The organism is Microbacterium phyllosphaerae (assembly GCF_050628115.1).
Lineage (GTDB): Bacteria > Actinomycetota > Actinomycetes > Actinomycetales > Microbacteriaceae > Microbacterium > Microbacterium phyllosphaerae_A.
In genome coordinates, this window is record NZ_CP192502.1 from 2257955 (window position 1) to 2312463 (window position 54509).

General features: G+C 68.3%; 60 protein-coding genes and 3 tRNA genes (2 of these 63 running past the window's edge). 36 read left to right on the forward strand and 27 right to left on the reverse strand.

Annotated elements, in window-relative coordinates:
* From ACQ4LY_RS10580 to ACQ4LY_RS10630, 11 genes are all read left to right on the forward strand, one after another.
* Positions 1-583: the 3' portion of a type II secretion system F family protein gene (locus tag ACQ4LY_RS10580; protein WP_431071262.1), read on the forward strand. It extends 314 nt beyond the left edge of the window; only the last 583 of its 897 coding nucleotides appear in the window; the start codon falls outside the window, past its left edge; its stop codon occupies positions 581-583.
* Positions 584-636: 53 nt separating this feature from the next.
* Positions 637-834, forward strand: coding sequence for a DUF4244 domain-containing protein (locus ACQ4LY_RS10585; protein ID WP_431071264.1), 198 nt, complete (start codon positions 637-639; stop codon positions 832-834).
* A complete protein-coding gene (locus ACQ4LY_RS10590) occupies positions 834-1178 on the forward strand; it encodes a TadE family type IV pilus minor pilin (RefSeq protein ID WP_431071266.1) in 345 nt (114 codons plus the stop codon). Before ACQ4LY_RS10585 ends, ACQ4LY_RS10590 begins: the two co-directional genes overlap by 1 nt.
* Positions 1179-1206: 28 nt before the next feature.
* A complete protein-coding gene (locus tag ACQ4LY_RS10595) occupies positions 1207-1536 on the forward strand; it encodes a helicase (RefSeq protein WP_431071268.1) in 330 nt (109 codons plus the stop codon).
* A 98-nt stretch (positions 1537-1634) separates the two neighbouring features.
* Entirely contained in the window at positions 1635-4475 is a 2841-nt protein-coding gene (gene topA / locus ACQ4LY_RS10600) for a type I DNA topoisomerase (protein WP_431071270.1), read from the forward strand.
* Positions 4472-5101 (forward strand): dTMP kinase, encoded by a 630-nt coding sequence (gene tmk / locus ACQ4LY_RS10605; RefSeq protein ID WP_431071272.1) that lies wholly within the window; start codon positions 4472-4474, stop codon positions 5099-5101. The genes topA and tmk overlap by 4 nt, the downstream gene beginning before the upstream one ends.
* 67 nt (positions 5102-5168) lie before the next feature.
* Positions 5169-6326, forward strand: a complete 1158-nt coding sequence (locus ACQ4LY_RS10610) for a DNA polymerase III subunit delta' (RefSeq protein WP_431071274.1) — start codon at positions 5169-5171, stop codon at positions 6324-6326.
* Positions 6323-7879, forward strand: a complete 1557-nt coding sequence (locus ACQ4LY_RS10615; RefSeq protein WP_431071276.1) for an alpha/beta hydrolase — start codon at positions 6323-6325, stop codon at positions 7877-7879. The genes ACQ4LY_RS10610 and ACQ4LY_RS10615 overlap by 4 nt, the downstream gene beginning before the upstream one ends.
* 51 nt (positions 7880-7930) lie before the next feature.
* Positions 7931-8006 (forward strand) — tRNA-Thr (locus tag ACQ4LY_RS10620).
* 133 nt (positions 8007-8139) lie between these two features.
* Complete coding sequence (locus ACQ4LY_RS10625; RefSeq protein WP_431071278.1) at positions 8140-8721, forward strand: isochorismatase family protein; 582 nt, start codon at positions 8140-8142, stop codon at positions 8719-8721.
* Positions 8718-9245: a DUF1697 domain-containing protein gene (locus ACQ4LY_RS10630; protein ID WP_431071280.1), complete on the forward strand. Its 528-nt coding sequence runs from the start codon at positions 8718-8720 to the stop codon at positions 9243-9245. The genes ACQ4LY_RS10625 and ACQ4LY_RS10630 overlap by 4 nt, the downstream gene beginning before the upstream one ends.
* Positions 9246-9253: 8 nt before the next feature.
* On the opposite strand, the gene ACQ4LY_RS10635 is transcribed toward ACQ4LY_RS10630, so the two are convergent.
* Positions 9254-9454 (reverse strand): hypothetical protein, encoded by a 201-nt coding sequence (locus ACQ4LY_RS10635; protein ID WP_431071282.1) that lies wholly within the window; start codon positions 9452-9454, stop codon positions 9254-9256.
* 25 nt (positions 9455-9479) lie between these two features.
* Between ACQ4LY_RS10635 and ACQ4LY_RS10640 the strand changes: the two genes are divergently transcribed.
* Positions 9480-10001 carry a CGNR zinc finger domain-containing protein gene (locus ACQ4LY_RS10640; RefSeq protein ID WP_431071283.1) on the forward strand — a complete coding sequence of 174 codons (522 nt, stop codon included), beginning with the start codon at positions 9480-9482 and terminating at the stop codon, positions 9999-10001.
* Between the two features lie 28 nt (positions 10002-10029).
* Here ACQ4LY_RS10640 and ACQ4LY_RS10645 read toward each other — a convergent pair whose 3' ends face one another.
* The 3 genes from ACQ4LY_RS10645 to ACQ4LY_RS10655 all read right to left on the reverse strand — a co-directional run bounded on the left by ACQ4LY_RS10645 (position 10030) and on the right by ACQ4LY_RS10655 (position 11549).
* Positions 10030-10578: a type 1 glutamine amidotransferase domain-containing protein gene (locus ACQ4LY_RS10645; RefSeq protein WP_056312639.1), complete on the reverse strand. Its 549-nt coding sequence runs from the start codon at positions 10576-10578 to the stop codon at positions 10030-10032.
* A gap of 111 nt (positions 10579-10689) precedes the next feature.
* Positions 10690-10762 (reverse strand) — tRNA-Lys (locus ACQ4LY_RS10650).
* Between the two features lie 130 nt (positions 10763-10892).
* Entirely contained in the window at positions 10893-11549 is a 657-nt protein-coding gene (locus ACQ4LY_RS10655) for a fasciclin domain-containing protein (RefSeq protein WP_431071286.1), read from the reverse strand.
* A 223-nt stretch (positions 11550-11772) separates the two neighbouring features.
* Here ACQ4LY_RS10655 and sigK point away from each other — a divergent pair, with 223 nt between their 5' ends.
* The 4 genes from sigK (at position 11773) to ACQ4LY_RS10675 (ending at position 14948) form a co-directional block, all read left to right on the forward strand.
* The gene (gene sigK / locus ACQ4LY_RS10660) at positions 11773-12372 is read left to right on the forward strand and encodes an ECF RNA polymerase sigma factor SigK (protein ID WP_200934819.1); all 600 of its coding nucleotides are present in this window, start codon (positions 11773-11775) and stop codon (positions 12370-12372) included.
* A complete protein-coding gene (locus tag ACQ4LY_RS10665) occupies positions 12369-13172 on the forward strand; it encodes an anti-sigma factor domain-containing protein (protein ID WP_431071288.1) in 804 nt (267 codons plus the stop codon). Before sigK ends, ACQ4LY_RS10665 begins: the two co-directional genes overlap by 4 nt.
* A gap of 70 nt (positions 13173-13242) precedes the next feature.
* Positions 13243-13872, forward strand: coding sequence for a DNA-directed RNA polymerase subunit beta (locus ACQ4LY_RS10670; RefSeq protein ID WP_431071290.1), 630 nt, complete (start codon positions 13243-13245; stop codon positions 13870-13872).
* A gap of 191 nt (positions 13873-14063) precedes the next feature.
* Entirely contained in the window at positions 14064-14948 is an 885-nt protein-coding gene (locus ACQ4LY_RS10675) for an aminodeoxychorismate lyase (protein WP_431071292.1), read from the forward strand.
* Positions 14949-15053: 105 nt separating this feature from the next.
* On the opposite strand, the gene ACQ4LY_RS10680 is transcribed toward ACQ4LY_RS10675, so the two are convergent.
* The 8 genes from ACQ4LY_RS10680 to ACQ4LY_RS10715 all read right to left on the reverse strand — a co-directional run bounded on the left by ACQ4LY_RS10680 (position 15054) and on the right by ACQ4LY_RS10715 (position 24299).
* Positions 15054-15815 (reverse strand): DUF559 domain-containing protein, encoded by a 762-nt coding sequence (locus ACQ4LY_RS10680; RefSeq protein WP_431071294.1) that lies wholly within the window; start codon positions 15813-15815, stop codon positions 15054-15056.
* Between the two features lie 307 nt (positions 15816-16122).
* Complete coding sequence (gene pstB, locus ACQ4LY_RS10685; RefSeq protein ID WP_056312627.1) at positions 16123-16902, reverse strand: phosphate ABC transporter ATP-binding protein PstB; 780 nt, start codon at positions 16900-16902, stop codon at positions 16123-16125.
* Positions 16903-16937: 35 nt separating this feature from the next.
* Positions 16938-18053 carry a phosphate ABC transporter permease PstA gene (pstA, locus tag ACQ4LY_RS10690; RefSeq protein WP_431071297.1) on the reverse strand — a complete coding sequence of 372 codons (1116 nt, stop codon included), beginning with the start codon at positions 18051-18053 and terminating at the stop codon, positions 16938-16940.
* Between the two features lies 1 nt (position 18054).
* Positions 18055-19023: a phosphate ABC transporter permease subunit PstC gene (pstC, locus tag ACQ4LY_RS10695; RefSeq protein WP_056312624.1), complete on the reverse strand. Its 969-nt coding sequence runs from the start codon at positions 19021-19023 to the stop codon at positions 18055-18057.
* A gap of 126 nt (positions 19024-19149) precedes the next feature.
* Positions 19150-20250 (reverse strand): phosphate ABC transporter substrate-binding protein PstS, encoded by a 1101-nt coding sequence (gene pstS, locus ACQ4LY_RS10700; RefSeq protein ID WP_120494086.1) that lies wholly within the window; start codon positions 20248-20250, stop codon positions 19150-19152.
* 171 nt (positions 20251-20421) lie between these two features.
* Positions 20422-21399: an NUDIX hydrolase gene (locus ACQ4LY_RS10705; RefSeq protein WP_431071300.1), complete on the reverse strand. Its 978-nt coding sequence runs from the start codon at positions 21397-21399 to the stop codon at positions 20422-20424.
* Complete coding sequence (locus ACQ4LY_RS10710) at positions 21396-23561, reverse strand: RNA degradosome polyphosphate kinase (RefSeq protein ID WP_431071302.1); 2166 nt, start codon at positions 23559-23561, stop codon at positions 21396-21398. Before ACQ4LY_RS10710 ends, ACQ4LY_RS10705 begins: the two co-directional genes overlap by 4 nt.
* Before the next feature lie 54 nt (positions 23562-23615).
* The gene (locus tag ACQ4LY_RS10715; protein ID WP_056513834.1) at positions 23616-24299 is read right to left on the reverse strand and encodes a winged helix-turn-helix transcriptional regulator; all 684 of its coding nucleotides are present in this window, start codon (positions 24297-24299) and stop codon (positions 23616-23618) included.
* 92 nt (positions 24300-24391) lie between these two features.
* Between ACQ4LY_RS10715 and ACQ4LY_RS10720 the strand changes: the two genes are divergently transcribed.
* The 3 genes from ACQ4LY_RS10720 to ACQ4LY_RS10730 all read left to right on the forward strand — a co-directional run bounded on the left by ACQ4LY_RS10720 (position 24392) and on the right by ACQ4LY_RS10730 (position 26571).
* Positions 24392-24679: a hypothetical protein gene (locus ACQ4LY_RS10720; RefSeq protein WP_056312614.1), complete on the forward strand. Its 288-nt coding sequence runs from the start codon at positions 24392-24394 to the stop codon at positions 24677-24679.
* A 166-nt stretch (positions 24680-24845) separates the two neighbouring features.
* Positions 24846-25448 (forward strand): FABP family protein, encoded by a 603-nt coding sequence (locus ACQ4LY_RS10725; protein ID WP_431071305.1) that lies wholly within the window; start codon positions 24846-24848, stop codon positions 25446-25448.
* 1 nt (position 25449) lies between these two features.
* On the forward strand, positions 25450-26571 hold the full coding sequence (locus ACQ4LY_RS10730) for a YgfZ/GcvT domain-containing protein (RefSeq protein WP_431071307.1): 1122 nt from the start codon (positions 25450-25452) through the stop codon (positions 26569-26571).
* Between the two features lie 42 nt (positions 26572-26613).
* Here ACQ4LY_RS10730 and ACQ4LY_RS10735 read toward each other — a convergent pair whose 3' ends face one another.
* Positions 26614-27438 carry a class I SAM-dependent methyltransferase gene (locus ACQ4LY_RS10735; RefSeq protein WP_431071309.1) on the reverse strand — a complete coding sequence of 275 codons (825 nt, stop codon included), beginning with the start codon at positions 27436-27438 and terminating at the stop codon, positions 26614-26616.
* 60 nt (positions 27439-27498) lie between these two features.
* On the opposite strand from ACQ4LY_RS10735, the gene ACQ4LY_RS10740 reads away from it, so the two are divergent.
* Entirely contained in the window at positions 27499-28248 is a 750-nt protein-coding gene (locus tag ACQ4LY_RS10740; protein ID WP_431071311.1) for a phosphoglyceromutase, read from the forward strand.
* Between the two features lie 61 nt (positions 28249-28309).
* Here ACQ4LY_RS10740 and phoU read toward each other — a convergent pair whose 3' ends face one another.
* Complete coding sequence (phoU, locus tag ACQ4LY_RS10745) at positions 28310-29008, reverse strand: phosphate signaling complex protein PhoU (protein ID WP_056513816.1); 699 nt, start codon at positions 29006-29008, stop codon at positions 28310-28312.
* A 221-nt stretch (positions 29009-29229) separates the two neighbouring features.
* Here phoU and ACQ4LY_RS10750 point away from each other — a divergent pair, with 221 nt between their 5' ends.
* The gene (locus tag ACQ4LY_RS10750; RefSeq protein ID WP_431071314.1) at positions 29230-30447 is read left to right on the forward strand and encodes a sensor histidine kinase; all 1218 of its coding nucleotides are present in this window, start codon (positions 29230-29232) and stop codon (positions 30445-30447) included.
* Positions 30444-31127, forward strand: coding sequence for a response regulator transcription factor (locus ACQ4LY_RS10755; protein WP_056312600.1), 684 nt, complete (start codon positions 30444-30446; stop codon positions 31125-31127). Before ACQ4LY_RS10750 ends, ACQ4LY_RS10755 begins: the two co-directional genes overlap by 4 nt.
* A gap of 79 nt (positions 31128-31206) precedes the next feature.
* Here the strand turns inward: ACQ4LY_RS10755 and ACQ4LY_RS10760 are convergent, their stop codons facing one another.
* Positions 31207-31734: a DNA modification methylase gene (locus tag ACQ4LY_RS10760; protein WP_431071316.1), complete on the reverse strand. Its 528-nt coding sequence runs from the start codon at positions 31732-31734 to the stop codon at positions 31207-31209.
* Positions 31735-31870: 136 nt separating this feature from the next.
* On the opposite strand from ACQ4LY_RS10760, the gene ACQ4LY_RS10765 reads away from it, so the two are divergent.
* The 6 genes from ACQ4LY_RS10765 to ACQ4LY_RS10790 all read left to right on the forward strand — a co-directional run bounded on the left by ACQ4LY_RS10765 (position 31871) and on the right by ACQ4LY_RS10790 (position 37468).
* Positions 31871-32353 (forward strand): CarD family transcriptional regulator, encoded by a 483-nt coding sequence (locus ACQ4LY_RS10765; protein ID WP_056312597.1) that lies wholly within the window; start codon positions 31871-31873, stop codon positions 32351-32353.
* Positions 32354-32426: 73 nt separating this feature from the next.
* Positions 32427-33650, forward strand: a complete 1224-nt coding sequence (ispD, locus tag ACQ4LY_RS10770) for a 2-C-methyl-D-erythritol 4-phosphate cytidylyltransferase (protein WP_431075669.1) — start codon at positions 32427-32429, stop codon at positions 33648-33650.
* Positions 33651-33741: 91 nt separating this feature from the next.
* Complete coding sequence (locus ACQ4LY_RS10775) at positions 33742-34332, forward strand: short chain dehydrogenase (protein WP_431071319.1); 591 nt, start codon at positions 33742-33744, stop codon at positions 34330-34332.
* A gap of 73 nt (positions 34333-34405) precedes the next feature.
* On the forward strand, positions 34406-35815 hold the full coding sequence (gene cysS / locus ACQ4LY_RS10780) for a cysteine--tRNA ligase (RefSeq protein WP_431071321.1): 1410 nt from the start codon (positions 34406-34408) through the stop codon (positions 35813-35815).
* Positions 35808-36815 carry a 23S rRNA (guanosine(2251)-2'-O)-methyltransferase RlmB gene (gene rlmB / locus ACQ4LY_RS10785; RefSeq protein ID WP_431071323.1) on the forward strand — a complete coding sequence of 336 codons (1008 nt, stop codon included), beginning with the start codon at positions 35808-35810 and terminating at the stop codon, positions 36813-36815. The genes cysS and rlmB overlap by 8 nt, the downstream gene beginning before the upstream one ends.
* Positions 36816-36826: 11 nt before the next feature.
* Positions 36827-37468, forward strand: coding sequence for an NAD(P)-dependent oxidoreductase (locus ACQ4LY_RS10790; protein ID WP_431071326.1), 642 nt, complete (start codon positions 36827-36829; stop codon positions 37466-37468).
* Between the two features lie 14 nt (positions 37469-37482).
* Here ACQ4LY_RS10790 and ACQ4LY_RS10795 read toward each other — a convergent pair whose 3' ends face one another.
* Together ACQ4LY_RS10795 and ACQ4LY_RS10800 are read right to left on the reverse strand one after the other, a co-directional pair.
* Positions 37483-38787, reverse strand: coding sequence for a DUF4032 domain-containing protein (locus ACQ4LY_RS10795; protein ID WP_431071328.1), 1305 nt, complete (start codon positions 38785-38787; stop codon positions 37483-37485).
* Between the two features lie 79 nt (positions 38788-38866).
* Positions 38867-39970, reverse strand: a complete 1104-nt coding sequence (locus tag ACQ4LY_RS10800; RefSeq protein ID WP_056312585.1) for an ABC transporter ATP-binding protein — start codon at positions 39968-39970, stop codon at positions 38867-38869.
* A 229-nt stretch (positions 39971-40199) separates the two neighbouring features.
* Here ACQ4LY_RS10800 and ACQ4LY_RS10805 point away from each other — a divergent pair, with 229 nt between their 5' ends.
* The 3 genes from ACQ4LY_RS10805 (at position 40200) to ACQ4LY_RS10815 (ending at position 42356) form a co-directional block, all read left to right on the forward strand.
* Positions 40200-41150, forward strand: a complete 951-nt coding sequence (locus ACQ4LY_RS10805; protein WP_431071330.1) for a DsbA family protein — start codon at positions 40200-40202, stop codon at positions 41148-41150.
* A gap of 41 nt (positions 41151-41191) precedes the next feature.
* Positions 41192-41264 (forward strand) — tRNA-Thr (locus ACQ4LY_RS10810).
* 138 nt (positions 41265-41402) lie between these two features.
* Positions 41403-42356, forward strand: a complete 954-nt coding sequence (locus ACQ4LY_RS10815; protein WP_431071332.1) for an aldo/keto reductase — start codon at positions 41403-41405, stop codon at positions 42354-42356.
* A gap of 24 nt (positions 42357-42380) precedes the next feature.
* On the opposite strand, the gene ACQ4LY_RS10820 is transcribed toward ACQ4LY_RS10815, so the two are convergent.
* The 6 genes from ACQ4LY_RS10820 to ACQ4LY_RS10845 form a co-directional block, all read right to left on the reverse strand.
* Positions 42381-43076 (reverse strand): response regulator, encoded by a 696-nt coding sequence (locus tag ACQ4LY_RS10820; protein WP_431071334.1) that lies wholly within the window; start codon positions 43074-43076, stop codon positions 42381-42383.
* Positions 43073-44344: a sensor histidine kinase gene (locus ACQ4LY_RS10825; protein WP_431071336.1), complete on the reverse strand. Its 1272-nt coding sequence runs from the start codon at positions 44342-44344 to the stop codon at positions 43073-43075. Before ACQ4LY_RS10825 ends, ACQ4LY_RS10820 begins: the two co-directional genes overlap by 4 nt.
* A 38-nt stretch (positions 44345-44382) precedes the next feature.
* Complete coding sequence (locus tag ACQ4LY_RS10830) at positions 44383-45192, reverse strand: ABC transporter permease (RefSeq protein ID WP_431071338.1); 810 nt, start codon at positions 45190-45192, stop codon at positions 44383-44385.
* Positions 45189-46100: an ABC transporter ATP-binding protein gene (locus ACQ4LY_RS10835; RefSeq protein ID WP_311244495.1), complete on the reverse strand. Its 912-nt coding sequence runs from the start codon at positions 46098-46100 to the stop codon at positions 45189-45191. The genes ACQ4LY_RS10830 and ACQ4LY_RS10835 overlap by 4 nt, the downstream gene beginning before the upstream one ends.
* Positions 46101-46230: 130 nt before the next feature.
* On the reverse strand, positions 46231-46614 hold the full coding sequence (locus ACQ4LY_RS10840) for an MmcQ/YjbR family DNA-binding protein (protein WP_431071341.1): 384 nt from the start codon (positions 46612-46614) through the stop codon (positions 46231-46233).
* A 4-nt stretch (positions 46615-46618) separates the two neighbouring features.
* A complete protein-coding gene (locus tag ACQ4LY_RS10845; protein WP_431071343.1) occupies positions 46619-47284 on the reverse strand; it encodes an SOS response-associated peptidase family protein in 666 nt (221 codons plus the stop codon).
* A gap of 117 nt (positions 47285-47401) precedes the next feature.
* Here ACQ4LY_RS10845 and ACQ4LY_RS10850 point away from each other — a divergent pair, with 117 nt between their 5' ends.
* Complete coding sequence (locus tag ACQ4LY_RS10850; protein ID WP_431075670.1) at positions 47402-48280, forward strand: DMT family transporter; 879 nt, start codon at positions 47402-47404, stop codon at positions 48278-48280.
* Here the strand turns inward: ACQ4LY_RS10850 and ACQ4LY_RS10855 are convergent, their stop codons facing one another.
* Positions 48281-48829, reverse strand: a complete 549-nt coding sequence (locus ACQ4LY_RS10855; RefSeq protein WP_431071345.1) for a nitroreductase family protein — start codon at positions 48827-48829, stop codon at positions 48281-48283.
* The gene (gene msrB / locus ACQ4LY_RS10860; RefSeq protein WP_056312565.1) at positions 48826-49230 is read right to left on the reverse strand and encodes a peptide-methionine (R)-S-oxide reductase MsrB; all 405 of its coding nucleotides are present in this window, start codon (positions 49228-49230) and stop codon (positions 48826-48828) included. Before msrB ends, ACQ4LY_RS10855 begins: the two co-directional genes overlap by 4 nt.
* 69 nt (positions 49231-49299) lie before the next feature.
* Here msrB and ACQ4LY_RS10865 point away from each other — a divergent pair, with 69 nt between their 5' ends.
* The 4 genes from ACQ4LY_RS10865 (at position 49300) to groL (ending at position 52949) form a co-directional block, all read left to right on the forward strand.
* Positions 49300-50292 carry a DUF2332 family protein gene (locus ACQ4LY_RS10865; RefSeq protein WP_431071348.1) on the forward strand — a complete coding sequence of 331 codons (993 nt, stop codon included), beginning with the start codon at positions 49300-49302 and terminating at the stop codon, positions 50290-50292.
* 9 nt (positions 50293-50301) lie between these two features.
* Positions 50302-50559, forward strand: coding sequence for a DUF3263 domain-containing protein (locus ACQ4LY_RS10870; protein WP_431071350.1), 258 nt, complete (start codon positions 50302-50304; stop codon positions 50557-50559).
* Between the two features lie 69 nt (positions 50560-50628).
* Positions 50629-51207 (forward strand): LytR C-terminal domain-containing protein, encoded by a 579-nt coding sequence (locus ACQ4LY_RS10875; protein ID WP_431071352.1) that lies wholly within the window; start codon positions 50629-50631, stop codon positions 51205-51207.
* 122 nt (positions 51208-51329) lie between these two features.
* Entirely contained in the window at positions 51330-52949 is a 1620-nt protein-coding gene (gene groL, locus ACQ4LY_RS10880; protein WP_042539806.1) for a chaperonin GroEL, read from the forward strand.
* Between the two features lie 74 nt (positions 52950-53023).
* Here the strand turns inward: groL and ACQ4LY_RS10885 are convergent, their stop codons facing one another.
* Positions 53024-53311, reverse strand: coding sequence for a WXG100 family type VII secretion target (locus ACQ4LY_RS10885; protein WP_056312559.1), 288 nt, complete (start codon positions 53309-53311; stop codon positions 53024-53026).
* A 128-nt stretch (positions 53312-53439) separates the two neighbouring features.
* Positions 53440-54509: the 3' portion of a sensor histidine kinase gene (locus ACQ4LY_RS10890; RefSeq protein WP_431071355.1), read on the reverse strand. It continues 625 nt past the right edge of the window; 1070 of the gene's 1695 nt are visible here — the last part of the coding sequence; its start codon lies beyond the right edge, outside the window; it ends in the stop codon at positions 53440-53442.

Sequence of the window (54509 nt, forward strand, 5' to 3'; positions counted from 1 at the left end):
CGCCGCCGATGATGTGCGCATCGCTCTGGCCGAGCCGGCCGGCACCGCTCGGCTGCTGCTCTGGATGCCGTTCGCGGGGCTCCTCCTGGGCTTCGCACTCGGATTCGACACCGTCGGAGTGATCGTCGGCACTCCGGCCGGCGCGGGCTGCGTCGTCGCCGGTCTGCTGCTCGTCCTCGCGGCGCGGATGTGGACGGCGCGGCTGCTCAGGCGCGCCCGTCCCGAACCGGGCACTCCCGGAATGCGGGCCGAGCTCATGGCGGTCGCCCTGTCGGGCGGTGCCTCCATACCGCGCGCTCTGCGCCTGGTCGAAGAGAGCCCCGCATCGCGCATCGGGGATGACGCCCGCATCCGTTCGGTGCTCGATCTGTCGCACTCCGCCGGAGTGCCCGCCGGCGAGCTCCTGCGTGCATCCGCCGGTCAGGAACGCCACGCGTCCCGCGTCGACGGTCGCATGCGCGCGGCGAAGCTCTCGACGAAGCTCCTCATCCCGCTCGGGGTCTGCACACTGCCGGCCTTCCTCCTGCTCGGAGTCGCCCCGCTGCTGCTGAGTGTCCTGAGATCGACACCGCTACCGCTGTGATCACCGCACGCCACCGGATGCAGCGAGCATCCGCCCAGAGAAAGAAGGAATCCATGAACACCATCCCGCCACTCACCCGCAGCCGCGCAGCGACGCTCTTCGGCGACGACACCGGCGCAGCCACGGCGGAGTATGCGATCACGACCATGGCCGCAGTGGCCTTCGCCGGTCTCCTCGTCGTCATCATGAGGTCGGACGAGGTGCGCGGCATCCTCACCGACCTCGTCCGTCGGGCGCTCACGGTGTCGTGATGGGGGCCGTCCGCTGCGGGGAACGCGGCTCCGTCGCGGCCGAACTCGCGCTCGCGCTGCCCGCTGTCGTGCTCGTGCTGCTCCTCGGTGCGGGCGCGCTCGGCGCGGCCTCCCGTCAGGTCGCCCTCCAGGATGCGACGGCGGATGCCGCACGACTTCTCGGCCGGGGTGAAGACGAGGTGGCCGCGGCCCGGGCGGTGACCACGGCTGTCCCGGGAGCGGGGATGTCGACGAGTTCATCCGGAGACCTCGTGTGCGTGTCCGCGCGGACGGACTTCGAGGTCGGCGGGCTCATCCGGGTCGGACTGCAGGCATCCAGCTGCGCGCTCGCCGGGGGCCTGTGATGCGCGGGCCCTCGGAAGGGGATGACTGATGGCGGGCTCAGCCCTCGCGGCCGGTCTCCTGTCGGTCGCCGCGGCGCTCTCGTTGGGGCTCGCCGCAGTCGGGGGAGCGGCGGTCACGGCGCAGCGTGCAGCCGGAGCGGCCGATGCCGCGGCGCTCGCCGCGGCGGACGCCGCCAGCGGCGCGATAGCGACCGGCGAGGAGCCGTGCGCTCTCGCTGCCCGTGTCGCTGCCGCCTCCGGCGCGACGCTGACCGGCTGCGCCGTCGACGGCTTCGTGGCGACCGTGCAGGTGAACGCGGCGTACGCTGGACTCGCTGCCGTCTCCCGAGCCCGTGCTGGGCCACCCGAGGGATCCTGACGGCGGCACGAAGCACTTTCCGGCGAAAATGCGGGCGACCACTGTGACCAACCCATCACGGCGGTGTGTATGGTGTGCTTCGAAGAAAGGACGCTCCCTTGGCTGAAGGCAAGAAGCTCGTCATCGTCGAGTCTCCGACGAAGATGCGGTCGATTCAGGGGTATCTCGGCGATGGCTACGAGGTGCTCAGCTCTGTCGGCCACATCCGCGACCTCGCAGACAAGAAGGACATCCCCGCCGCCGACAAGCAGGCCTACGGGAAGTACTCGATCGACGTCGACAACGACTTCGACCCCTATTACGTGGTCTCCGATCGCAAGACGAAGACCGTCGCCGAGCTCAAGCGTGCGCTCAAGACAGCCGACGAGCTCCTGCTCGCAACAGATGAGGACCGCGAGGGCGAGGCCATCGCCTGGCACCTGCTCGAGACTCTCAAGCCCAAGGTGCCTGTCAAGCGCATGGTCTTCCACGAGATCACCAAGGACGCGATCCAGGCCGCCATCGGCAACACCCGCGAACTCGACATCGATCTCGTCGACGCGCAGGAGACCCGCCGCATCCTCGACCGGCTCTACGGCTGGGACGTCTCACCCGTGCTCTGGTACAAGGTCAAGACCGGGCTGTCGGCCGGACGTGTGCAGTCCGCAGCCACCCGCATGATCGTCGAGCGTGAACGAGAGCGCATGGCGTTCGTCTCCGCCGAGTACTGGGACGTCGAGGCGCTCGCCTCCTCGTCGTCCGGATTCAAGGTGCGTCTCGTTCGCGTCGACGGCGGCCAGCTCGCCCGCGGCACGGACTTCGACGATGAGGGAAAGCTCAAGAAGGCTGTCGTCATCCTCGACGAGGAGAAGGCCGCAGCACTGGCGCACGCCGTCGATGCGGCAGGCACCGGCGCGGTGACCAAGGTCGAGGCGAAGCCGGGAACCCGCAGCCCCTACGCGCCGTTCACGACCTCCACGATGCAGCAGGAGGCGGGGCGCAAGCTCTCGATGAGCGCCAAGCAGGCGATGAGCGTCGCCCAGCGGCTGTACGAAAAGGGTTACATCACCTATATGCGTACCGACTCCGTGGCGCTGAGCACGCAGGCCGTGCAGGCGGCGCGCAGCCAGGCTGTCGCGCTCTACGGCGACACGGCGGTGCCCCTCAAGCCGCGCGTCTACAAGTCGAAGAGCAAGAACGCGCAGGAGGCGCACGAGGCGATCCGTCCCTCGGGCGAGACCTTCCGCACGCCGAAGTCCGTGTCCTCCGAACTCGATCGCGAGGAGTTCCGCCTCTACGACCTCATCTGGAAGCGCACTGTCGCCAGCCAGATGGCCGATGCGAAGTACGAGACCACGACGGTCACGATCGCCGTCGACGCCGCAGGGCAGAAGGCCGAATTCACGGCCTCCGGAACCGTGTACACCTTCAAGGGCTTCCTCGACGCGTACGAAGAGGGTCGTGACGAGAAGCGCAACGACAAGGATGCCGACGAGAACCAGTCGCTTCCGATCGTCGCCGTCGGCGACGAACTGCGCATGTCGGAGTCCGAGGCCAAGGGCCACCGGACGACGCCGAAGCCGCGTTACACCGAGGCCTCGCTCGTGAAGGCCCTCGAAGAGCACGGCATCGGGCGTCCGTCGACGTTCGCCAGCATCATCGGCACCGTGATCGATCGCGGCTATGCCACCAAGCGCGGCCAGGCCCTCGTGCCGACCTGGCTCGCATTCAGCGTCGTCCGTCTGCTCGAGGAGCACTTCGCCGACCTGATCGACTACGACTTCACCGCCGCGCTCGAAGACGACCTCGACGCGATCGCCCGTGGTGAGCAGAAGCGCGTCGAGTGGCTGCGCTCCTTCTACTACGGGTCCGACTCGCATGTCGGCCTCCGTCAGACCGTCGACAACCTCGGCGAGATCGACGCCCGTGCGCTGAATTCGACACCGATCACCGATACGGCGACGCTGCGGTTCGGCAAATACGGTCCCTACCTCGAGGTCGCGAACCCCGACGCCCCGGACGAGAAGCCCCGCATCGTCAACGTGCCCGAGGATCTCGCGCCCGACGAGCTGACCGCAGCCAAGGCGCAGGAGCTCATCGATGCGCCCGTCGCGGGCGACCGTGTGCTGGGCACAAACCCCGACAACGGCAAGATCGTTGTCGTCAAGGACGGCCGATTCGGGCCCTATGTGCAGGAGAACGACCCGGTGTCCGAAGACGCCGCCGTCGACGAGGCGACCGGAGAGGTCGTCGAGGCGCCCAAGCCGAAGCGCGGAGCCAAGAAGGCCGCGGCACCCAAGCAGCGCACCGCCTCGCTGTTCCGTTCGATGTCGGTCGACACGATCGAGCTCGATACCGCACTGCAGCTGCTCAGCCTGCCGCGCGTCGTCGGAGCCGACCCCGAGACGGGCGACGAGATCACGGCGCAGAACGGCCGCTTCGGTCCGTACCTCAAGAAGGGAACAGACTCCCGGTCGCTCGAGAGCGAATCGGAGATCTTCGATGTGACCCTCGAGAAGGCGCTCGAGATCTACGCGCAGCCGAAGTACGGAGCAGGTTCCCGTCGTGCGTCGAGCGCGCTCGCCGAGTTCGAGGCCGACCCGGTCAGCGGCAAGCCGATCCGCATCCGCGACGGCCGCTTCGGCGCGTACGTCACCGACGGCGAGACCAACGTGACGATCCCGAGAGGCCAGAAGGTCGAGGACATCACCTTCGAGACAGCCGTGCAGATGCTGGCGGACAAGCGGGCGAAGGGTCCGGCTCCCAAGCGAGGCGCGGCGAAGAAGGCTCCCGCCAAGAAACCTGCGGCGAAGAAGCCGGCCGCCAAGAAGCCGGCCGCGAAGAAACCTGCGGCGAAGAAGCCCGCGACGGATGCCGAGAAGGCCGCCGCGCGCTCAGCCGCAGCCAAGAAGGCGGCGGCGACCCGAGCCGCGAACGCCGCGAAGAAGGCCGGTTCGTGACGTCGAATCCCGGCGTCTGGATCACACTCGAAGGCGGCGACGGCTCAGGCAAGACCACGCAGGCCGAGCTCCTCGCCGAATGGCTGAGGGACGCCGGTCGAGCCGTGGTGCGCACGCGTGAGCCCGGAGGGTCGGAGGTCGGCCAGCTGATCCGCGACATCGTGCTGCACCACCGAGGCGACATCGCTCCCCGTGCGGAGGCTCTGCTCTACGCCGCCGACCGTGCGCATCACGTGGCGACGGTCGTCCGCCCGGCGCTGGCACGTGGCGAGGTCGTCCTGCAGGACCGCTACCTCGACTCGTCGGTGGCCTACCAGGGCGCGGGCCGCGTGCTCGACGGCGATGAGGTCCGCAACCTCTCGCTGTGGGCGGCCGAGGGCGCTCTGCCCGACCTCACCGTGCTGCTCGACCTCGATCCCGAGTCCGCTCGCGTGCGTCTCGACTCGGCGGACAAGCCGTTCGACAGGCTCGAGGCCGAGAAGACCGAGTTCCACGCGCGTGTCCGCGAGTCCTTCCTCGCCCTGGCGGCAGCCGAGCCCGTGCGATTCCTGGTGGTCGACGCCTCCGCCACCCCCGAGGCGGTCGCCGCGCAGATCCGCGAGCGCGTCGCGACCCTCGTCGCCTGAACCACTCAGTCGTCTCGCATCCTCCGCGGGTGCCGCGCACGTCGGTGCTCCCGATTAGGCTGAGTCCATGCCCCAGACTGTCGCCGCCGCCTTCCCGTGGGCCGATGTGTGGGGGCAGGACGCCGCCGTCGAGACGCTGCGCAACGCGGCATCCGATCCGACTGCTCTGTCGCATGCGTGGCTGATCACCGGGCCTCCGGGCTCGGGGCGCTCCACCCTCGCCCACGCGTTCGCCGCCGCTCTGGTCGCCGACCATCCCGACGACGAGGCGGCGATGCGTCAGGTGCTCGCGGGAACGCACCCCGACGTGACGGCCCTGCGAACCGACAAGGTCATCATCACGATCGCCGAGGCCCGCGCTCTCGTCGAGCGTTCGTATTTCGCGCCGTCTGCCGGCCGCTACCGAGTGATCGTGGTCGAAGATGCCGATCGCATGGTCGAGCGCACCTCCAACGTCCTGTTGAAAGCACTCGAGGAACCGCCCGAGCAGACCGTCTGGATCCTCTGCGCGCCCAGCGAGGCCGATCTGCTGCCCACGATCCGCTCCCGCGTGCGCTCGCTTCGACTGCGCGAGCCCGACGTCGCCGACGTGGCGCGGCTGATCACGCTCCGCACCGGTGTGGGCGAGACCGTGGCCGAACAGGCAGCCCGCCACGCGCAACGTCACATCGGCATGGCTCAGCGCCTGGCGACCGACGACGCGGCCCGCAGGCGTCGTGACGAGACCCTGCGATCGGTGTTGGGAGTCCGCGGCGTCAGCGACGCGGTCGAGGTCGCCGGGCGCATCATCCAGGCGGCCAACGACGATGCCAAGGCGCTCACTGCCGAACGCGATGCGGCCGAGCGTGCGAGCCTGTTGCGCACGGTCGGCATCGCCGAGGGCCAGGCCGTGCCGCCTGCTCTGCGTTCCCAGATCTCCGCGCTCGAAGACGACCAGAAGAAGCGCGCGACCCGCAGCCTGCGGGACGGGATCGACAGGGTGCTGACCGACCTGCAGTCGCTCTTCCGCGACGTGGTCATGCTTCAGTTCGGCCGCGACGGCGAGCTCATCAACCGTGAGCTCCGCGAAGAACTGGCGGCCCTTGCTGCCGCCTGGCCCGAGACCCGTACGCTTGTCGTACTCGACCACCTTGCCGACACCCGCCAGTCGCTGGAGCGCAACGTCGCACCGCTGCTCGCGCTCGAGAGCTTGCTCGTGACTGTCACGAGCGGGAGGACCCCGTGAACACTCGACCGACTTCCCGCATCCGACGCGCTGTGGCGGTGATCGCCGGCCTCGCCGCCGCATCCGTGGCACTTTCCGGCTGCCTGTACGCGATGATCCCCGAGGGGGCCGAACCGAAGCCGTCGGTGACCAACGCGCCGGACACCGAAGGCGTGGCCGAGGATCTGCTGCCCTTCTACGGGCAGACGCTCAGCTGGACCGAGTGCGGCACGGGCTTCGACTGCACCGACGTGACCGCGCCGCTCGACTGGGAGAACCCGGGCGAGGGCGAGATCACGCTGTCGGTCGTGCGCCACCAGGCCGAGGGAACCGCTCAGGGGTCGCTGCTGACGAACCCGGGAGGCCCCGGTGCCAGCGGTGTCGAGCTGGTCCGCGACAGCCTGGACTTCGCGGTCGGAGCCGACCTCATCGCGAACTACGACGTGATCGGGTTCGACCCGCGCGGTGTCGGACAGTCGAGCGCCGTCACCTGCTTCGATGCGGCGGGGATGGACGACTACCTGTACACGATCCCCTCGGCCCCCCGGGGGAGCGCCGAGTGGGAGACCGAGCTGCTTCAGGCGCACAAGGAGTTCGCCGACGCGTGCGAAGCGAACAGCGGCGGCATCCTGCCGTACATCACCACCATCAATGCGGCACGAGACATGGACCTGATCCGTGCGGTGCTTGGCGACAAGCAGTTGAACTACCTCGGCTACTCGTACGGCACCTTCCTCGGAGCGACGTACGCCGACCTCTACCCCGAGAAGGCCGGGCGTCTCGTGCTCGACGGTGCGATCGACCCGGCGGTCTCGGGTCTCGACGTCGGAGCAACTCAGGCGATCGGCTTCGAGTCCGCGCTCCGCGCGTACATGCAGGACTGCCTCGATTCGGGTGAGTGCCCGTTCAACGGCTCGGTCGACGAGGCGATGGCCGACCTCGGCGCACTGCTCGCGAGCGTCGACGCGTCGCCGCTCGAGAACGGCGACGGACGCATGCTGGGCGCCGATGCACTGATGACCGGCATCATCGCGGCGCTGTACTCGGCCGACAGCTGGCCCTACCTGACGCAGGCCTTCGATGAAGCGCTCCAGGGCGACCCGACGACGGCGTTCTTCCTCGCGGACTTCTACAACGGCCGCGAGAACGGCAGCTACCTCGACAACTCGAGCGAAGCGTTCCGCGCCTACAACTGCATGGACTATCCGGTCGAGGACGACCCGGCGGCCGAAGCAGACAGCACGGCGAAGATCGCCGCAGGCGCGCCGACCGTCGCGCCCTACTGGAACGGTCCCGACTCGTGCTCGGTGTGGCCCTACCCGCCCACCGGCACACGCGGCGAGATCGCCGCAGAAGGTGCGGGCCCCATCCTGGTCGTCGGCACGACCAATGACCCGGCCACGCCGTACGAGTGGTCCGAGTCGCTGGCCGACCAGCTCGAAGAGGGCGTGTTGATCACTCGCGTGGGTGAAGGACACACCGGCTACAACAAGGGGAACACGTGCGTCGACAGTGCTGTGGAGGCCTTCCTCCTCGACGACGTCGTGCCCGAGGACGGCCTTCGCTGCGAGTGAGTCGGGCTCGATTCGCGGTGCGGCCCCGGAACGGGTAATATCGATGATCGCGCCGCTTTAGCTCAGTCGGCAGAGCATTTCACTCGTAATGAAAAGGTCGTCAGTTCGATTCTGACAAGCGGCTCCAGCAGGCCCTGTGATGTGAACAACATCACAGGGCCTTTTGGTTTCCCGCGCGATGCGCGTGCACACCTCGTCGTCGCCGCCCCATGCGACCGGCTCGAAGCCACAGCGCGTCCTTCTCGGCGTACGCTCGAGACATGAGCAGAGCGCTTCTGATCGTCGATGTGCAGAACGACTTCACCGAAGGTGGTGCGTTGGCTGTAGCCGGCGGCGATGCCGTCGCATCCGCTGTGTCGGAGTTCCTCGCGGAGCATGCCGGTGACTACGACGTGATCGTCGCGTCGAGGGACTGGCACGACGCCTCGGGTGACAACGGGGGCCACTTCGCCGAAAGCCCCGACTTCGTCGACACGTGGCCGGTGCACTGCGTCGCAGGCACGCCGGGGGCGGAGTACGACCCGCTGCTGGTGACGGATGCCGTCACACACCACGTGCAGAAGGGGCAGGGTGTGCCTGCCTATTCGATGTTCGAGGGAGCGACCGAGACGGGCGACACCGTCGGAGCGATCCTGACGGGCGCGGGCGTACTCACTGCGGATGTCGCAGGGATAGCCACCGACCACTGCGTCCGAGCGTCTGCGCTCGACGCGATCGCGCACGGCGTGCAGGTGCGCATCCTCACCGACCTGATCGCGGGCGTCGCTCCCGCACCGAGTGAGGCTGCACTCGCCGAGCTCGCCCATGCGGGTGCCGTGCTGGTCGAGAGCGGTTCTGCGTGACCCGCAGCGTGCTCCTACTGCGCGCGGTCAACGTCTCCGGGCGCAATCGTGTGCCGATGGCAGAGCTGCGTGCGGCGCTGGCCCCCGTGCTGGGCGAGGTATCGACCTATATCGCGAGCGGGAACATCCTGTGCGAGCATCCGGACGATCCGGCATCCGCATGTGCGGAGGTCCGTGCGCTCATCGCTCACGAGTTCGGCGTCGACACTCCGGTGATCCTGCGGACGCACGACGCCCTCGTGCAGGCTCTGCAGGCGCACCCCTTCAGCGGATCGACGGAGAAGCTGCTGCACGCGATGTTCCTCGAGGCTCCGGCAGCCCCCGGGGCTGTCGAGGTGCTGCAGCAGCGTCTCGTACCGGGGGAGCGGATCGCGCTCGTCGGCGACGACCTGTGGATCGACTACGCCGAGACCGGCGTGCACAGCACGAAGCTCACCAAGGCCGTCCTCGACCGTGCCCTCGGTGTCGCCGGCACCGCGCGCAACCTCCGCACGGTCAGAAAGCTCGCCGAGCTGACGGCATGAGCGTCGGCTCAGCCCGAGGTCTCGCGACTGAGCGCAGCCGGCGGCATCTGAGGGTGAGCCTGCAGATCGACTCTGTGCATCCCGCATCCGCCGCACCGCACGTAGAGGACGACGCCCTCACTGGTCGGATGTCGCGAGTCGACGAGCCAGGAGTGCTCGTGCGCGGGGGCGCTCTGGCGGGGGATCGGAAGAGTGTGCAGTGAGGTCATGCATCCAGCGTGATGTAATGGCCTTATGCATCTCAACCCTTACGGAGAGTATGCGGTGCTGCTGGCCGCATCGCTCGCCGACGACTTTCCTGCCGATCGCGCCGGAATCGAGCAGAGAACGCTCGAGATGGGCATGACGATGACGTTCCCGCCTGCGCCCGACGACCATGAACGCGTCCGTGGAGTCGTCGACGACTGGTTGCGGATCGTCGACGAGCGGGATCCCGCGGCCAGAGCCGAAGTGCTCAATGCGCAGATGGCGAAGGCCGCGGCCTATCCACGCCTCACGAATCACGACGGTGAGGGATGGCACCTGCACTACCGAGACGACGTGCAGTCACTGCCGTACGTGCTCCGGGCGATCTTCGCAGTCGGCACGTCGCTGCACCTCGTCACGCGAGGCATGGATCGCCTCGGACGCTGCGAGGCCTCGCCCTGCACGAACGTCGTCGTGGACGTGACGCGAAACGGCAGACAGCGCTTCTGCTCGGTGCGCTGTGCGAACAGAGCGGCGGTCCGGCGTCACAGGGCGCGCGCAGGCGCCTGACACCGGACCGCCGGATGCGCGGATCAGATCACGCGGTCTGCTCGGCGTGCCGCCCTTCGGCGACCTCTTCGATCAGCTTGGCGTTGAACGCGGGCAGATCGTCGGGGGTGCGGCTCGAGACCAGACCCTCGTCGACCACGACCTCTTCATCGACCCACGTCGCTCCGGCGTTGCGCAGGTCGGTCGCGAGACTCGGGTAGCTCGTGAGGGTGCGTCCGTCGACGACGCCGGCCTCGATCAGGATCCAGGCGCCGTGGCAGATGACGGCCACGGGCTTGTGCTGCTCGAAGAACGAGCGGGCGAGTTCGATCGATGGCTTGTCGAGCCGCAGGTGATCGGCGTTCACCACGCCCCCCGGAAGCACGAGCGCGTCGAACTCGTCGGCCGTCGCGGCATCCGACGTGAGATCTACATGCTGGACGTGACCGTTCTTGCCGGTGATCTGCAGTCCCTCTGGTGCGATGAGCGTGGCGCTCGCGCCCTCGCCCTGCACCGCTTCCCACGGACTGGTCAGCTCGCTGTCCTCGAATCCGTCCGTGGCCAGGAATGCCACTCGGTTGTCGGTGAGAGTCGCCATGATGCGTCCTTTCGTGGAGGTGGAGGTGGTCCCGGTGGGGATGACTCGACACTCTCGCACGCGGCGACCGCCGTGAAGGGGGTGGCCGGATGGACGCTGCGGTGATAACGGTGGGCCCCGTGGGGCTCGAACCCACGACCCGCGGATTAAAAGTCCGATGCTCTGCCAACTGAGCTAGAGGCCCGCCCCTCCAGTCTAGGGCGCAAAGAAGGAGCCGCTGACGACGTATCGCCAGCGGCTCCTTCTCCATCTCACCGTCCTCCCCCTGAGTGGCGAGATGGTGTGTGCCGAGTCCTGCCTCGGCATCCCATGGCTTACTCAGCCGGGGGCATCAGCACCGAGTCGATCAGGTACACGGTGGCGTTGGCGGTCTTGACGCCACCGCAGATGACGTTCGCGTCGTTGACCATCAGCGAGTCGCCGCTGCCGGTGACCTCGAGGTCAGCACCCTGAACGGTGGCGTGCATGCCATCGATGTCCGAGGGAGCGATCTGGCCGGGGACCACGTGGTACGTCAGGATCGAGCTCAGCGTGGCGCTGTCGGTCTTGAGAGCCTCGATGGTGGCGGGGTCGATCTTCGCGAAGGCATCGTCGACAGGTGCGAAGACGGTGAACTCGTCGCCGTTCAGCGTGTCGACGAGGTCGACGTCCGGGTTGAGCTGACCGCTGACTGCGGCGACCAGGGTGGTGAGCAGCGGGTTGTTCGATGCTGCGGTGGCGACCGGGTCAAGAGACATGCCCTCGACCGATCCTGCGCCGTCCGGCACTGCCTCTGCGTATGCGGCGCATCCCGGGCCGACCAGATCCGCGGCCGGGTCCATCGTCTCGGGGGCCGTGGTCTCGGAGGACTCCGGTGCCGTCGACTCTGCCGGCTCGTCCGTGGTTCCGCCCATGGAACATGCGGAGAGCAGGAATGCGCTCGCAAGGCCGAGGGTGATCGCTGCGGTGACCTTCTTCTTGGTGCTGAACATCTCGAGCTCCTTCAGAACTTCGCCACGGCCTCTCCGCGGCGTTGACAGCTGTTCGGAGCCCCTCGGAGATCGGATGGGAGAAAGTGCGAAAGTTTTTCCGGAGTGGTCCGATCCAATCCGTTTCGAGGGCCGCCGCGAACAGCTTTCGACGAACAGCACATAAGAGGACTCGATTCCGTCACTTTCGGGGGGCGGCTGCACGGGAAAGCAATGTGGATGCGGCATGCTGGTAGAGATGGTCATCGATGGGATGGACGTACCCGAAGACGGTACGGCAAAGGATGCTGTCGCTGACCTGCTCGTTCGCATCGGCGACGGTGACCAGCGCGCGTTCGCCGAGCTCTACGACTCGCTCTCCTCCAGGGTCTTCGGCCTCATCCTCCGTGTGCTCGTGAACCGCTCTCAGAGTGAAGAGGTGCTCCAGGAAGTATTTCTGGAGATCTGGCAATCCGCTTCCAAGTTCGCTCCGAACAAGGGACAGGGAAGAACCTGGGTGATGACGATCGCGCACCGTCGTGCGGTCGACCGGGTACGGGCATCCCAGTCCAGCGCGGACAGGGATGTACGGGCCGGGTTCAGGGATATCGGGGTCGCGCACGACAGTGTCGCGGAAACGGTGGAGCTGGGCATCGAAGGCGAGAAGGTCGTTCACGCTCTCTCAGGCCTCCCCGAGGCGCAGCGCGAGGCTCTCGTACTGGCCTACTACGGCGGATACAGTCAAAATGAAGTCGCGGTGCTCGTGGGGGCACCCTTGGGGACGATCAAGACACGGATGCGGGATGGGCTCTCGCGCCTGAGGACAGCTATGGGGGTGACGGCATGAACGAGCAGGAATTCGCGGAACTCGCGGCAGGAGCGGCACTCGATGCGCTGTCGCCCGATGACCAGCAGCGATATCACGCGGCGCTCGCCGCGCACCCCGAATGGCAGCGCATCGCCGATGAGGATGCCGACAGTGCGTCGCTCCTCTCCACCGGGGTGGCTCCGTCGGTTCCCGCGCCCGAGATCCGCGCAGCGCTGCTCGCTCGCATCGCCGTGACCCCGCAGGTCGGCGACGTCATCCACACCGCCTCCGTGCCCGACGCCGTGCCGGAGGAGAACGCGGATGCGGATGCTGCTGCCGCGCAGACCCCGCTCGGTGGGGAATCGACTCCCAAGGCCCCGGTCCGTCGCCTGCGCATCCTCTTCGCGCTCGCCGCGTGCCTCGCACTCCTCGTCGGCGTGGGTGTCGGCGCAGCCGCGATCAACACGTATCTGAACCGCCCAGCGAGCGTCGTCGCCCTGGAGGACATCCAGGCCGCCGGTGACGCGCAGCAGGCCAGCGTCTCGCTCGAGAGCGGCGGCACGGCGACCGCCCACTGGTCTGCGTCGCTCGGCAAGTCCGTGCTCGTGACCGACGGCATCCCGGCGCTCTCCGAAGACGAGACCTATGAACTCTGGTACGTCCGCGGCGACACCCCGGTCTCGGCCGGTGTGTTCGCGGCCGACGGCGGAGACGCGACAGCGGTGCTCGCCGGGGACATGCACGCGGGCGACGTGATCGCCGTGACGGTGGAGCAGGCGGGAGGCTCGCCCTCGGGAGCCCCGACGTCCGACCCCGTCGTCGTGATCCCCACCGCGTGACACCGGGCGCCCGATCCCGGCAACCCGGCCTCGCGCGCCTGACGTCGCGGATGGCGCGTACCCTGGACTGATGCCTGAGCAGTTCTCCCGGCCGGTCCGCCGGCCCACCAGCGCCTTCGACAACATCGTCGGCAGCTATGATCCGGCGGAGGAGACGCGGATCGCGCATGCGACCGCATCCGCTCTGCTGGCCCGTGTGCGTGCGGACGAGAGCGGAGTGAGCGCCGATCGCCTCGTCGCGTTCACCGACGAGCACGGGATCGACGAGATCGCCGAGCTGTGGTCCAAGGCGCCGTCGCGCACTCTTCCCGGCGCGTTGTGGTGCCTGTACATCCTGCAGCTCGCGATCCACGGCGACCCGCACACCGCTGCGCTGCTCTACGAGCGGGGACGCGTGGAGCTCTCCTCGGTGGACACGGTGATCGCGGGAGCCCCGGTGCCCGCCAATCCCGACGAGCTCGTCGCACTCATCGACACGATCCTGCGCGGCGCCTTCCGCGGCGACTTCGCCGTGGCACTCGATCGGGCTGCCGCGTTCTGTCGCGTGCAGGCATCCGGTGCGACTCACACGGCCGACGACTACGAGCCGACCGAGCCCACCCGTGCGAGCGAACTCACCACCAGGGCGCTGCGATTAAGCAGCTACGCGCAGGACCTGTCGGCCTCTGCGGTGCTGTGGCGGACGGACGCACTGTCCTGAGCGGTGCAGGGCGAGCGTGACGCCGTCCGGCGAGATTCGGGCCCCGGACATGAAAAGACCGGGCCGCAAGAACGCCTCTCGGCGGAAGGCCGCTCGCAGCGGCAAAAATTGGAGCCCGGGGTTATGCGGCCCGGCCACTCCATTGTAACAAGATCGCGCGGCGGCTATTCCCGGGAGTCTAGGCTCGGAGCATGACCCGGCGCTTTGCTCTGATGATCGATCCGGCTGCTGCGGACGCGGACCGCTCCGACTTCGCGGACACCTTCACGCTCGTCGACGCGGCGGCTCCCGCGCTGAGCGTGGGGGAGCTGAGCACCCAGCGCGGCGACGGCGTCTTCGAGTCGATCGGCGTCGTCGACGGGCATGCGCAGGAGGTCGTGCCTCATCTCGAGCGGCTTGCGCACTCCGCGCAGCTCTGCGACCTGCCGCTTCCGAATCAAGCCCAGTGGCGTCAAGCGGTCGAGCGGGCGGCCGCCCACTGCGAGCAGGGCGAGTACGTCATCAAACTCATCCTCAGTCGAGGCGTCGAGCACGGTCCGACGCCGACCGCATGGGTCACGGCTGCACCGGCATCCGACTTCTCCGAAGTGCGCGAGCGCGGGATCCGCGTCGTCACGCTCGACCGCGGCTACGACCTCGACGTCGCCGAGAACGCGCCGTGGTTGCTGCTCGGCGCCAAGACCCTCTCGTATGCGGTGAACATGGCGGCGCTGCGCGAAGCGCACCGGCGAGGCGCCGACGACGCGATCTTCCTCTCTCGCGACGGCTTCGTGCTCGAGGCGCCGACCGCCTCGTTGATCCTCCGCATCGGCGGTCGATTCGTCACACCGGCGCCCAACGGCGGCATCCTGCACGGCACGACCCAGCTCAGCGTCTACGAGTACCTCGCGGGCCGCGGTCTCACGGCAGAGTACGGGCAGGTTCCCGCATCCGACCTTCCCCGCGCGGATGCCGCCTGGCTGGTCTCGAGCGTCCGGCTCGCCGCCCCGATCACCGCCGTCGACGGGGTCGACCTGCCCGTAGACCACGCCCTCACCGCCGAGCTGAACCGCTACCTGCTCTCGCCCCGCGACTGACCTTCGTGGCGATCGCCCTTCGGAAACCGCAGGTGGTCTGCGTCCTCAGCGGTGTGGCGCCGGACGACACGCCGGGGTGTCGGCCATCGCTCTGAGAATCCCCTCTCATCGGTCCTCGTCCTGGAGCAGCGCACCGTGGATCGCATCGACAACCGTCTGCCAATCGTGCACGATCATCGCGTAGGTGAAACGCAGGGTCTGATATCCCAGTGCGGCGGCGGCTGCGTCTCGCTGAAGGTCCTTCGCCCTCAGATCCTCGCCGTCGTGGTTCGCGCGTCCATCGGCTTCGATGATCAGGCGCGCCCCGACGACGAAGTCCACCTCTCCCACGCCGGCGATCCACACCTGAGGCCGGGCTTCTATGCCGAGCCGGTACAGCCGGAGACGGAGGAGCGACTCGAGGCCGCTGTCGGCATCCGCTCGTGCGAATGCGACGAGCCACCTCATCGCGACCGGCAGATGCGCCACGAGCCACGTCAGATCCGTGGCTCGAAGCAGCGACTGCCGCAGCGCCGATTCCAATGCTGCGAAGAACGTGTCCTCCGTCGCGCACTGCGAGATCTGCAGAAGTACGTTCCGGACCGGCGGTGGCGCGCCTACGGTGACCTTTCCCTCGTCCCAATGGATGCGGCAGTCCTCGCAGGAGGAGCGCGGTGTTCCGGCCGTGCCCATCCAGACATGGCATTTCGGCGGTGTCTCGAGGATCCAGAGACCATGCAGGAGTCCCGCGGAGCAGCATCCGACCGTGCCGCCGTGCGAGGCTGCGTGGACGATGCCGTCCTGAGCATCAGCGAGCGCGTACACGCCTTGGCGTGGCCGGACCACCTCCCCCGATCTCACGGCCCTGGTGAGTTCGGACTCGGTCACCCCCAGACGTTTCAGTTCAGAGGTGCGGGCCATGCGGCCGATTGTGCGGAGAGCGGAGCCCGCTCGGGTGAACGTCATCCGAAGACGATGGGTGATCGCCGTCGTCACCGACCTGAGAAATCCTGTGTTCTCCCATGTTCTGTGCGCAGCGCATCCGGCCCCCCAGAAGTGCAGGCCCGGTCATAGACGGGAAAACCCAGACTCTCGGTCTCCCGGGCCGCGCGCCGAGGAGTCGACACGCGGCCCGGGACGCGATGGTCTGGGTTTTCCAGGGCAGGAGGGAGGAGCAGTCGCGATGAGCGGATGCTTATCCGAAGCGACCCGAGACGTAGTCCTCGGTGGCCTGCACGGACGGGGTGGTGAACATCGTGCGGGTGTCGTCGTACTCGATGAGCTTGCCGGGCTTGCCGGTGCCTGCGATGTTGAAGAACGCCGTCTTGTCGGAGACACGGCTGGCCTGCTGCATGTTGTGCGTCACGATGACCACCGTGTACTGGGTCTTGATCTCGGCGATGAGCTCCTCGATCGCGAAGGTCGAGATCGGGTCGAGCGCCGAGCACGGCTCGTCCATGAGGATCACGTCGGGTGAGACGGCGATGGCACGCGCGATGCACAGACGCTGCTGCTGTCCGCCCGAGAGGCCGGAGCCGGGGCGGTCGAGGCGGTCCTTGACCTCGTTCCAGAGATTGGCGCCGCGCAGCGACTTCTCGACCAGGGCATCCTGGTCGCTCTTCGCCATGCGCGTGTTGTTCAGCTTGACGCCGGCGAGCACGTTCTCCTTGATCGACATTGTGGGGAACGGGTTCGGGCGCTGGAAGACCATGCCGACCTGGCGGCGAACGAGCACGGGGTCGACGCCTGCGCCGTAGAGGTTCTTGCCGTCGATCAGCACCTCTCCCTCGACGCGGGCGCCGGGGATGACCTCGTGCATGCGGTTGAGGGTTCGCAGGAACGTGGACTTGCCGCAGCCCGACGGGCCGATGAACGCCGTGACGGTGTTGGGCTTGATGTCGATGCTGACGCCTTCGACGGCGAGGAAGTCGCTGTAGTAGACGTTGAGGTCGTTGACTTCGATGCTCTTGGACACGAGAGGGATCCTTTGGTTCAGTCGGGTATGACGGCTCAGCGGCCGTTGATCTTCGGGGCGAACACCTTGGCGATGATGCGTGCCACCAGGTTCAGCACCATCACGATCACGATCAGGGTGAGGGCGGCGGCCCATGCCCGGTCGAGATAGGCATCGACGGGGATGCCGGGGTACTTCGCCTGCATGTACGAGAACACGGGTAGCGTCGCCATCTGCCCGCCGAACATGTTCAGGTTCATGCCCTGGACGACTCCCACGGTGAGCAGCAGCGGCGCGGTCTCGCCGATCACGCGGGAGATGGCCAGCATGATGCTGGTCAGGATGCCGGCGATGGCGGTCGGGAGCACGACCTTGATGATCGTCAGCCACTTCGGCACGCCGAGCGCGTAGGCCGCTTCGCGGAGCTCGTTCGGGACGATGCGCAGCAGCTCCTCGGATCCGCGCACGACGACCGGGATCATCAGCACCGAGAGCGCCAGGGATCCCATGATGCCCATCCGGGTTCCGGGACCGACGATCAACGCGAACACCGAGTAGATGAACAGACCGGCGACGATCGACGGGATGCCTGTCATGACGTCGACGAGGAACGTGATGCCGCGGGCGAGCCTGCGACCCTCGCCGTACTCGACGAGGTAGATCGAGGTCATCAGACCGATCGGCACCGAGATGATCGTCGCGCCGAGGGTGATCAGGAGCGTGCCCCAGATCGCGTGCACGGCGCCGCCGCCCTCGCCCACGATGTTGCGCATCGAGAAGCTGAAGAACTCGCCGTCGAACCGCATGAGGCCGTTGACGACCACGGTGTAGAGCAGCGAGATGAGGGGGAGGAGCGCGACCACGAAGGCGCCGGACACGAGTGCGGTCATGAGCCGGTCGATCGCGTGCCGGCGGCTCTCGACCACAGTGGAGATCACGAAGATGAGCACCATGTAGAACACGAGGCCGACCACGAGCGTGAGCGCGATGTTGAAGTCGGCCGGGTCGCCGCCGGCGTTCATGAACGCGAAGATCGTCGCAGAGATGACGAACGCGACCAGCAGCAGCGCCCACGGCGCCCACTTGGGCAGGTGGCCCGCCGAGGTGGTGTGCACGGGGGCGACGATCGACGAGGGTGCGGGGGCGGGGGAGGGCGTGAGTGTGGCGGTCATGTCAGTTGGCTCCCGAGAACTCGGCGCGGCGCGAGACGATCCAGCGGGCCACGAAGTTGACCGCGAAGGTGACGATGAAGAGGATCAGACCCGCCGCGATGAGCGTGTTGACGCCCTCGTCGTGGGCCTCGGGGAACCGCAGCGCGATGATCGCGGGGATCGTCGTGGGGTTCTCCGGGTTGATCAGGTTGAACGTGATGATGCCGAGAGGCGAGAGCACCAGCGTCACGGCCATGGTCTCACCGAGCGCGCGGCCGAGGCCGAGCATGGCGCCCGAGACCATTCCGCTGCGTGCGAAGGGGAGCACAGCCATCCGCACCATCTCCCAGCGCGTGGCGCCGAGCGCGAGCGCGGCCTCCTCGTGCAGCTTCGGGGTCTGCAGGAACACCTCGCGGCAGATCGCGGTCATGATCGGGAGGATCATCACCGCGAGGACGAGGGATGCTGTGAGGATCGTCTTTCCTGTGCCTGAGGGCGTTCCGCTGAAGATCGGGATCCAGCCGAGGTTCGTGTTGAGCCACTTGTAGAAGGGCACGAGCATCGGTGCGAAGGTGAGGGCGCCCCAGAGACCGAAGACGACCGACGGCACGGCGGCCAGGAGGTCGATGATGTAGCCGAGGAATCCGGCGAGGCGGCGCGGTGCGTAATGCGAGATGAAGAGCGCGATCCCGATCGCGACCGGCGCGGCGATGACGAGCGCGATGAGGCTCGACCACAGCGTTCCGAAGACGAACGGCCAGACCCACGAGAGGAACGACTGTCCTTCGAGGATGTGGTTGTTCGAGGTGTCTGCCGACAGAGCCGGGATCGCCTGCACGATGAGGAAGACGGCGACGGCAGCGAGCGTGACGAGGATGATGATTCCCGCTGCCAGCGCAGTGCCCGAGAAGACGAGGTCACCCCGTCGGCGCAGCTGGGGGCGCGTCCCGGTGGAACGGGTGGTATCGGGACCCGTTGAGGTTGTGGTCATCGGAGCGACTCCAGGCTCTGAGGGACTTTCGGGGTTTTCATGCGGGTGCCCCCGGGTGTCGGTCTTGTCCTACGACCGACACCCGAGGGCGTCGGACCGGGGCTCAGCTGTGGGCTGAGCCGTCGGTCACTCCGTGACGATCGCGTCGATCGCCGTGTTGATCTGGTCGCGCAGGCTGTCCGAGATCGGCGCGCTGCCGGCGGCCTCGGCTGCGGCATCCTGGCCCTCGGCCGATGCGACGTACTCGAAGTACGCCTTCACGAGGCCCGCGGTCTCGGCGTCGTCGTAGTCGACGCAGCCGATGAGGTACGAGACGAGCGCGATCGGGTACGAGCCGGCAGGTGCTGCGGCCGGGTCGACGGCGAACGCGAGGTCGTGGTCGGAGCGACCCTCCTCGAGCGGCGACGCCTCGACGAGCGCTGCTGCGGCCTCGGCGGAGTACGCGACGTACTCGCCTTCGACCTCGACGGCGACCTGACCGAGGTCCGCGGTGCGCGACGCGTCGGCGAAGCCGATGTAGCCGACACCGTTGGTGATCGCGTCGACGACGCCCGAGGTGCCGTCTCCGGCCTCGCCGGTCGACAGCGGCCACTCGTCGCTGGCCTCGTAGGTCCAGACGTCGGGGGCGACGGCGCTGAGGTACTTGGTGAAGGTCTCCTGCGTGCCGGACGCGTCCGCGCGGTGCACGGGGACGATCGCCTGGTCGGGGAGCTCGACGCCCTCGTTCTGCGACGCGATGGCGGCGTCGTTCCAGTTGGTGATGGCGCCGGAGAAGATCTTGGCGATGGTCTCGCCGTCGAGGTTCAGCGTGTCGATGCCCTCGAGGTTGAAGGCGACGGCGACGGGCGAGATGTAGACGGGGATCTCGACGATCTCGTCGGAGGTGCAGGAGCCGAAGCCACCGGCGGCGATCTCGTCGGCGTTGAACGCGCGGTCGGATCCGATGAAGTTCGACGAGCCGGCGATGAAGTTCTCGCGGCCGGTGCCCGAACCGGTCGCGGTGTAGTTCACCGTGGTGTCGGGGTTGGCGGTCTGGAAAGCGGCGACCCAGGACTGCTGGGCGGCCTCCTGCGAGGAGGCTCCGGTGGCCTCGATGGTGCCGGAGAGGGTGGACTCGCTCGGCGCGTCGGTGGAGCCCGTGCCGCCTTCGTTCGCGGCACAGCCGGCGAGTGCGAGAGCGGCGACGGCGCCGATGGCGCCGATTCGTGCGATTCGGGAGATCTTCACTGTGGATCCTTCGATCTTGGATGGGTGGGGCCCGGTGCAGGGCACACAGTGACGCTATGTGCGGCGGTTAACGAGACTCTCCCGCGCAGGTGAACGGAAGGTGAACGGCGTGCGTCTCTCTGGGGTGCACCCCATGCGCGCACTCGTGCTCCGAGGCCGCTCGACGAGCGGTCAGATCTTGGGGATGTGCGTCTCGATCGCGATGATCCCGGAACCCGGGTTGGATGCCGACAGATGCACGACCGAGAAGGCGGCGGGCTCGAGATCAGCCGCGCTGCTCACGTACGAGCCGCGGATAGTGCCTGTCGCGAGTGCGATCTCGGAGAGGATGCCGGGGAGCACCGGGCCGTGACTGCACAGCACCGCGGGCTTGCCCGCACGCACGCGGCGGCCGATCACCGATCGCAGGTCGTCCTCGCCGTCCTCCCACGCATCCTGACTGATCTTCGCGGTCTTCGAGGTCTTGCGCTCCAGCGCCTTCGCGAGCGGCTTGACGGTCTGCACGCAGCGCACGGCATCGCTCGTGATGATCCTGCGCACGCCGAAGGCCTGCAGCGGGGCGACGATCGAGGCGGCCTGCTGTCGCCCGCGGTCGGTCAGCGGACGCGCGGCATCCGCACCGTCCCAGTCCGAGCGCGAGAGCGCCTTGGCGTGACGCAGCGCGATGATCGGGAACGTGCGCAGCACGCCGTCATCGACGAGCTTCGCGAAGAAGTCGAGGATCTCGAGGTCGACGGGGTAGCTCAGTCGGGCGCGCGCCTTCTTCACACTCACCCATTCGAGCGCCGCGATCTCGCGGTTCGGCACGAAGGTGGAGGCGCGGATCGCGTCGGCGGTGGCCTCGGCCGCCCAGTAGTGCACGACCTTCTGCTTGCTCGAGGGCAGGTGATAGCGGCTGACACCGACCGGCACACCGAGTGAGACGCGGATGCCGGTCTCCTCGTGCACCTCGCGCACCGCGGTCTCGGCGAGCATCTCGCCGGGGTCCACCTTGCCCTTGGGGAGGGTGATGTCCTTGTACTTCGTGCGGTGGATCAGCAGGATCCGCAGCTTGCCGTCGATGAGTCGCCAGACGACCGCACCGGCCGCGTACACGGCCTTGTCGGTCCACTTCGAACGCGTCGCCTGGGCGCTGGCCTGAGAGCTCATCGGACCGCCCGTGCTCGACGACGCCGCTGGATCAACCCCATGGTCTTGTCCTGCAGGTCGACGAGCGGCTTGCCGTCGGCATCTTCGGAGTGCCGCGTCCAGACGCCATCCGTGCCCAGGTGCCACGAGGTGGTCCCCGGGTCCATCGCGAGGTCGAAGAAGTCGAGCAGGTCCTTCATGTGGCCGGGGTCCGTCACACGCACGAGCGCCTCGACGCGGCGGTCGAGGTTGCGGTGCATCATGTCGGCGCTGCCGATGTACACCTGCGCGTCACCGTCGTTGTGGAACGCGAAGATGCGGGAGTGCTCGAGGTACCGGCCGAGGATGCTGCGGACGGTGATGTTGTCGCTGATCCCGTCGAGGTCGGTGCGCAGACTGCAGATGCCTCGCACCCACACGTCGACCTTCACACCGGCCGCGCTCGCGCGGTACAGCGCGTCGATGACCTCTTCGTCGACCATCGAGTTGACCTTGATGCGGATGCTCGCGGGCTTGCCGTCCTCGGCGTTGCGCCGCTCGTGGTCGATCTGACGCACCAGCCCTTTGCGCAGGTGCAGGGGAGCGACGAGCAGGCGCTTGAACTTCTTCTCGATCGCGTATCCGCTGAGCTCGTTGAACAGACGGGTGAGGTCCTTGCCGACCTGGGCGTCGGTCGTGAACAGTCCGAAGTCCTCGTAGATGCGGCTGGTCTTGGGGTTGTAGTTGCCCGTGCCGATGTGCGAGTAGTGGCGCAGCACGCCGTCCTCCTCGCGAATGACGAGTGCGAGCTTGCAGTGCGTCTTCAGCCCGACGAGGCCGTAGACCACGTGCACGCCGGCCTTCTCGAGCTTGCGCGCCCAGACGATGTTGTTGGCCTCGTCGAAGCGTGCCTTGACCTCGACCAGCGCCAGCACCTGCTTGCCCGCCTCGGCGGCGTTGATGAGCGCCTCGACGATCGGGCTGTCACCCGAGGTGCGGTAGAGCGTCTGCTTGATGGCGAGCACGTGCGGGTCGCGGGCGGCCTGCTCGAGGAACGACACGACGCTCGTGGTGAACGACTCGTACGGGTGGTGCACGAGCACGTCCGACTTGCGGATCGCCTTGAAGATGTCGGCGCGGGTGTTGCTACCGGTGGGCTGGAAGGCGACCGCGGTGGTCGGCAGGTGCGGCGGGTAGCGCAGGTCGGGACGATCGATGCGCGACAGGTCGAACAGACCGCGCAGATCGAGCGGCCCGGGCAGGCGGTAGATCTCCTGGTCGGTGATCTCGAGCTCGCGCACGAGGAGGTCCATCGTGACCTCGTCCATGTCGTCGGTGATCTCGAGGCGGATCGGCGGGCCGAAGCGGCGGCGCAGCAGCTCGGCCTCGAGCGCCTGGATGAGATTCTCGCTCTCGTCCTCCTCGATCTCGACGTCCTCGTTGCGGGTGAGGCGGAACGCGTGGTGGTCGAGCACCTCCATGCCGGGGAACAGGTCTCCGAGGTGGTTTGCGATGAGCTCTTCGAGGGTGAGGAAGCGCTTGATCTCGCCGGATCCGGGAACCTCGACGAACCGCGGCAGCATGGGCGGCACCTTGAGGCGCGCGAACTCCTGGCGGCCGGTGCGCGCGTTGCGGATGCGGATCGCCAGGTTGAGCGAGAGGCCGGAGATGTAGGGGAACGGATGCGCGGGATCGACGGCGAGCGGCATCAGCACGGGGAACACCTGGGCGCCGAAGTACTCGGAGAGCTTGCCGCGCTCCTCATCGGTGAGTGCCGACCACTCGGTGATCTCGATGCCGGATTCGGCCAGCGCCGGACGCACGAGCGACTTCCATGCATCAGCGTGACGCAGCTGCAGGGCGTGCGCCTCGCGGGCGATGTCGGCGAGGGCGTCGGCGGGGGAGCGCCCGATGTTAGTGGGGACCGCGAGGCCCGTCACGATGCGGCGCTTCAGGCCGGCGACGCGCACCATGAAGAACTCGTCGAGGTTGCTCGCGAAGATCGCGAGGAAGTTCGCCCGTTCGAGCTCCGGCAGCGACGGATCCTCGGCGAGCTCGAGCACGCGCTGGTTGAACGCGAGCCAGCTCAGCTCGCGATCGAGGTAGCGATGGTCGGGGAGGAGCGCATCCGGGGCCTCGATGGCATCGAAGTCGTCATCTTCAGCGTCACCGAGACCAGCGTCGGCGAGTGCGGGATCGATCATGGGGTACATCTAAGCACCGTGAGGTGACGCGCGCGTGAACGGGCGTCGCATCCGTCACCGCGTCGCTGCGACCGTCTCGTCGTCGTACACGTTGAATCGGTAGCCGACGTTGCGCACAGTGCCGATGATCTGCTCCTGGTCGCCGAGCTTCGCGCGCAGGCGCCTGACGTGCACGTCGACCGTCCGCGTGCCGCCGAAGTAGTCGTAGCCCCAGACCTCGCTGAGCAGCTGCTCGCGGGTGAACACCCGTGAGGGGTGGGTGGCGAGGAAGTGCAGCAGCTGGAACTCCTTGTACGTGAGGTCCAGCGGACGGCCGCGAAGCTTCGCCGAGTACGACTGCTCGTCGATCGTGACTCCGGAGGCCTGCACGCGCGAGGGTTCCGCGACCTCGTCACGGCGGGCGAGCGCGAGGCGCACACGGGCGTCGGTCTCGGCCGGACCCGCGGTGGAGAGCAGCACGTCGTCGATCCCCCACTCGCCGGAGAGCGCACTCATGCCGCCCTCCGTGACGACGAGGAGGAGTGGAGCATCCTGACCTGTGGCGCGCAGCAGCCGGCACAGCGACTTCGCCCCGACGAGGTCGAGACGACCGTCGACGATCACGATGTCGTAGTCGGGGGCGCTCACGAGTTGGGCGGGCTCGGCCGGTATCTGACGCACACGATGGCTGAGAAGCTCGAGCGCGGGCAGGACCTGCTCCGAGACCGGAGCATTGGTCAACACCAGGACCTGGGCCACACGCACTCCTTCCGGACGGCGGGGTACGCCGTGCCGCCATGATACCGGGCGCTGATGGGTGACAATCGTCGTCGGTGGGTCACAATGGAGTCATGTCGGAACCTGCCCTCGCACCGCGTAACGCTTTCGTCGGTGTGCTCGTCGTCTGGGCGGTCGCCTTCGTCGCCTCCATTGCGGTCGGGATCTTCGTGCCGGAGGAGTGGCGCGTACCGTGGCTGCTCGTGGCCTTCGGAGGGATCGTGCTGCTCTCCTTCGCCGTGCAGCTCTGGTACGGACGAACCCAGGGATTCATCTTCCGGGTGAGCGGAAGCACGATCGGCGCACTGCTGCTGATGGGTGTGATCTCGGTCGGATTCGGCCTGGCGGCTCTCGTCACCTGATCTCACGACGCGACACCCGCACGCACGGAGGGTAATGTGGACGGTATGGACCTCCTGGCGCTCGAACTCTTCTTCATCGGCCTCCTGGGCCTTGCGAGCCTCGCGATCGTGTTCGTCTCGGTCGTCGTGCTGCGCAACCTCTTCCGCGGCCAGCGCTGAGCGCACCGTGCTCGAGCTGCCCACTGACCTTCCCGCCGACCTCGCGCCGCTCTCGTGGCTCGTCGGAGTCTGGGAGGGAACCGGCGTCATCGACTATCCGGTCGGCGACGAACGCCTCCAGGGTGAGTTCACGCATCGCGTGAGCTTCAGCCACGACGGCGGTCCGTTCCTGAACTACTCGGCCACCGCGACGTTCACCGGCGACGACCAGGCCGTCTCGATCCCGCTCGTCGCCGAGACCGGGTTCTGGCGGCTCAGCCGTCCGGCGACCGACGCAGATCCCGGGCCCGGTCTGCTGCCGCCGCTCACCGAGCCTGTGACGCGCGGCGTCGACGACGTCGAGGAACTGCGTGCGGCATCGGGCGGATTCCCGATCGAGGTCTCCATCGCCCACGCCGACGGGACGCTGGAGCTCTACCTCGGTGAGATCAGCGGTCCGCGCATCGACATCGCCTCGGACGCGATCGTCCGCGGTGCGGGAGCCAAAGAGTACGGCGCCGCGACGCGCATGTACGGACTCGTCGACAACCACCTGCTGTGGGCCTGGGACATCGCGGCCCTCGGCACTCCGATGCGGTCGCACGCGTCTGCGCGATTGGCCAAGGTCTGACATGACCGGTTTCACCGACATCCCCGGCGCGGTGACCGGTGACGACGGCATCGCCCACTTCGGCGACGCGTTCCGCGAGCAGCGCCGCCTCGCCGCGGGCGAGGCGATCGTGCCCCTCGACGACCGGACGGTCATCGAGGTCGCAGGACCCGAACGACTGAGTTGGCTCGATTCGATCACCTCGCAGTCCGTGGGACGGCTCGCTCCGGGGGAGAGCACCGAGCTGCTCGTGCTCGACCCGCAGGGGCGTGTCGAGCACGCGGCGGGCGTCGTGGACGACGGATCGTCCACGTGGCTGATCGCGGATGCCGGCGACGCCGAGGCGCTCGCGACGTGGTTGACCCGCATGAAGTTCCGCACGCAGGCCACGGTCGACGTGCGCCCCGACCTCGTGCTCCTCGGCTTCGTCGACGGAGGCACGGCAGCTGATCGCGCACTCGCTGCGGCATCCGCTCCCTCCGGCGCTCCACTCGTCTGGGTCGACCCGTGGCAGCGCGTGAGCGCAGGCGGTCACCAGTACGCCGAGACGGCGGAGCACCCCGGTGCCGACCTCGACTGGCGTGTGGCGATCGCCACGAACGAGGCCGCAGGGGCGCTCGCCGCGACGCTCGGGGCAGACGAGGTCGCCGGCCTGCTCGCTGCAGAGGCGCTGCGTGTCGCGGCCTGGCGGCCGCGGTGGTCGGCCGAGGTCGACGAGCGCTCGCTGCCGCACGAGTCCGACTGGATCCGCACCGCCGTGCACCTGAACAAGGGCTGCTACCGCGGGCAGGAGACGGTCGCGAAGGTCCACAACCTCGGGCACCCGCCGCGTCGCCTCGCCGCACTGCACCTCGACGGAAGCGAGGCCGTACTGCCCGCCGTCGGTGATGCGGTGCTCGCCGGTGACGACGAGGTCGGCCACATCACATCCGTCGCCCGCCACCACGAGGACGGACCCATCGCGCTCGCGATCCTGTCCCGCCGCACGCCGGTCGGCGATCTGGTCGTCCGTGCCGAAGGGGCCGACATCGCCGCGACTCAGCAGGTCATCGTGCCCGCGGATGCCGGTGCCACTGCCGACATCCCTCGCCTCACGCGTCTCTCCCGTCGCCCCAGCGCACCGGATCCCCGCCAGGCGAGCTGAGCTCGCGCCCCGAGCAAAACCTGTTCTCGGCCTGAAGCGGCTTCAGGCATGCGGAGCGACCGCATCCCACGGCAGCGTGAGTTCGCCGAGCCGCCATCGGCTCTTGCCGCCGAGCACCGGCCAGCCCTGCTCGCGCAGCGCTCCGACAGCGGCGAGGAACCGTTGGGTCGCCCCGAACGTCGACAGGGGTGCAGCTCTGTCCCATTCGCGGTCGAGGTCGACGAGCAGCGCGTGCACCCGTTCGCCCGGAATGTTCCGATGGATCAGCGCCTTCGGCAGCCGCTCGGCGACGATGCTCGGATGCTCGAGATCGGCCAGCCGCAGCGAGATCGTGAATCGCTGCGGTGCGCCGGCGGGGTCGATGTCGATCCAACTCGACACCCGTCCGATCTCGTCGCAGGTGCCCTCGACGAGCAGACCGTGCGTCGTCAGGCGCGCCGCCATCGTCCGCCACGCCGCCGCGACGTCGGACTCGTCGTACTGGCGGAGCACGTTCATCGCGCGGATCACCGCAGGGCGACGTCCGGCAGGCAGTGGAACCTCGAACCCTCCTCGAGCGAACGACACCCGCAGATCGGGAGAGAAGGGGGTGCCACCCGCCTGCACGTCGACCAGCTGCCGCGTCGCCGTCGCGACTCTGGCCGGGTCGATCTCGAGGCCGCGCACCTCGGCATCCGGCCGCACGCGCTGCAGGCGGGTAGCGAGCTCGAACGCGGTCACACCGCTCGCTCCGTAGCCGAGGTCGATGACCAGCGGATCGGCGGCGCGTCGGAATGCCGGGCTCGCCGCGATCCATCTGTCGTTGCGTCGCAGCCTGTTCGTCCCGGTGGTGCCGCGGGTCGGCCGACCGAGAGGAGATGACGCCATGCGTCAATCCTCGCAGGGCCGCGGCGTGGACGCGTGTACCTCCGCCGATAAACTGAGGTCATGACTGCTACGCGCACCCTGATCCTGCTCCGTCACGGCCGGAGCGAGTGGAACGAACTGAACCTGTTCACCGGCTGGGTGGATGTCCGCCTCAACGAGCAGGGCAGGAACGAGGCCCGCCGCGGTGGCGAGCTGCTCGCCGAAGCCGGCATCCTGCCTGACGTGCTGCACACGTCGCTGTTGAGCCGCGCCATCCAGACCGCTGACATCGCCCTCGATGCGGCCGACCGCCTGTGGATCCCGGTGACGCGCTCGTGGCGTCTGAACGAGCGCCACTACGGCGCTCTGCAGGGCAAGGACAAGGCCCAGACCCTCGAGGAGTTCGGTCCCGAGCAGTTCCAGCTGTGGCGTCGCTCGTTCGACGTGCCGCCGCCCCTGCTCGACGACGAGAGCGAGTTCAGCCAGGTCGGCGACGTCCGCTACGCCGACATCGACGGCGAGGTGCCCCGCACCGAGTCGCTGAAGCTCGTCATCGACCGCCTGCTGCCGTACTGGGACGACGCGATCGTCCCCGACCTCGAGGCAGGCAAGACCGTCTTCGTCACCGCCCACGGCAACTCGCTCCGCGGTCTCGTGAAGCACCTCGAGGGCATCAGCGACGACGACATCGCCGAGCTGAACATCCCCACCGGCATCCCGCTGGTGTACGAGCTCGACGAGAACAACGTCCCGACGGGCCCCGGCCGCTACCTCGACCCCGAGGCAGCCGCCGCCGGTGCCGCAGCGGTCGCCGCGCAGGGCAAGAAGTAACACCGCAGACGAAAGGGGCGGATGCTGACAGCATCCGCCCCTTTCGTGTCTCTTGTGCGCCTCAGGCGTGGCCGAGCTCCTGCTGCTGCTCGATCGCGAGGGCGATGTCCTCTTCTTCGATGCGCCAGTCCCCGGTCGCCAGGTAGATGACCTTCTTCGCGACGGCCACTGCGTGGTCGGCGAAACGCTCGTGGTAGCGGCTGGCGAGCGTGGCGTCGACGGTCGCGGTGGCCTCGCCCTTCCAATTGTCGCTGAGCACCTTCTCGAAGACGCTGGCGTGCAGCTCGTCGATGTCGTCATCGGTGTTGCGGATGGTGTCGGCCAGCTTCAGATCCTGGGTGCGCAGCAGCTCGGAGAGCGTGCGCGAGATCTCGACGTCCAGCTCGCCCATCTTCGTGAAGGTGCCCTTGAGGCCCTTCGGGATCGCGCGCTCGGGGAAGCGCAGGCGTGCGAGCTGCGCGATGTGCTCAGACATGTCGCCCATGCGCTCGAGCGAGGCGCTGACGCGAAGGGCGGTCACGACCACGCGCAGGTCGCGCGCGACCGGCTGCTGCCGGGCGAGGATCTCGATGGCCTGCTCGTCGAGCGCCACGGCCAGTGCGTCGATCTTGGCGTCATCGGCGATGACTTCTTCGGCGAGCTCGACATCGCTGGTCGCGAAGGAGCGGGTGGCCTTGTCGATGGAGACCGTGACGAGGTCTGCGATCTCCACGAGCTGGGACTGCAGATCCTCGAGGGACTGATGGAAGACTTCGCGCATGTCGGCGCAACCTTTCGTTCGGGTCTCGGCTGTGGTGTCAACGCGAGACGGCCGGGCCGTTCGCGCGAGAGGAGAGCTCAGCGCTCCCGCACAGGCCCGAAAGCGATTGTCTGCTCCGAAGGTTAACGAACGGTGCCCAGCACGTGAATAGTACTTCTCGCCTTGCCGCCAGGGCGGGTGAACCCGCCGATCCGCGGGTGAACGCACTCTACGCTGGGGATATGACCTTGCCGCAGATCGCGCTGCTCGCGTTGGCCGTCGGCCTCGTGATCGGCGTCGGCCTCTCCCTTCTCGTGGCATGGGCGTATCGCGCGAGGGCGCGGGTCGCCGAGGAGACCTCGCTCTCGGTGCCCGAGGGCGTCACCGCGGTGCTGGGAAGCATGGACGACGCGGCGTGCGTCGTCGACTCGTCCGGGCTCGTGCTCGCGGTGTCGAAGGCGGCGACGCGCTTCGGCATCGAGGTCGGGGCGCCCCTCGAGAATCCCGAGCTGCGTCAGCTGGTGCGCGGCGGTCGGATCGAGGGCGGCTCGGCCTCCGAATCGATGCGTCTGACGCGCGGCGGTCTCAGCCTCGACCCCCGACTGGTGTCGGCCCGCGCCAGCGTGATCAGCCCGCGGATGACCCTGCTGATCATCCGCGATGTGACCGAGCAGGAGCGCCTGGATCAGATGCGCCGCGACTTCGTGGCGAACACCAGCCACGAGCTCAAGACGCCGGTCGGCGCGGTCACGCTGCTCGCCGAGGCCATCGAGTCGGCCGCGGACGACCCCGCCCAGGTGCGTCATTTCGCCACCAGGATCTCGGCGGAGGCCTCTCGTCTGGGGCAGCTCACCGGGCGCATCATGAGCCTGTCGAGGCTGCAGGCCGAGGATGCGCTGTCAGACGTCCGACCGGTCGCGATCGACGAGGTGCTCGCCACCGCTCTCGAGGCGCACGTCGTGCAGGCGGATTCGGCAGGTGTCGAGATCGCGCGCGGCGGCGACAGGGGAGTGTGGGTGCGCGGCGACTCGCAGATCCTCATCGAGGCGTTCGGCAACCTGATCGCCAATGCGATCGCGTACTCGCCGAAGGGCTCCAGGGTCGGTATTGGCGTGAAAGCCGACGAAGGGGTCGTCGAGATAGCCGTATCGGATCAGGGCATCGGGATCGCCGAGGGTGACCGCGAGCGCATCTTCGAGCGTTTCTACCGCGCGGACGAGGCTCGATCGCGCCGCACGGGCGGCACGGGCCTCGGACTCTCGATCGTCAAGCACGCGACGCAGAGGCACGGCGGCGAGGTGCGACTCTGGTCGCGTCCCGGACGCGGATCGACCTTCACCATCAGGCTCCCGAGGATCGATGCTCCCCCGAGGATCGACACGGACAAGAAGAACAAGAAGAAGCGCGAGCGGAAGGCCGCCAAGGCCGCGACTCGCGTCCGAAACGGAGAGAACGCATGACCCGCATCCTTCTCGTCGAAGACGAGCCCGATCTCGCCGACCCGCTCGCATACCTGCTGCGTCGTGAGGGGTACGAGGTCGAGATCGCCGAGGACGGCCCAGGCGCTCTGACGGCGTTCCGCGAACGCGGCGCCGACGTCGTGCTGCTCGACCTCATGCTGCCCGGGATGCCGGGCACCGAGGTGTGCCGGCAGATCCGCTCCACCTCAGCCGTGCCGATCATCATGGTCACGGCCAAGGACTCGGAGGTGGACATCGTCGTCGGGCTCGAACTCGGCGCCGACGACTACGTCACCAAGCCCTATTCCTCGCGTGAGCTGCTGGCCCGCATGCGGGCGGTGCTGCGGCGCGTGGTGCAGGCCGAGAACGAGCTCGACGAGCGGGTGCTCGACGGCGGACGCGTCTCGCTCGACATCGACCGGCACACCGTCTCGGTCGCCGGGCAGCAGATCAACATGCCGCTGAAGGAATTCGAGCTCCTCGAGGTGCTGATGCGCAACTCGGGTCGTGTGCTCACCCGAGGGCAGCTCATCGACCGTGTCTGGGGCAGCGACTACTTCGGCGACACCAAGACGCTCGACGTGCACATCAAGCGGATTCGCTCCCGCATCGAGGAGAACCCGGGCGAACCCGTCATGCTCGTCACCGTGCGCGGACTGGGCTACCGCTTCGAGGGCTGAGCACGCACGCGCAGGTCGGACGACAGAAGAGGCCGGCGCCCCTCGGGGTGCCGGCCTCTTCGTCACGCTGTGGTGCGGATCACTCCTGCGGGGCAGGGGCCGCCGTGTCGCTCGGGACCGGCGTCGGCTCGGCCTTCTGGGCGGTGGGCACGAGGTCGGCGTAGTACGACAGCGAGCCGTCGAGCACGGGGACCTCGGTCTTGGTGCCTGCACCGTCTCCGGACTGGAAGTGGATCTCGATCGTGGCGCCCGGCTTCGAGTCGAGGCCGTCGATGCGCAGCGGCTCCTCGTCAGCGCCGAAGCTGACGGTCTTGCCTGCGGGCACCGTGACGGTGAACGGGTCGAGGCCCGCGACGGTCATCGTGAGCGTGGCCTTCTCGGTGGTCGGGTTGACGACCGCGCCGATGAAGTTGCCCACGGAGCCGTCTTCGTTCGCGACGATGAAGGCGTTGCGCACGTCGATCGGTCCGTCGGAGTCGGAGACGTTGACGCCGTCCGAGGCCGAGTACTCGATCTTCGTCGCCTGCGGCGAGATGAACGTGCAGCCCGTCGCGCCGAGAAGAACGAGGGCGCTGATGGCGGCAGACGCAACAAGGCGCGATTTCACGGGTCCTCCTGAGGTCCGACGGGATATCCGCATCCCATTCTATGCGCATGCGAGGGGGCGGCTGAGGACGTGGGGGCGCGAACCTTAGCGCATGTCCCCTGTGGTATCCTTGAGGTTGCCGAAAGGACAAGTTTTTATGCTTTTTGAGGTTGGCGAAACTGTCGTCTATCCGCACCATGGCGCTGCGACCATCATCGAGGTCAAGGAGCGCATCATCAAGGGTGAGGCGAAGAAATACCTGAAGCTCAACGTCACGCAGGGAGACCTCATCATCGAGGTTCCCGCGGAGAACGTCGATCTTGTCGGGGTCCGCGATGTGATCGGCCGTGAGGGGCTCGACCATGTGTTCGAGGTGCTCCGCGCTCCGTTCACCGAAGAGCCCACGAACTGGTCGCGCCGTTACAAGGCGAACCTCGAGAAACTCGCCTCCGGCGATGTGATCAAGGTGAGCGAGGTCGTCCGCGACCTGTGGCGTCGGGATCAGGACCGCGGTCTGTCGGCCGGTGAGAAGCGGATGCTGGCGAAGGCTCGTCAGATCCTCATCTCCGAGCTGGCTCTCGCAGAGAAGACCGACGAAGACAAGGCGAGCGCACTGCTCGACGAGGTCCTCGCGTCCTGAGCGGATCGAGACAGGGCGGATGCTTCGGCATCCGCCTTTTTTCGTGCGCGCCGGTAACGTGAACCGGGTGAGCATGCTTCCCGTCCCTGACACCGCGATCATCGTCGTCGCCGCCGGCTCCGGCACGCGACTCGATGCCGGAGCGCCCAAGGCGTTCGTCGGCATCGACAGCCACTCGATCCTCCGCCACGCGCTCGACGGCGTGTTCGCCGCGGCCCCCGCCCAGGTCATCGTCGTCGCCCCCGCGGGATTCGAGGGCGATGCCGAGACAGAGCTGCGTGCCGCGGCCGGCGACCGGATCGATCTCGGAAGCGTCGTCACCGGCGGCGACACGCGCCAGCTATCGGTGGCGGCCGGGCTCGATGCGCTGTGGGGCGACGTCACGCGTGTGTTGGTGCACGACGCGGCGCGCGCGCTGACACCTCCCGAGGTGATCGACGCGGTCGCCGCGGCCATCGCCGGGGAGAGCGGGATCCTTCCGACGCTCCCCGTGGTAGACACCCTGAAGCGCGTGGACGGCGATGCGGTCGTCGGACCGATCGATCGTTCGGAGCTCGCCGCGGCGCAGACTCCGCAGGGCTTCCCTCGTGCGCTGCTCGAGGCAGCGTACGAGGCTGCGCTCGCGTCCGGTGTCGAGTACACCGACGATGCGGCCCTCTACGCTGCTGCCGGTCATGATGTCCGTCAGATCACCGGGTCGGCACGCGGCTTCAAGATCACCACCGCAGCCGATCTCGAGCGCGCTCGTCATCTGCTGGCCGCGGCCACCGCGGCATCTGCAGAGGCGCCTGTAGAGGCTCCCGCCGCTGCCCCCGTGCCGGGGAGTGGGTCTCGGGTCGGGCTCGGGACGGACGTGCACGCCTTCGGCGGCGACGGCGCTCTGTGGCTGGCGGGCCTCGAGTGGCCGGAGGAGCCGGCCCTGGCAGGGCACTCCGACGGCGACGCCGTGGCTCACGCGATCGTGGATGCGCTGCTGGGAGCCGCGGGGCTCGGCGACATCGGCGAGCATTTCGGAACCGCTCATCCCGAGTACGCCGGGGCCCATGCCGAGGTGTTCCTCGCGCGCACCAGGGAGCTGCTGGAGGAGGCGGGATTCGCCATCGGGAACGTCTCTGCGCAGTTCCAGGGCAACCGGCCGCGCTTCAGCGCCCGCCGAGCGGAGGCCGAGGGAGTGCTGTCCGCGGCACTGGGCGGGGCACCCGTATCGATCACCGCGACGACCACCGACGGACTCGGGTTCCTCGGACGCGGCGAGGGGATCGCCGTCACAGCTGTCGCGATGGTGCACCCGCGCTGACACGGTGCATCGCGAGCGCGGGAATGCCCCGGCATCCGCGTTCGTTGTCGGAGAGCGTCGCGCGGTTCACGCGCGACATGAGGGAGGCATCATGAAGGTCCTGATCATCGGAGCCACCGGACAGGTCGGTCGCACCGCCGTCGACGCGCTGGCGGCGCACGAGGTCGTCTCGGCGTCGCGCAGCAGCGAGCCATCCGTCGACGTGACCGACTCGGCATCCATCGAGCGTCTCTTCGCCTCGGTCGGACAGGTCGACGCCGTGATCGTCGCGGTCGGCGAGGTCCCGTTCCGCCCGCTCGGCGAGCTCGGCCGCGCCGACTACGAATCGGCAGTGCGCGGCAAGGTCCTCTCGCAGCTCGACGTCGTGCGCATCGGCACGCCGTACGTGCGCGATGCCGGATCGATCACTCTGACCTCCGGCATCCTCGCGCGCGAGCCCATCGCCACCGGCGCCGCCGCATCGCTCGTCAACGGCGCCGTCGAGTCCTTCGTGCTCGCAGCCGCCACAGAGCTGCCCCGCGGCATCCGCATCAACGCGGTGAGCCCCTCAGTGCTCGAGGACGCCTCGTCGTATCACTCGTCGTTCCCCGGCTTCGTGCCCGTGTCGTCGCATCGCGTAGGACAGGCGTTCGCGAAGAGCGTGCTCGGAGTGCAGACGGGTCAGGTCTTCACGGTCGACTGACCCGCTCGGCTTCGATCTGCCGGCCCGAAACCGCACCCAGTCTTCGGAATCGGCGGCCCGGTAAGCTTGTGCGGTGACTCTCCGCCTCTACGACACCCGCGCACAGCAGCTGCGCGACTTCGTGCCTCTCGATCCCGAGAACATCACGATGTACGTGTGCGGACCCACGGTGCAGTCCGGGCCCCACATCGGGCACGTCCGCGCTGCGCTGAGCTTCGACCTCCTTCGCCGGTGGCTGATGCTTCGCTATGGCCGTGTCACATTCGTCCGCAACGTCACGGACATCGACGACAAGGTGCTCGCGAACGCGACCGACGACGAGCCGTGGTGGGCGTTGGCCTACCGTATGGAGCAGGAGTTCACGGCGGCGTATGCCGGCGTCGGCATCCTCCCGCCGACCTACGAGCCTCGGGCGACTGCATCCGTTCCGCAGATGCAGGAGCTCATCACCACCCTGGTCGACCGCGGTCACGCGTATCCGGCTCCCGACGGCTCCGGTGACGTGTACTTCGACGTCCGCTCATGGCCCGAGTACGGATCGCTCACGAATCAGTCGGTGGATGCCATGGAGGCGGCGGAGGACGCCGACCCCCGAGGCAAGCGCAACCCGCAGGACTTCGCGCTCTGGAAGGGCGCGAAGCCCGATGAGCAGGCGGATGCCGTGTGGCAGTCGCCCTGGGGTGCGGGGCGACCCGGCTGGCACATCGAGTGCTCCGCGATGTCGAAGCGGTACCTCGGTCCGGAGTTCGACATCCACGGCGGCGGCCTCGACCTGCGCTTCCCGCACCACGAGAACGAGCTCGCTCAGTCGACCGCGGCCGGCGACGGCTTCGCACGGTACTGGGTGCACAACGGCCTCGTGACCGTGGGTGGGCAGAAGATGTCGAAGTCCCTCGGCAACTTCACGCTCGCACGCGATGTGCTCGCCGAGCGGGATCCTCTCGTGATCCGCTACGCGCTCGCCGCCGCGCACTACCGCTCGAGCCTCGACCTCACCGAGTCGTCATGGACCGAGGCCGAGGCCGCGCTCGGACGGATCCGCTCGTTCCTGGAACGGGGAGATCGGCTTGCTCCTGCTCGCTGGCAGGAGCACAAGGAAGGGCTGCCCACGCCCTTCTGGGACGCGATGAACGACGACCTCGGAGTGCCGCGCGCGCTCGCCGCCATCCACGACAGCATCCGCTCCGGCAATGCGAAACTGGATGCAGGGCAGTTCGACGAGGCTCGGCAGGACGTCTCCGACGTGCGCGACATGACAGCTGTGCTCGGCATCAACCCGCTCGCACGCGAATGGAGCACAGGGGCTGGCGGTGCCACGGCATTTGCCCTCGACGCGCTCGTGCAGACGATGATCACCCAGCGTGCGCAGGCGCGCGCTGACAAGGACTGGGCGGCGGCCGATCGCATCCGTGATGCGATCGCCGCCGCAGGAATCACGCTGGAGGACTCTCCGGCCGGAACTCATTGGAGTATCGATGGCTAAGCCACAGCGCCCCGGCGCGAACAAGGGAAACAAGAAGGGCCCCACGAAGGGCACCGGCGGAATGGGGCGCAAGTCGCTCGAGGGCCGCGGACCGACCCCGAAGGCAGAGGACCGCGCCTGGCACCCCGCCGGCAAGCGCAAGGCCGCGGCCGAGCGCTACGCGGCATCCGGTGGAAAGGGCAAGCCCGGGCAGCGTCAGACGTCCGGAGGCAACCCGAACCGCTCGGCGCGCTCGAAGGACAACACCACCGAGGTCGAGGTCGTCACCGGCCGCAACTCGGTGCTCGAGGCCCTGCGTGCGAAGATCCCCGCGTCGGCGTTCTACATCGCGCAGCGCGTCGAGATGGACGACCGTGTCAAGGAGATGCTGTCGATCGCCACGAACCGCGGCATCCCGGTGCTCGAGGTCACGCGCCAGGAGCTCGACCGCATGGCCGGCTTCGACGGCGTGCACCAGGGTGTGGCCGTCAAGGTGCCGCCCTACGAGTACGCGCACCCGCAGGACCTGCTCGAGTCCGTGATCGACAAGGGCGAGGTTCCGCTGTTCGTCGCACTCGACGGCATCACCGACCCCCGCAACCTCGGCGCGATCATCCGCTCGACCGGAGCCTTCGGCGGCCATGGGATCATCCTGCCGCAGCGTCGCTCAGCCGGTGTGAACTCGGCGGCCTGGAAGACGAGTGCGGGAGCCGCCGCGCGCGTTCCCGTCGCCCTGGCGACCAACCTCACGACTCAGCTCAAGGAGTTCAAGAAGCAGGGCGTCTTCGTGCTCGGCCTCGACGGCGACGGCGACGTGCTGCTGCCCGAGCTGCAGCTGGCCGATCGCCCCGTCGTGATCGTCACCGGATCCGAGGGCAAGGGTCTCTCGCGCCTGGTCGCCGAGACGTGCGACCAGATCGTCTCGATCCCGATCTCGGCCGTGACCGAGTCGCTCAACGCCGGCATCGCGACGTCCGTCGCGCTGTATCAGGTGTCCTCGATCCGCAACGCGAAGAAGTAGGAGAGAAGCTCATGGCTCGCATCGTCGTCCTCGGGGGAACCGGCTACGCCGGACGTCACATCGTCTCGGAGGCGGTGAGCCGCGGCCACGAGGTGGTCTCGGTGTCCCGCTCCGAGCCGTCGAACCCGGTCGAGGGTGCGAGGAACGTGCAGGGTTCCGTGCTCGACCTGGCGACCCTCGGCGACGTCTTCGATGGTGCGGATGCGGTCGTGTCGGCACTGTCTCCCCGCGGCGACATGGAGAACTCGGTGCTCGACGCGCTCGGCGGCCTCGTCGAGAAGCTGAGCGGTACGAAGACCCGCATCGGTGTGGTCGGCGGAGCCGGCGGGAGCCTGGTCGCTCCCGGTGGCCCCCGGCTCTTCGACCTCGACTTCCCCGAGGAGTACAAGCACGAGGCGCAGGTCGGCATCGACTCTCTCGCGCTGCTCGAGTCGACCGACGAGGCGCTCGACTGGTTCTTCATCCACCCGGCCGAGGTCTTCGGACCCTGGGCCGAGGGAGAGCGCACGGGTCACTACCGCGACGGCGGCGACGTCCTCGTGCGGGATGCCGACGGCAAGTCGTTCATCTCGGGCGCCGATTTCGCGATCGCTGTGATCGACGAGGTCGAGCGCGGCGCGCACCGTCGCGGGCGCTTCACGGTCGGATACTGAACGGCAGAACACGATCAGACGAGGTCGCGCCAGTCGATCTCGTCGTCGTCATCGGTGACGGGGTTCGTGCCCGTGATCACCGGCAGGCTCATCGTCTCGGTGGGCGGACCCATGATGGTCGCCTCATCGCGCCGGTGCCGCAGCACCTCGTTGATGTAGCTCGTCAGCACCTCGGCGAGCGGCACGGAGCGTCCCTGGGCCTGTGACAGGTACCAGCGATGCTCGAGCACCTGGTGGAACACCTCAGCGGGTTCGAGCTTGGCGCGCAGCTCCCAAGGGATCGCGCGCACGACGGGCTCGAACACCCGGGTCAGCCATTCGTGCGCGTACATCTCCTCGTCCGCCCACTGCTTGGTGGATCGGGCGCGGAACTCGTCGAGGTCGTTGAGCAGTCGTCGGGCCTGGTTCTCCTCGACATCGAGTCCGGTCAGGCGGATGAGGCGGCGCTGGTGGTGCCCGGCATCCACCACCTTCGGCTGGATCTCGACGACCGTGCCGTCGGCTGTGGTCGACATCGACATCTCGTCGATGTCGAATCCGAGCGCGTTGAGCCGCTCCACACGCTCGGTGATGCGCCAGGTCTCGGCCGAGGCGAAGGACTCCTGCACCGTCAGCTCGGCCCACAGCGAGCGGTAGGACGAGACGATCCCGTCGGCGATCGCGATCGCGTCGACGCCGTGCTCGAGCCGGCCGCCCGCGGCGAGGTCCATGATCTCGCCGGCGATGTTGGTGCGGGCGAGATCGAGATCGTAGGCGCGCTGGCCGTCGGTCAGACCCTCCTCGTGCAGCTCGCCGGTCTCGGCGTCGACGAGGTATGCGGCGTAGGCGCCCGCGTCGCGCCGGAAGAGGGTGTTCGAGAGCGAGACGTCGCCCCAGTAGAAGCCGACGTTGTGCAGACGCACCAGCAGCACGGCCAGGGCGTCGACGAGGCGTGTGGCGGTGTCGGGGCGCAGCACCCGGGTGAACAGGGCGCGGTACGGCATCGAGAACCGCAGGTGCGAGGTGACGAGCGCGGCGGGAAGAGGTTCGCCCGCGGCATCCGTCCGTCCGGCGATCACGGCGACGCGGTCGACGCAGGGGATGTCGAGGCGTGCGAGGTTGCCGAGCATCTCGTACTCTCGCTTCGCCATCTCATCGGTCGTCTCCTTGACAGCGACGACGCGGCCGGAGAGATCGGCGAACCGCACGAGGTGGCGGGAGAGGCCCTTCGGCAGTGACACGATCTGCTCGGAGGGCCACTTGGCCAGCGTCGTCGACCAGGGAAGGGCGAGCAGACCAGGGTCGATCGAGCTCGCGGTGATCCGCAGCGCATCCTGCATGGCTCTCCAGACGGTGGGTGGGAAAAGCAGAAGCGGCGCGGGCGACCGAAGTCAGCCCGCGCCGCGTCTGTGGATCCGATCAGGCGGAGACGATCGGCTTGTCGTTCAGGCGCACGCCGGACTCGATGTCGAACGCGTGCACGTGGCCCGCGTTCGCCGCGAGGGTGACGGTCTCGCCTGCGTTGGGGTGGCTGCGACCGTCGACACGGGCGACCAGGTCGGCGCGCTTGCCGTTGATCTCGGTGTGACCGTAGAGGTAGCCGTCGGCGCCGAGCTCCTCGACGAGGTCGACGACGACGGAGAGGCCCTTGCCGTCGGCGGGGCCGACGGTGATGTCCTCGGGGCGCACGCCCACGGTGACCTGCGAGCCGTTGGCGCGGCCCACGGTGTCGCGGTCGAGCGGGACGACCTCGGTGCCGAAGCGGATGCCGCCCTCAGCCAGGTCCGCGCTGAACAGGTTCATGGCGGGCGAGCCGATGAAGCCGGCGACGAACACGTTCTCGGGCTTCTCGTACAGGTCGCGCGGCGAGCCGACCTGCTGGAGCAGACCGTCCTTGAGGACCGCGATGCGGTCACCCATGGTGAGGGCCTCGGTCTGGTCGTGCGTGACGTAGACCGTCGTGACGCCCAGGCGACGCTGCAGCGACGCGATCTGCGTACGCGTCTGGACGCGGAGCTTGGCGTCGAGGTTCGACAGCGGCTCGTCCATGAGGAAGACCTGGGGCTGACGGACGATCGCGCGACCCATCGCGACACGCTGACGCTGACCACCCGAGAGGGCCTTCGGCTTGCGGGTCAGGTACTCCTCGAGGTCGAGCAGCTTGGCAGCCTCGAGAACGCGGCTGGCGCGCTCTTCCTTGCCGACGCCGGCGATCTTGAGCGCGAAGCCCATGTTCTCGGCGACCGTCATGTGCGGGTAGAGCGCGTAGTTCTGGAACACCATCGCGATGTCGCGGTCCTTCGGCGGCACGTCCGTCACGTCGCGGTCACCGATGAGGATGCGACCGGCGTTGACCTCTTCGAGGCCGGCGAGCATACGCAGCGAGGTGGACTTTCCGCAGCCGGAAGGGCCGACGAGAACGAGGAATTCGCCATCGGCGACCTCGAGGTTGAGCTTGTCGACAGCCGGGCGGGTTCCGCCGGGGTAGAGGCGGGTGGCCTCGTCGAAAGTCACAGATGCCATTGTGTTTCTCCTTCACCGGCAGGTACGTGCCGGACGATCCGTAGTGATAGAGCGGCGGAGTGATCCGCCGTGACCCCTCATCGGGTCGGGTTCAGTATGTCAGAAACCTGTCTATCTGGGTATTTCTCAGCCTGGCTGGTTAACATCGTTCTCGGCCGCTTAACGCGGCGTTCGCCGCCCGAGCGGCGTCCGGGGCCACCCTGCCCCCCTGAGACTGTCTAGAGGAACGATGTCGAGCGACGAGACGCCGAACGTCCCCAGCCCTCGCAATTCGCGTGAGGTCGTGCGGGAGAAGGCACAGAAGGTGCATGCCCAGCAGTCGAGGGCGCGCGTGATGCGACGGATCATCCTCGGCGCCATCGCCGTGGTCGCCGTCGGTGCGATCGGCACCGCCATCACCCTCGCCGTCTCGGCGCAGGTGTCGAAGCCGCAGCTCACGCCCGGCGGCATGGACGACGACGGCATCCTCGTCTCGGACATCAGCGCGACCGCCGCCTCCGAGGATGGCGTCGCTGCTCCGAGCCCCGACGAGACCGAGACCGGTGGCGAGGCGACGCCGACCCCCGCGCCGACCACGTCGAGCACCGTGGACATCCACGTCTATGTCGACTACCTGTCGCCGGATGCCGGTGAGTTCGAGCGCGCGAACGCCCGCCAGCTCGTGAACTGGATCACCGAGGGCGCGGCGACCGTGACGTACCACCCGGTCGCACTGCTCACCGCCAGCTCGAACGGCACCAAGTACTCGCTGCGCTCCGCTGCGGCCGCCGCGTGCGTCGCGACGCATTCGCCCGCGCAGTTCTACGCCTTCAACCACGACCTGCTCGACGACCAGCCCGAGGTGAACACCGACGGCTTCTCCGACGCGCAGCTCGCAGACATCGCCGGCGCCGTGGGCTCGGACAACGTGAAGAGCGTGCGCTCCTGCATCGAGAACCAGGACTACGTGACCTGGGCGAAGGAAGCCACCTCGCGTGCCCTCGAGGGCCCGCTCGTCGGCTCGGACGACCTCGTGCTGACCGCAGCACCCATGATCGTCGTCAACGGCGAGGCCTATGTCGGCGCGCTCGACGACCCGAGCGAGTTCTCGCAGTTCGTGCTGACCGTCGCGAGCGACGCGTATTACGCCACCGAGTCGCCCAGCCCGACGCCGACTCCCACCCCGACCACCACGCCGTAGTTCTCGGCACCAGTCACCCCTCGCTAAGCTGGGTGGCGTCCGCCGACTTGGCGCAATTGGTAGCGCACCGTACTTGTAATACGGGGGTTGCAGGTTCGAGTCCTGTAGTCGGCACCGCATGTGAAGGCCCGCATCTCCAGGCAACACCGGGGATGCGGGCCTTCGTCGCTTCCCTGCCGCTTTTCGACGGCGGCTGATGACATTCGGCGTCACACGCGAAATAGTGCGCGGGGGTCATGGGTTGTCCCGAGTATGACTCGTATCGGAAACAGTGATCTTGACGTCTTCCCCCTCTCGCTCGGTGGCAACGTGTTCGGCTGGACGGCCGACCGCGACGAATCGTTCGCCGTGCTCGACGCGTTCGTCGACGGGGGAGGCGACTTCATCGACACCGCCGACGGATACAGCGCGTGGGTGCCGGGAAACTCGGGCGGCGAGAGCGAGACGATCATCGGCGAGTGGCTCTCCTCGCGCAAGCCCGAGGGCGTGGTCGTCGCCACCAAGGTGAGCCAGCACCCGGAGTTCAAGGGACTCGCGGCCGCGAACGTCCGCAGGGCCGCCGAAGCATCGCTCGGCCGCCTCGGGGTCGACACGATCGACCTCTACTACGCGCACTTCGACGATGAGAGCGTGCCGCTGGAGGAGACCGTCGGTGCCTTCGGCGAGCTCGTCGCCGACGGCCTGGTGCGCAACGTCGCCGTCTCGAACTACAGCGCCGACCGCATCCGCGAATGGGTCGAGATCGCCCGCCGCACGGGCGTCGCCCTGCCCGTCGCCGTGCAGCCGCACTACAACCTCGTGCACCGCAACGACGTCGAGGAGACGATCATCCCGGTCGCCGAGGAGTTCGGCCTCGGGCTCGTGCCGTACTACTCGCTCGCCAGCGGGTTCCTGACCGGCAAGTACCGCTCCGCGGACACTGAGGGACAGACTTCTCCTCGTGCCTCGGGCGCAGCGAAGTACGCCACCGAGGCGGGTCTGCGGATCATCGACACGCTCGAGCAGATCGGCGACGCGCACGGTGCCTCGATCGCCGCGACCTCGCTGGCATGGCTGCGCGCCCAGCCGACGGTGGCTGCTCCGATCGCCAGCGCCCGCACCGTCGAGCAGGTGCCGGATCTCCTCGCCGGTGCGCGGCTGGAGCTGACCGCCGACGAGGTCGACGCGCTCGACCGCGTGTCGGAATGGACTCCCGCGAAGGCCTGACAGAGTTCGCGCCCCGCCCGCGGCCTACGAGCCGGAGGGCGGGGCGTCGTCGTCGATGAGCCCGAGCCGGTGGGCCAGGATCACCAGATGGATCCGGTCGCGGGCCCCGAGCTTCGCGAGCACGCGCCCGACGTGCGTCTTCACCGTCGACTCGCTGACGAAAAGCGCCTGCGCGATCTCGGCATTCGACAGCCCGCGCGCGATCTCGAGGAACACATCGCGCTCGCGGTCGGTGAGATCGGTCGTGGGATCGTCGATCGTCACGACCGATTGAGCGGGAGAGGCACTCAAGCCAGGCGTCACGTGTTCGAGCAGCATCCGTGTGACCCGCGGCGCGAGCGCCGCGTCGCCACGGTGGATCGCGCGGATGGCCGAGATCATCTCGTGTCGTTGCGCATCCTTAAGCAGGAATCCGCTGGCACCCGCGCGGATCGCCCCGAACGCGTAGTCGTCGAGATCGAACGTCGTCAGCACCAGCACACGCGTCTCGGGGTGCGCGTGGACGATCGCCTCGGTAGCCGCGATGCCGTCGAGCCCCGGCATCCGGATGTCCATGAGCACCACATCGGGCTGCAGCGCCGCAGCCTGGGCGATGGCCGCGTGGCCGTCCTCAGCCTCGCCGACCACCACCATGTCGGCCTCGGCTTCGAGCACCATCCGGAACCCGAGTCGGATGAGCTGCTGGTCGTCGACGAGCAGGATCGAGATCGAGTCGGTCATGGTCTGTCCTCCAGGTCAGGTGCGGTGGGTTCGCTCGGATCGGGCGTCGTCGGAAGGTCAGCGCGCAGCATCCACCTGCCGCCGTCCAGCGGCGCGGAGACGACGCTTCCGCCGGCGTGCGCGGCGCGCTCGGCGAGACCCCGCAGGCCGAACCCCGATGTCCCGACCGGACCCGTGGCGCCGTCGTTGACGATCTCTGCCGTCACCGCATTCGCCGTGTAGACGAGTCGGACGGCGATCGACGACGCACCCGGTGCATGCCGCATCGCGTTGGTGACGCCCTCTTGCACGATGCGCCCGACAGCGTGGGCGACGGCGGGCGAGAGGTCGGTGCCGCCCGAGACCGAGAGTGTCACGGGGTAACCTGCGCGCTGCGCGTGCGCGACGGTCTCCTGCGGAGGCGTGGGCGCCAGCGGCGCGAGGGGCAGAGGGGAATCGTCTGCTCGCAGGACCCCGAGCATCGCGCGCATCTCGGTGAGCGCACTGCGTGCCGTCTCAGCCGACGCTGTGGTGGCCGCCCGAGCCTGCTCGGGGTCGGAGGTGGCGGCGGCACCCTCGGACAGGGCGACGATCACCGTCAGCGAGTGCGAGACGATGTCGTGCATCTCCCGGGCGATGCGCGCGCGCTCTCCGGCGGCGGCGAGCTGCGCCTGCTGATCGCGCTCGACGAGCAGCTGTCGAGAGCGGTCGATCACCGCTGCGAGGTAGCGCTTGCGGCCACCCACATTGACGCCGATGAGCGTGCCGATCAATCCGAGCACGAGCGACATGATGACGGCGTTCGCGGCGATCTGCAGCGTGATGACGCCCGTGAGTGTGAGCAGTCCACCGAAGGCGCCGAGCGAGAGGAGCCCGATGCCGAAGCCCGTCCACGCCGCTCGCGATGAGCGATACACCGCCAGCGAATAGCAGGTGACCAGCAGCAGCGGCGAGCCGATCGGCTGCAGCGCGAACAGGAATCCGGCCTCGAGGGCGAAGGAGGCGACGAACGGCACGAGCGGACGTCGGCGCCGCCACAGCAGGGTCGCGCAGGCCGCGACGACGGACGCGGGAACCAGGATGGCCACCCCGATGGCGAATGGCGCGGGCAGGTCATTCGTGATGACGCCCGCGGGCACCAGGGAGAGCAGCAGGCACACCAGGGCGATCAGGACGTCGGCGACGACCGGATGCCGCGCCCAGAAGCGTCTCAGAACCCCCGGCGGACGCGGCAGCCGCAGCGCCTCGTCCTCGCGGACTGGGGTGCTGCGGCTGCGCGTTCTGCTCACTGGGCGACTCTACGCGGCTGCATCGCGGATCATGATGATCACGCGTCCCGCGTGCGGAGCACGGCCCAGGCGGCGAGCATCCCCGCGGCGACCCAGCCGGCCAGCGTCAGGTACGCGACCGGTCCTTCGAGAGCGGCGCCCTCGGGCAGGATCGCGCTCTGCGCTGCGGCGACGGGCAGGTAGTTCGCGGCATCCATCACCCAGGCCCATGCCTCGCCGGCGATCGCGAAGAAGCTCGCCACGATCGGCAGCACGAACAGCAGTCCCACGGTCGCGGCGATCGCTCCGGCGCCCGAGCGCAGGATGAAGCCGAACGCGACGCCGATCAGGGCGAAGACCGCCATGGCGAGCGATGAGACGACGATCGGCAGGATCGACATCGACGGGTCGCTCCAGTCGATGCTCTGATCACGCGGGGCGACGATCGCGGAGACCGCGACGGCCGCGGCGGTGAAGATCACCAGCGACGACACGAACATGAAGAGGCCGATCACGGTCGCCTTGGCGGCGAGCACTGACCCGCGCTTGGGGTTGGCCGCGAGCGTCGAGCGGATCATCCCGGTCGAATACTCGCCGGTCACCGAGATCGCACCGAGGATGCCGGCGAGCAGCATCGTGAACTGGATCGGCATCACGACGGCCTGGATGGGCTCGAAGCCGGGCACGTCGACCGCCTGTGCGATGAGCACGGCGATGCCGATCGTGAGGATCGCGGCGATGCCGATCGACCACCAGGTCGAGCGCAGCGTCGAGAGCTTGATCCACTCGCCGCGGACCGCCCGGACGAATGTGAGGCGTCGGCCTGTGTCGACCTGCGCGCGGGTGAGGGGCGGAGCCTGGACGGTCATGAGATCTCCTTCGTCCGGTACTCGACCGAGTCGCCGGTGAGCGCGAGGTACGCGTCTTCGAGCGATCCTGTGGTCGGGGTGAGTTCGTGCAGGGGGATGCCGCGATCCGCGGCGAGGTCGCCGATGCGCGACGCGGGCAGACCGACGATGTCGAGCAGATCGGGAGCGGAGCTCACGATCTCGACCGACGGTCCTCCGACAGCGGCCGCCAGATCGGCGGCGCGAGGGGTGCGCACGCGCACGGTGTTCGTGGTCCACGCGCGCACCAGCTCCTGCAGTGGAGCATCGGCGAGCACCTGGCCGCGGCCCATCACGATCACGTGATCGGCGGTCTGCGCCATCTCGCTCATCAGGTGGCTGGACAGCAGGACCGTCCGTCCCTCGGAGGCCGCATGGCGCACGAACTGGCGCACCCAGCGGACTCCCTCGGGGTCGAGGCCGTTCACCGGCTCGTCGAGGATCAGAGTGTGCGGGTCCCCGAGCAGTGCGGAGGCGATTCCGAGCCGCTGCCCCATGCCGAGCGAGAACTTGCCCGCGCGCTTGCGGGCGACCGGGCCGATGCCGGCGAGGTCGATGACCTCGTCGACGCGAGAGGCGGGGATGCCGTGGGTCGCCGCCATCGCGCGGAGGTGGTTGCGCGCGGTGCGACCGGTGTGCACCGCCTTCGCGTCGAGCAGCACGCCGACCTCGGTGAGCGGTGCGCGGAGCTTCCGGTACTCCCGTCCGCCGACGGTCGCCGTGCCGGAGGTGGGCCGGTCGAGGCCGACGATCATGCGCATCGTCGTGGACTTGCCCGCGCCGTTCGGCCCGAGGAATCCCGTGACCGTGCCCGGCTGCACCGTGAACGACACGTCCTGGACGGCTGTCTTGTCTCCGAATCTCTTCGTGAGGCCTTCTGCTGTGATCATGTCTTCGACGCTACAGACGGGGTCCGGGCCTGCGCGTCCTCCCGGGGTACCGTTCCGCCGATGCCGGGGGTCATCCTCGAGGCGGATGCTCGGTGTCCCGCGGTGCCGGTGCCGCGTCGTCAGTGCCGAATCACGGAGTCGGGCGTCCGAACAGATTCGGATCGACCGGGCGCTGCGCCTTCGGGAGCTTCTCGACGACAAGCCGGTACGACTCGGTGACGAGCTCGGTCACGAGGTCTTCTTCGAGAGAAGGCCCGGGCATCAGCGTGATCCAGTGCTTCTTGTTCATGTGATAGCCGGGCACGATGTCGGCGAACGTCTCGCGCAGCGCCACCGCGTCGTCGGGGTGCGACTTGAGCGTGATCCTTCCGGTGCCGTCGAGGGGGACCAGCAGGAACACCCGCCCTCGCACCTTGTACACGTCCCACTCGGGACCGAACGGGTTCTCGCGCTGCGCTCCGGGCAGCTCTTCTGCGCGCTCGGTGGCGGCAGCGTTCAACTGGGTCGAATCCATGTGCTCAGAACAGCCGATCCGCGCCCTTGTCGTCCGCGCGAGGGGCGGCCTGCACGCGTTCGTCGAGCGTCGCAGCAGCGAGCAGCGCCTCGTCGATGATCTCTTTCGTCGGCTCGGCGGTGAGCCAGTCCTCGCTCAGCGAGGCCGGAATCAGCAGAGGCATCCGGTCGTGGATGCCGGCGAGGTGCGGAGGAGCCGGGCGCATCACGATCGAGTAGCAGGTGAAGGACTCCCCATCAGCCGTGCGTCCGCGTCGGGTGACGGCGGCCATGCCGAACAGCGCCCCGTCGTCGACGAGGAACTCGTGCCACACACGCTCGGGCTTCTTCATCTCATACCAGCTGGTCGCCGGCACGAGCGCCCTGGTCTTCAACCCGCCGGGGCGGTCTTGCAAGCGCTCGGAACGGGTGTTGATCGACGGGAACTTCGAGGGCTCTCCGCCGATCAGAAAGCCCCACCACGCGGGCTCCAACACCGGCTCGAGCGTCCGAGCGGTCTCGGGCTGCATCACGATCGGGTTGAGGTTGCGGAGGTTCTTGCCCGTCGGACGCACGGTCTCGCGGGCGTTCTCCTGCGCCCACCCGCGGAGCCCCTCGAGCACGGCCTCGTCGGCCGCAGCGAGGAGCTCGGTGTCGGTGAACCGCGGATCCAGACCATAGCTCGCGCACATGCAGCCAGGGTACGCCCGGCCACCGACATACGTCCGCTCGGGTAGCGTGGGCAGGTGCCCCAGACCCGCCGACTGTCCGCGCCCGTAGCGCTCGGCGGGGCGGTGGCGATCGGCGTCATGACCGCCGTCCAGGCCCGCATCAACGGGGTGCTCGGGGTCAGAGTCGACAACGGCATCGTCGCGGGTCTCATCTCGTTCACCGTCGGGCTCGCCGCCCTGATCGTCGTGATCCTCTGCATCCCCTCGGCGAGGCGCGGAGTCGGGCGCTTGCGTGCCGGCATCCGCGATCGCACGATCCCTTTCTGGATGCTGCTCGGCGGCGCGTGCGGAGCCCTCACCGTCTCGACCCAGGGCGTCACGGCCGGCGTGCTCGGCGTCTCGCTCTTCACGGTCGGCGTCGTCGCGGGGCAGACGCTGCACGGTCTCGTGCTCGACCGCATCGGCTTCGGGCCGGCCGGTGTCGTCGCCGTGACCCCGGGGCGTGTGCTCGGCGGGGCACTCGCGCTCGCCGCGGTCGGGATATCGCTGAGCGGTCACGTACTCGCCACGGCGCCCCTGTGGATGCTCCTCCTGCCGTTCGCCGCGGGTGTCGGCATCGCGTGGCAGGCGGCGACCAACGGTCGTCTGGCCCAGCGGGTGCAGTCGCCGCTCTCGGCGACGCTCATGAGCTTCATCGCAGGGACGATCGCGCTTCTCGTCGCCGCAGGGATCAGCATCGCCGTGCGAGGTCTGCCGCAGGCGCCGCCCGCCGAGCCCTGGCTGTATCTCGGCGGGTTCCTGGGTTCGGCCTACATCCTGCTCGGAGCCTTCATCGTGGCGCACACCGGTGTGCTGCTGATGGGGCTCGGGTCGGTGCTGGGACAGCTCGCGACGTCGGTGATCATCGACCTGCTGTGGCCTGCGGCCGCGGGACCCGCGCTCTGGCAGATCGTCGGCATGGTGGTCGTCGCCGTGGCATCCGTCATCGTCGCCCTGCCACGGCGCCGGCGGGCCTGACTACTTCTTCTTCGGCTGCGGCATGCGGGTCACGAGCGCGCGCGCATCGACGGGCTTGCGTCGTCCGGGCTTCTTGCCCGCGGGCTTGCCGCCGACGTACAGCCAGCCGAGCAGCTCCTCGTTCTTGCCGATGCCGTGCGCCTTGGCCACGGCCTTCGAGCGCGTGTATCGCCCGGTGCGCCAGAGCACACCCCAGCCCGCCTCGTCGAGCAGCAGACTGAGCATGTGCGCGACGCCGGAGGCGACAGCCTCCTGCTCCCACCTGGGCACCTTGTCGCTCTTGCGATAGCTGGCCACCACGGCGATCAGAAGGGGAGCTCTGAGGGGCTTGGACGAGGGCGATTTGTCTCCCTCCGCCTTCGCGATCGCAGCGCCCAGCACCTCGCGGTCAGACCCGCGCAGCTCGACGAGCCGCCACGGACGCAGCGACGAGTGGTCGGCGACGCGACCGGCTGCGGCGACGAGCTTCAGCAGCTCATCGCGTGACGGCGCTTCGTCGGTGACCTTCGACCAGGACTGTCGAGCACGGACGGCCTCGAGGGCGCTCACGACTCTTCGGGCGTGAAGTTCATCGCGATGGAGTTCATGCAGTACCGGTCGCCGGTGGGCGTGCCGAAGCCATCGGGGAAGACATGGCCCAGGTGCGAGCCGCAGCTCGCGCAGCGCACCTCGGTGCGCACCATGCCGAGAGTCGTGTCCTCGATCAGTTGCACCGCGTCGGGCCGGATCGACTCGTAGAAGCTCGGCCATCCGCATCCGGAATCGAACTTCGTGCCGCTCTTGAAGAGCTCGGCGCCGCACGCCCCGCAGGTGTAGAGGCCCGCACGGCCTTCGTCGAGCAGCTCGCCCGTCCACGCACGCTCTGTCGCGGCTTCGCGCAGCACGGCGTACTGCTCTTCGCCGAGCTCTTCGCGCCACTCTTCTTCGGTCTTGTCCACGCTGTACGACATCGGTCCTCCTGGGGGTCTGCTCCATTCTCTCGCGTTCGACACCCGTCGGCGCCACGAGACAATGGATGCATGACGGATGCCGTGCAGCAGCGCTACGCGCGCTTCGCCGAGCAGGAGGCGCCAGGGCGCAGCGACCTGTATGTCGAATGGGCGGAGGGCATCGCTGGCGACTCCGACATGCAGGCGATCCTCGCGCGGATCCCGGAGAGCAGGCGACAGCCCCCTCTCGTGTTCGCGGTGACGCGGATGCTGGGTGCGGCACTCGACGACTACGGCGCCTGGCGGTCGTTCGTCGTGGCGCGTGCCGACGAGATCGTCGCCGAGTGCACCGCGCGGCGCCTGCAGACGAACGAGCCGCTGCGACTCGCCCCGCTGCTTCCCGTGCTGTCCGAGATCGACGGCCCGATCGCGCTGCTCGAGGTCGGCGCCTCCGCGGGGCTCTGCCTGTACCCCGACCGGTACTCGTACCGCTTCGTCGACGCCGACGGACGGCTGCGGTCGTCGCTCGATCCCGCGGACGGCACATCGACCGTCGTGCTCGAGAGTCGTGTCGAAGGAGACCTTCCCCCCATCAGGATGCCGGATGTGGCGTGGCGTGCCGGCATCGACCTCGCGCCTCTCGACGCCCGTGACGACCGCGATCGACGCTGGCTGCAGGGACTCGTGTGGCCGGGGGAGGACGGGCGGGAGCAGCGCGTGACCGCGGCGCTCGACATCGCGGCGTCAGACCCGCCGAGGCTCGTCGCCGGAGACGCTGTCGAGCAGATCGACGCGCTCGCCGCAGAGGCGCCCCGTGGCGCCACGCTCGTCGTGACGACTCCCGGCGTGCTCGTGCACATCCCCCGGGAGGCGCGCGAGGCCCTCGTCGCGCGCATCCGCGGGCTCGACGCGCGCTGGGTGACGATCGACCCTCCCGCGCTCCTCGACGTGTGGAAGCCTCCGGTGGCCGCCGAGGGATGGCCCGGTTTCGTCGTGGCCCTCGATGGGAAGGTGCGTGCAGCCGCCGACCCACTCGGCCGATGGTGGGAGTGGCGCGCCGGGATCGACGCGGCGGCGAACTAATCTGATCCCATGCTGGGAGAGCTGAGCGAGCGGGATCGTGCGATCCTCGCGCTGGAGACCGCGTGGCCGCGGCACGGCGGCGCCAAGGAGGAGACCATCCGCACCCAGCTGGGCATGAGCTCGGCCCGCTACTACCAGCTCCTCGGGCGTCTGCTCGAGTCCGAGGCGGCCTTGGAGTACGACCCCATGCTGGTGCGCCGGCTCCGCCGCCTCCGCGACGCGCGGTCTTTCCAGAGGGCGTCGCGCACCCCCGGTTTCGTCGGCTGACGGAGCGTCCCGCCACGCGCTGAGGCGTCACGATGCGGATACACGGGTCGGTGCCGTTAGCATCGAGGAGTGTCAAAGCCCAGCCGAGATCGATTCGACGACGTCCCCCGATCGTCCGGACGCGTCGGAGCGCACCGCGCCGAAGCCCCCGGGATGAACGGCTGGGTCGTCCTGCTCTGGTCCTTCGTGGCCGCCCTGGTGCTCATCATCGGCGGCATCTTCGGCTCGCTCGTGGTGATGGGGCGGATCACGCTCTTCCCCGAGGCGGTTCCCACGGCGACCCCCACACCGGTCGAGACCGGCGTGGTCGATGTCACGTACTCGGTGATGATCCTGAACGCGTCACCCGACGCGGGGCTCGACGAGCAGATGCGGGACACGTTGATCAACAACGGCTGGGCGGCCGACGTCGTCTTCGCCAGCGACAGCGCGAGCCAGGACTTCTCGACCACGACCGTGTACTACATCGCCGACGAGGACGAGCTGGCCGCCATCGGACTCGCCAACCTGATCGGCGGGGCGGCGGTCGAGCAGAGCGACTTCTACGCAGATCTGAACGACACGGGGGCGAAGCAGCTGACTGTGGTCATCGGAGTCGACCGGTCGACGACTGCGCCGGAGACTCCGGCAGAGACGCCCGCCCCGTAGACCACCACGCAGTCCCTCCGCGCAGCTTGCACTCGATGGGGTCGAGTGCCAGAATGGCGTTAGCACTCTCTCACTCTGAGTGCTAAACCCAACGTCTACGTCCAGGAGGGACGACAAAACTCATGGCAAAGATCATCGCTTTCGATGAGGAGGCCCGCCGCGGCCTCGAGCGCGGCCTCAACATTCTCGCCGACGCCGTCAAGGTGACGCTCGGCCCGCGCGGTCGCAACGTCGTGCTGGAGAAGAAGTGGGGCGCCCCCACGATCACGAACGACGGCGTGTCCATCGCCAAGGAGATCGAGCTCGACGACCCGTACGAGAAGATCGGCGCGGAGCTCGTCAAGGAGGTCGCCAAGAAGACCGACGACGTCGCCGGCGACGGAACCACGACCGCCACGGTGCTCGCTCAGGCACTCGTCCGCGAGGGCCTGCGCAACGTCGCGGCCGGCGCAGACCCGATCTCGCTCAAGCGCGGCATCGAGAAGGCCGTCGCAGCGATCACCGAAGAGCTCCTCGCCAGCGCGAAGGAGATCGACTCCAAGGAGCAGATCGCCGCGACCGCTTCGATCTCCGCCGCTGACCCCGCGATCGGCGAGCTCATCGCCGAGGCGATCGACAAGGTCGGCAAGGAGGGTGTCGTCACCGTCGAGGAGTCGCAGACCTTCGGCACCGAGCTCGAGCTCACCGAGGGCATGCGCTTCGACAAGGGCTACCTGAACCCGTACTTCGTGACGGACCCTGAGCGCCAGGAGGCTGTCTTCGAGGACGCCTACATCCTCATCGCGAACCAGAAGATCTCGAACATCAAGGACCTTCTGCCCATCGTCGACAAGGTGATCCAGGACGGCAAGGAGCTCGTCATCATCGCCGAGGACGTCGAGGGCGAGGCTCTCGCGACTCTCGTGCTCAACAAGCTCAAGGGCATCTTCAAGTCGGTCGCCGTCAAGGCTCCCGGGTTCGGCGACCGTCGCAAGGCGCAGCTGCAGGACATCGCGATCCTCACCGGTGGTCAGGTCATCACCGAAGAGGTCGGCCTGAAGCTCGAGAACGCCACGCTCGACCTGCTGGGTCGTGCACGCAAGGTCATCGTCACCAAGGACGAGACCACGATCGTCGAGGGTGCCGGCGAGGCCGACCAGATCGAGGGTCGCGTCACGCAGATCCGTCGCGAGATCGAGAACACCGACAGCGACTACGACCGTGAGAAGCTCCAGGAGCGCCTCGCCAAGCTTGCAGGTGGCGTCGCCGTCATCAAGGCGGGCGCGGCGACCGAGGTCGAGCTCAAGGAGCGCAAGCACCGCATCGAGGACGCCGTTCGCAACGCGAAGGCAGCCGTCGAAGAGGGCATCGTCCCCGGTGGTGGCGTCGCACTGATCCAGTCCGGCACCAAGGCCCTCGACGCTCTCTCGCTCACGGGCGACGAGGCGACCGGCGCGAACATCGTTCGCGTCGCGATCGAGGCTCCGCTCAAGCAGATCGCCCTCAACGCCGGTCTCGAGCCGGGCGTCGTCGCGAACAAGGTCTCCGAGCTTCCCTCGGGTCAGGGCCTCAACGCGGCAACCGGTGAGTACGTCGACATGTTCGCAGCGGGCATCATCGACCCGGCGAAGGTGACCCGTTCGGCACTGCAGAACGCAGCGTCGATCGCGGCTCTCTTCCTCACCACCGAGGTCGTCGTCGCTGACAAGCCCGAGAAGGCTGCAGCTCCGATGGGTGACCCGTCGGGTGGCATGGACTTCTGATCCATCAGCACTGACAGAAACGCCCCGACCTCGGTCGGGGCGTTTCTGCGTTCACGGGTGCGTGAGCGGCGGGATCAGCGGAACAGGCTCGCCGAGTATTGGTCGGCATCTGCATACTGGGTGGCCGCGCTGCCGAGCGAGTGCCCGATCGATTCGAGCACCTGCTCGACGTGCAGCTGCGCTCCGCGCCACTCTTCGGCGCACGACTGGAACGCCGTCGATGCGGTACCGACCCAGGACCCCTGCAGCTGGTTGAGCTGCGACATGAGGGTCGCGGACTCGGTCTGCAGACGCCCCATGGTTGCCAGCGCTGCTGCCTGAGCAGCACCTACGGCTTCGGTGTCTACGGTGATGACGGACATGGAACTCCTCTCGATGGGTGCTCCGACCATAGGAGAGTGCGGATGCCGACATCCCGGAGACTCCGTACGTCGACCGCTCACTGTGCAGAACCCGCGCAGGCACGCTCTCGTGCAGTGGAGGTCCGAGGTCAGAGATCGAGAGGCTCGAGCGGCTGGGTGTCCTCGAGCAGGTGCGCCGGGGTCGCACGCGAAGGCGCGAGCGGGAAGGTCACCGTGAACGTCGCACCGCCGCCGGGCGTCTCGGACACCGCGACGCTGCCGTGCAGGGCCCTGACGATCGATGAGACGATCGCGAGCCCCAGGCCCGAGCCGCCCGTCTCGCGAGCGCGTGAGGTGTCGGCTCGCCAGAACCGCTCGAAGATCTGTTCGCGGATCTGCGGCGGGATGCCTTCGCCGTGATCGACGATCGCGATGCTCCCGGTTCCCCGGACCCTGTCGGCATCGACGACCAGCTCGATCGGACTCTCCTCGGGGGAGAACCGGCGAGCGTTGCCCAGCAGGTTCGTGACGACCTGCCGCACCTTGTTCTCTTCTCCGAGGACGATCGGCGGGGTGCGCACCGGAATGTCCGCGGCTTCGGTGAAGTCGATGGCGGGGACCTCTGCCGACGAGTTGCGAGGGCGCCTGCGCAGTCGCGACAGCGTGCCGCGGGAGAGCCCCCTCGGCGCTGGAGGCTGCGGGGACGGAGCGACGGGGTTCGAGCGCGTGGTCACATCGATCAGCGGCGCCTCGACGGTGCGGTCGATCACAGTCACGGTGCGTGCCGGCGCCGCCGCACGCAGATCGAGGGCGGCATCGCGGGCGATCGGGCGAAGATCGAGAGCCTCGATCTCGGGCTCGCGCTCCTCGTCGAGGCGGGCGAGCGCGAGGAGGTCTTCGACGAGTACGCCCATCCGAATCGCCTCCTTCTCGATGCGCTCCATGGCCCGAGCCGTGTCTTCCTCACCCTTGATCGCGCCCATCCGATACAGCTCGGCGTAGCCGCGGACGCTGACGAGCGGTGTGCGCAGTTCGTGGCTGGCGTCGCCGATGAAGCGCCGCATGTGCTGCACTGTGCGGTCTCGCTGGGCGAGCGACCCGTCGACGCGATCGAGCATGGTGTTGATCGCGCTGTTCAGCCGGCCGACCTCGGTCGTGGGCTCGAGATCGGTCAGGCGCTGCGTGAAGTCGCCGGCGGCGATCGACATGGCTGTGGACT

Bases quoted from the DNA above. Each gene is read 5' to 3' on its own strand.
- ACQ4LY_RS10885 (WP_056312559.1), bottom strand. From the start codon at position 53,311: ATGTCCGTCATCACCGTAGACACCGAAGCCGTAGGTGCTGCTCAGGCA.
- ACQ4LY_RS10595 (WP_431071268.1), top strand. From the start codon at position 1,207: ATGGCGGGCTCAGCCCTCGCGGCCGGTCTCCTGTCGGTCGCCGCGGCG.
- ACQ4LY_RS10585 (WP_431071264.1), top strand. From the start codon at position 637: ATGAACACCATCCCGCCACTCACCCGCAGCCGCGCAGCGACGCTCTTC.
- ACQ4LY_RS10865 (WP_431071348.1), top strand. From the start codon at position 49,300: ATGACGGATGCCGTGCAGCAGCGCTACGCGCGCTTCGCCGAGCAGGAG.
- ACQ4LY_RS10790 (WP_431071326.1), top strand. From the start codon at position 36,827: ATGGCTCGCATCGTCGTCCTCGGGGGAACCGGCTACGCCGGACGTCAC.
- ACQ4LY_RS10735 (WP_431071309.1), bottom strand. From the start codon at position 27,438: ATGGCGTCATCTCCTCTCGGTCGGCCGACCCGCGGCACCACCGGGACG.
- ACQ4LY_RS10795 (WP_431071328.1), bottom strand. From the start codon at position 38,787: ATGCAGGATGCGCTGCGGATCACCGCGAGCTCGATCGACCCTGGTCTG.
- pstC (WP_056312624.1), bottom strand. From the start codon at position 19,023: ATGACCACAACCTCAACGGGTCCCGATACCACCCGTTCCACCGGGACG.
- ACQ4LY_RS10800 (WP_056312585.1), bottom strand. From the start codon at position 39,970: ATGGCATCTGTGACTTTCGACGAGGCCACCCGCCTCTACCCCGGCGGA.
- ACQ4LY_RS10670 (WP_431071290.1), top strand. From the start codon at position 13,243: ATGCCTGAGCAGTTCTCCCGGCCGGTCCGCCGGCCCACCAGCGCCTTC.
- ACQ4LY_RS10840 (WP_431071341.1), bottom strand. From the start codon at position 46,614: ATGGATTCGACCCAGTTGAACGCTGCCGCCACCGAGCGCGCAGAAGAG.
- pstA (WP_431071297.1), bottom strand. From the start codon at position 18,053: ATGACCGCCACACTCACGCCCTCCCCCGCCCCCGCACCCTCGTCGATC.
- ACQ4LY_RS10710 (WP_431071302.1), bottom strand. From the start codon at position 23,561: ATGATCGATCCCGCACTCGCCGACGCTGGTCTCGGTGACGCTGAAGAT.
- ACQ4LY_RS10870 (WP_431071350.1), top strand. From the start codon at position 50,302: ATGCTGGGAGAGCTGAGCGAGCGGGATCGTGCGATCCTCGCGCTGGAG.
- ACQ4LY_RS10720 (WP_056312614.1), top strand. From the start codon at position 24,392: ATGTCGGAACCTGCCCTCGCACCGCGTAACGCTTTCGTCGGTGTGCTC.
- phoU (WP_056513816.1), bottom strand. From the start codon at position 29,008: ATGCGCGAAGTCTTCCATCAGTCCCTCGAGGATCTGCAGTCCCAGCTC.
- ACQ4LY_RS10740 (WP_431071311.1), top strand. From the start codon at position 27,499: ATGACTGCTACGCGCACCCTGATCCTGCTCCGTCACGGCCGGAGCGAG.
- groL (WP_042539806.1), top strand. From the start codon at position 51,330: ATGGCAAAGATCATCGCTTTCGATGAGGAGGCCCGCCGCGGCCTCGAG.
- ACQ4LY_RS10635 (WP_431071282.1), bottom strand. From the start codon at position 9,454: ATGACCTCACTGCACACTCTTCCGATCCCCCGCCAGAGCGCCCCCGCG.
- ACQ4LY_RS10665 (WP_431071288.1), top strand. From the start codon at position 12,369: ATGAACGAGCAGGAATTCGCGGAACTCGCGGCAGGAGCGGCACTCGAT.
- ACQ4LY_RS10845 (WP_431071343.1), bottom strand. From the start codon at position 47,284: ATGTGCGCGAGCTATGGTCTGGATCCGCGGTTCACCGACACCGAGCTC.
- ACQ4LY_RS10730 (WP_431071307.1), top strand. From the start codon at position 25,450: ATGACCGGTTTCACCGACATCCCCGGCGCGGTGACCGGTGACGACGGC.
- ACQ4LY_RS10645 (WP_056312639.1), bottom strand. From the start codon at position 10,578: ATGGCGACTCTCACCGACAACCGAGTGGCATTCCTGGCCACGGACGGA.
- ACQ4LY_RS10610 (WP_431071274.1), top strand. From the start codon at position 5,169: ATGCCCCAGACTGTCGCCGCCGCCTTCCCGTGGGCCGATGTGTGGGGG.
- ACQ4LY_RS10755 (WP_056312600.1), top strand. From the start codon at position 30,444: ATGACCCGCATCCTTCTCGTCGAAGACGAGCCCGATCTCGCCGACCCG.
- ACQ4LY_RS10705 (WP_431071300.1), bottom strand. From the start codon at position 21,399: ATGAGCTCTCAGGCCAGCGCCCAGGCGACGCGTTCGAAGTGGACCGAC.
- ACQ4LY_RS10640 (WP_431071283.1), top strand. From the start codon at position 9,480: ATGCATCTCAACCCTTACGGAGAGTATGCGGTGCTGCTGGCCGCATCG.
- ACQ4LY_RS10625 (WP_431071278.1), top strand. From the start codon at position 8,140: ATGAGCAGAGCGCTTCTGATCGTCGATGTGCAGAACGACTTCACCGAA.
- ACQ4LY_RS10655 (WP_431071286.1), bottom strand. From the start codon at position 11,549: ATGTTCAGCACCAAGAAGAAGGTCACCGCAGCGATCACCCTCGGCCTT.
- ACQ4LY_RS10590 (WP_431071266.1), top strand. From the start codon at position 834: ATGGGGGCCGTCCGCTGCGGGGAACGCGGCTCCGTCGCGGCCGAACTC.
- ACQ4LY_RS10765 (WP_056312597.1), top strand. From the start codon at position 31,871: ATGCTTTTTGAGGTTGGCGAAACTGTCGTCTATCCGCACCATGGCGCT.
- ACQ4LY_RS10835 (WP_311244495.1), bottom strand. From the start codon at position 46,100: ATGATCACAGCAGAAGGCCTCACGAAGAGATTCGGAGACAAGACAGCC.
- ispD (WP_431075669.1), top strand. From the start codon at position 32,427: ATGCTTCCCGTCCCTGACACCGCGATCATCGTCGTCGCCGCCGGCTCC.
- ACQ4LY_RS10850 (WP_431075670.1), top strand. From the start codon at position 47,402: ATGACCGCCGTCCAGGCCCGCATCAACGGGGTGCTCGGGGTCAGAGTC.
- ACQ4LY_RS10815 (WP_431071332.1), top strand. From the start codon at position 41,403: ATGACTCGTATCGGAAACAGTGATCTTGACGTCTTCCCCCTCTCGCTC.
- ACQ4LY_RS10820 (WP_431071334.1), bottom strand. From the start codon at position 43,076: ATGACCGACTCGATCTCGATCCTGCTCGTCGACGACCAGCAGCTCATC.
- ACQ4LY_RS10750 (WP_431071314.1), top strand. From the start codon at position 29,230: ATGACCTTGCCGCAGATCGCGCTGCTCGCGTTGGCCGTCGGCCTCGTG.
- sigK (WP_200934819.1), top strand. From the start codon at position 11,773: ATGCTGGTAGAGATGGTCATCGATGGGATGGACGTACCCGAAGACGGT.
- ACQ4LY_RS10830 (WP_431071338.1), bottom strand. From the start codon at position 45,192: ATGACCGTCCAGGCTCCGCCCCTCACCCGCGCGCAGGTCGACACAGGC.
- rlmB (WP_431071323.1), top strand. From the start codon at position 35,808: ATGGCTAAGCCACAGCGCCCCGGCGCGAACAAGGGAAACAAGAAGGGC.
- ACQ4LY_RS10805 (WP_431071330.1), top strand. From the start codon at position 40,200: ATGTCGAGCGACGAGACGCCGAACGTCCCCAGCCCTCGCAATTCGCGT.
- ACQ4LY_RS10675 (WP_431071292.1), top strand. From the start codon at position 14,064: ATGACCCGGCGCTTTGCTCTGATGATCGATCCGGCTGCTGCGGACGCG.
- msrB (WP_056312565.1), bottom strand. From the start codon at position 49,230: ATGTCGTACAGCGTGGACAAGACCGAAGAAGAGTGGCGCGAAGAGCTC.
- ACQ4LY_RS10775 (WP_431071319.1), top strand. From the start codon at position 33,742: ATGAAGGTCCTGATCATCGGAGCCACCGGACAGGTCGGTCGCACCGCC.